At 59.5% G+C, this 57,314-nt stretch carries 54 protein-coding genes and 1 riboswitch (2 of these 55 cut by a window edge); of the genes, 24 read left to right on the plus strand and 30 right to left on the minus strand.

From position 1 onward, the window contains the following. The 7 genes from ACQZ45_RS11885 to ACQZ45_RS11915 form a co-directional block, all read right to left on the minus strand. Positions 1–136, minus strand: the 5' portion of a protein-coding gene (locus ACQZ45_RS11885; protein WP_065687779.1) for a TonB-dependent receptor. Its footprint begins 2,636 nt before the window's first position; only the first 136 of its 2,772 coding nucleotides appear in the window; its start codon is at positions 134–136; the stop codon falls past the left edge of the window. A gap of 148 nt (positions 137–284) precedes the next feature. Continuing rightward, on the minus strand, positions 285–1,280 hold the full coding sequence (locus ACQZ45_RS11890) for a FecR family protein (protein WP_448742255.1): 996 nt from the start codon (positions 1,278–1,280) through the stop codon (positions 285–287). A gap of 111 nt (positions 1,281–1,391) precedes the next feature. Then, a complete protein-coding gene (locus tag ACQZ45_RS11895) occupies positions 1,392–1,892 on the minus strand; it encodes an RNA polymerase sigma factor (RefSeq protein WP_065687781.1) in 501 nt (166 codons plus the stop codon). A 209-nt stretch (positions 1,893–2,101) separates the two neighbouring features. Then, entirely contained in the window at positions 2,102–2,854 is a 753-nt protein-coding gene (locus tag ACQZ45_RS11900; protein ID WP_003511038.1) for an ABC transporter ATP-binding protein, read from the minus strand. Continuing rightward, the gene (locus tag ACQZ45_RS11905; RefSeq protein ID WP_065687782.1) at positions 2,848–3,915 is read right to left on the minus strand and encodes a FecCD family ABC transporter permease; all 1,068 of its coding nucleotides are present in this window, start codon (positions 3,913–3,915) and stop codon (positions 2,848–2,850) included. The genes ACQZ45_RS11900 and ACQZ45_RS11905 overlap by 7 nt, the downstream gene beginning before the upstream one ends. Beyond that, a complete protein-coding gene (locus ACQZ45_RS11910) occupies positions 3,912–5,051 on the minus strand; it encodes an ABC transporter substrate-binding protein (RefSeq protein WP_065688003.1) in 1,140 nt (379 codons plus the stop codon). Before ACQZ45_RS11910 ends, ACQZ45_RS11905 begins: the two co-directional genes overlap by 4 nt. Positions 5,052–5,145: 94 nt before the next feature. Next, positions 5,146–6,279 carry an ABC transporter substrate-binding protein gene (locus ACQZ45_RS11915; protein ID WP_003511043.1) on the minus strand — a complete coding sequence of 378 codons (1,134 nt, stop codon included), beginning with the start codon at positions 6,277–6,279 and terminating at the stop codon, positions 5,146–5,148. Positions 6,280–6,392: 113 nt separating this feature from the next. Here ACQZ45_RS11915 and ACQZ45_RS11920 point away from each other — a divergent pair, with 113 nt between their 5' ends. After that, the gene (locus tag ACQZ45_RS11920) at positions 6,393–7,217 is read left to right on the plus strand and encodes a class I SAM-dependent methyltransferase (RefSeq protein WP_065687783.1); all 825 of its coding nucleotides are present in this window, start codon (positions 6,393–6,395) and stop codon (positions 7,215–7,217) included. Between the two features lie 173 nt (positions 7,218–7,390). Here ACQZ45_RS11920 and ACQZ45_RS11925 read toward each other — a convergent pair whose 3' ends face one another. From ACQZ45_RS11925 to ACQZ45_RS11945, 5 genes are all read right to left on the minus strand, one after another. Next, positions 7,391–7,873: a pseudoazurin gene (locus ACQZ45_RS11925; RefSeq protein ID WP_065687784.1), complete on the minus strand. Its 483-nt coding sequence runs from the start codon at positions 7,871–7,873 to the stop codon at positions 7,391–7,393. Next, complete coding sequence (locus ACQZ45_RS11930; RefSeq protein WP_013761639.1) at positions 7,870–8,670, minus strand: ABC transporter ATP-binding protein; 801 nt, start codon at positions 8,668–8,670, stop codon at positions 7,870–7,872. The genes ACQZ45_RS11925 and ACQZ45_RS11930 overlap by 4 nt, the downstream gene beginning before the upstream one ends. Continuing rightward, positions 8,667–9,695: a FecCD family ABC transporter permease gene (locus ACQZ45_RS11935; RefSeq protein WP_448742256.1), complete on the minus strand. Its 1,029-nt coding sequence runs from the start codon at positions 9,693–9,695 to the stop codon at positions 8,667–8,669. The genes ACQZ45_RS11930 and ACQZ45_RS11935 overlap by 4 nt, the downstream gene beginning before the upstream one ends. Further along, the gene (locus tag ACQZ45_RS11940) at positions 9,692–10,723 is read right to left on the minus strand and encodes an ABC transporter substrate-binding protein (protein WP_013761640.1); all 1,032 of its coding nucleotides are present in this window, start codon (positions 10,721–10,723) and stop codon (positions 9,692–9,694) included. The genes ACQZ45_RS11935 and ACQZ45_RS11940 overlap by 4 nt, the downstream gene beginning before the upstream one ends. 165 nt (positions 10,724–10,888) lie before the next feature. Continuing rightward, positions 10,889–11,124, minus strand: a riboswitch (cobalamin riboswitch). Between the two features lie 39 nt (positions 11,125–11,163). Next, entirely contained in the window at positions 11,164–12,042 is an 879-nt protein-coding gene (locus tag ACQZ45_RS11945; protein ID WP_065687785.1) for a GNAT family N-acetyltransferase, read from the minus strand. A gap of 211 nt (positions 12,043–12,253) precedes the next feature. On the opposite strand from ACQZ45_RS11945, the gene argE reads away from it, so the two are divergent. The 6 genes from argE (at position 12,254) to ACQZ45_RS11975 (ending at position 19,010) form a co-directional block, all read left to right on the plus strand. Beyond that, positions 12,254–13,378, plus strand: coding sequence for an acetylornithine deacetylase (gene argE / locus ACQZ45_RS11950; RefSeq protein ID WP_065687786.1), 1,125 nt, complete (start codon positions 12,254–12,256; stop codon positions 13,376–13,378). 24 nt (positions 13,379–13,402) lie between these two features. Next, the gene (locus ACQZ45_RS11955) at positions 13,403–14,326 is read left to right on the plus strand and encodes a 2-hydroxyacid dehydrogenase (RefSeq protein ID WP_113291575.1); all 924 of its coding nucleotides are present in this window, start codon (positions 13,403–13,405) and stop codon (positions 14,324–14,326) included. A gap of 26 nt (positions 14,327–14,352) precedes the next feature. Beyond that, complete coding sequence (locus ACQZ45_RS11960) at positions 14,353–14,709, plus strand: cupin domain-containing protein (protein WP_013761644.1); 357 nt, start codon at positions 14,353–14,355, stop codon at positions 14,707–14,709. A 307-nt stretch (positions 14,710–15,016) separates the two neighbouring features. Continuing rightward, positions 15,017–16,480: an aldehyde dehydrogenase family protein gene (locus tag ACQZ45_RS11965; protein WP_065687788.1), complete on the plus strand. Its 1,464-nt coding sequence runs from the start codon at positions 15,017–15,019 to the stop codon at positions 16,478–16,480. Positions 16,481–16,493: 13 nt separating this feature from the next. Continuing rightward, a complete protein-coding gene (locus tag ACQZ45_RS11970) occupies positions 16,494–17,537 on the plus strand; it encodes a tartrate dehydrogenase (protein WP_065687789.1) in 1,044 nt (347 codons plus the stop codon). A gap of 15 nt (positions 17,538–17,552) precedes the next feature. Beyond that, positions 17,553–19,010, plus strand: a complete 1,458-nt coding sequence (locus ACQZ45_RS11975; protein WP_065687790.1) for an NAD-dependent succinate-semialdehyde dehydrogenase — start codon at positions 17,553–17,555, stop codon at positions 19,008–19,010. 269 nt (positions 19,011–19,279) lie between these two features. On the opposite strand, the gene ACQZ45_RS11980 is transcribed toward ACQZ45_RS11975, so the two are convergent. Further along, a complete protein-coding gene (locus ACQZ45_RS11980; RefSeq protein ID WP_065687791.1) occupies positions 19,280–20,554 on the minus strand; it encodes an NAD(P)/FAD-dependent oxidoreductase in 1,275 nt (424 codons plus the stop codon). Between the two features lie 14 nt (positions 20,555–20,568). Continuing rightward, on the minus strand, positions 20,569–21,237 hold the full coding sequence (locus tag ACQZ45_RS11985; RefSeq protein ID WP_003511068.1) for a haloacid dehalogenase type II: 669 nt from the start codon (positions 21,235–21,237) through the stop codon (positions 20,569–20,571). 324 nt (positions 21,238–21,561) lie between these two features. On the opposite strand from ACQZ45_RS11985, the gene ACQZ45_RS11990 reads away from it, so the two are divergent. From ACQZ45_RS11990 to ACQZ45_RS12020, 7 genes are all read left to right on the plus strand, one after another. Further along, positions 21,562–22,398, plus strand: a complete 837-nt coding sequence (locus ACQZ45_RS11990; protein ID WP_065687792.1) for a GNAT family N-acetyltransferase — start codon at positions 21,562–21,564, stop codon at positions 22,396–22,398. A 14-nt stretch (positions 22,399–22,412) separates the two neighbouring features. Then, on the plus strand, positions 22,413–23,786 hold the full coding sequence (locus ACQZ45_RS11995) for an aminotransferase class III-fold pyridoxal phosphate-dependent enzyme (RefSeq protein ID WP_448742257.1): 1,374 nt from the start codon (positions 22,413–22,415) through the stop codon (positions 23,784–23,786). 256 nt (positions 23,787–24,042) lie between these two features. Further along, positions 24,043–24,756, plus strand: a complete 714-nt coding sequence (locus tag ACQZ45_RS12000; protein WP_065687793.1) for an HAD-IA family hydrolase — start codon at positions 24,043–24,045, stop codon at positions 24,754–24,756. A gap of 88 nt (positions 24,757–24,844) precedes the next feature. Beyond that, entirely contained in the window at positions 24,845–26,455 is a 1,611-nt protein-coding gene (locus ACQZ45_RS12005) for an ABC transporter substrate-binding protein (protein ID WP_013761652.1), read from the plus strand. A 198-nt stretch (positions 26,456–26,653) separates the two neighbouring features. Further along, positions 26,654–27,604 carry an ABC transporter permease gene (locus ACQZ45_RS12010; RefSeq protein WP_003511075.1) on the plus strand — a complete coding sequence of 317 codons (951 nt, stop codon included), beginning with the start codon at positions 26,654–26,656 and terminating at the stop codon, positions 27,602–27,604. Continuing rightward, positions 27,604–28,455 (plus strand): ABC transporter permease, encoded by an 852-nt coding sequence (locus tag ACQZ45_RS12015; RefSeq protein WP_013761653.1) that lies wholly within the window; start codon positions 27,604–27,606, stop codon positions 28,453–28,455. Before ACQZ45_RS12010 ends, ACQZ45_RS12015 begins: the two co-directional genes overlap by 1 nt. Beyond that, the gene (locus ACQZ45_RS12020) at positions 28,455–30,110 is read left to right on the plus strand and encodes an ABC transporter ATP-binding protein (protein ID WP_065659592.1); all 1,656 of its coding nucleotides are present in this window, start codon (positions 28,455–28,457) and stop codon (positions 30,108–30,110) included. Before ACQZ45_RS12015 ends, ACQZ45_RS12020 begins: the two co-directional genes overlap by 1 nt. 103 nt (positions 30,111–30,213) lie before the next feature. Here ACQZ45_RS12020 and ACQZ45_RS12025 read toward each other — a convergent pair whose 3' ends face one another. Continuing rightward, the gene (locus tag ACQZ45_RS12025) at positions 30,214–30,690 is read right to left on the minus strand and encodes an Lrp/AsnC family transcriptional regulator (protein WP_013761655.1); all 477 of its coding nucleotides are present in this window, start codon (positions 30,688–30,690) and stop codon (positions 30,214–30,216) included. A gap of 231 nt (positions 30,691–30,921) precedes the next feature. Here ACQZ45_RS12025 and ACQZ45_RS12030 point away from each other — a divergent pair, with 231 nt between their 5' ends. Continuing rightward, positions 30,922–32,247, plus strand: coding sequence for an NAD(P)/FAD-dependent oxidoreductase (locus tag ACQZ45_RS12030; protein ID WP_448742258.1), 1,326 nt, complete (start codon positions 30,922–30,924; stop codon positions 32,245–32,247). A gap of 87 nt (positions 32,248–32,334) precedes the next feature. On the opposite strand, the gene ACQZ45_RS12035 is transcribed toward ACQZ45_RS12030, so the two are convergent. From ACQZ45_RS12035 to ACQZ45_RS12065, 7 genes are all read right to left on the minus strand, one after another. Continuing rightward, positions 32,335–33,270, minus strand: coding sequence for an ABC transporter substrate-binding protein (locus ACQZ45_RS12035; RefSeq protein WP_035199520.1), 936 nt, complete (start codon positions 33,268–33,270; stop codon positions 32,335–32,337). Between the two features lie 133 nt (positions 33,271–33,403). Beyond that, entirely contained in the window at positions 33,404–34,342 is a 939-nt protein-coding gene (locus ACQZ45_RS12040) for an ABC transporter substrate-binding protein (protein WP_065662550.1), read from the minus strand. 25 nt (positions 34,343–34,367) lie between these two features. After that, positions 34,368–36,173, minus strand: a complete 1,806-nt coding sequence (locus ACQZ45_RS12045) for an amino acid ABC transporter permease/ATP-binding protein (protein WP_081308480.1) — start codon at positions 36,171–36,173, stop codon at positions 34,368–34,370. 13 nt (positions 36,174–36,186) lie between these two features. Then, positions 36,187–36,744 carry a GNAT family N-acetyltransferase gene (locus ACQZ45_RS12050; protein ID WP_003511088.1) on the minus strand — a complete coding sequence of 186 codons (558 nt, stop codon included), beginning with the start codon at positions 36,742–36,744 and terminating at the stop codon, positions 36,187–36,189. Positions 36,745–36,767: 23 nt separating this feature from the next. After that, positions 36,768–37,955 (minus strand): M20 aminoacylase family protein, encoded by a 1,188-nt coding sequence (locus ACQZ45_RS12055; protein WP_013761660.1) that lies wholly within the window; start codon positions 37,953–37,955, stop codon positions 36,768–36,770. 85 nt (positions 37,956–38,040) lie between these two features. After that, positions 38,041–39,381, minus strand: a complete 1,341-nt coding sequence (locus ACQZ45_RS12060) for an LLM class flavin-dependent oxidoreductase (protein ID WP_065687795.1) — start codon at positions 39,379–39,381, stop codon at positions 38,041–38,043. A gap of 23 nt (positions 39,382–39,404) precedes the next feature. Further along, a complete protein-coding gene (locus ACQZ45_RS12065; RefSeq protein ID WP_065687796.1) occupies positions 39,405–40,409 on the minus strand; it encodes an LLM class flavin-dependent oxidoreductase in 1,005 nt (334 codons plus the stop codon). A 304-nt stretch (positions 40,410–40,713) separates the two neighbouring features. Between ACQZ45_RS12065 and ACQZ45_RS12070 the strand changes: the two genes are divergently transcribed. Further along, complete coding sequence (locus tag ACQZ45_RS12070) at positions 40,714–41,163, plus strand: RrF2 family transcriptional regulator (RefSeq protein ID WP_003511094.1); 450 nt, start codon at positions 40,714–40,716, stop codon at positions 41,161–41,163. A gap of 7 nt (positions 41,164–41,170) precedes the next feature. On the opposite strand, the gene ACQZ45_RS12075 is transcribed toward ACQZ45_RS12070, so the two are convergent. The 5 genes from ACQZ45_RS12075 to ACQZ45_RS12095 all read right to left on the minus strand — a co-directional run bounded on the left by ACQZ45_RS12075 (position 41,171) and on the right by ACQZ45_RS12095 (position 45,281). Then, a complete protein-coding gene (locus ACQZ45_RS12075) occupies positions 41,171–42,115 on the minus strand; it encodes an acyl-CoA dehydrogenase family protein (RefSeq protein ID WP_065687797.1) in 945 nt (314 codons plus the stop codon). 51 nt (positions 42,116–42,166) lie between these two features. Continuing rightward, complete coding sequence (locus ACQZ45_RS12080; RefSeq protein ID WP_003511097.1) at positions 42,167–42,712, minus strand: flavin reductase family protein; 546 nt, start codon at positions 42,710–42,712, stop codon at positions 42,167–42,169. 195 nt (positions 42,713–42,907) lie between these two features. Then, positions 42,908–44,077, minus strand: a complete 1,170-nt coding sequence (ssuD, locus tag ACQZ45_RS12085) for an FMNH2-dependent alkanesulfonate monooxygenase (RefSeq protein ID WP_003511099.1) — start codon at positions 44,075–44,077, stop codon at positions 42,908–42,910. Positions 44,078–44,248: 171 nt separating this feature from the next. Beyond that, positions 44,249–44,446, minus strand: a complete 198-nt coding sequence (locus ACQZ45_RS12090) for a hypothetical protein (protein WP_003511101.1) — start codon at positions 44,444–44,446, stop codon at positions 44,249–44,251. Between the two features lie 217 nt (positions 44,447–44,663). Further along, the gene (locus ACQZ45_RS12095; protein ID WP_065687798.1) at positions 44,664–45,281 is read right to left on the minus strand and encodes an alpha/beta hydrolase; all 618 of its coding nucleotides are present in this window, start codon (positions 45,279–45,281) and stop codon (positions 44,664–44,666) included. 400 nt (positions 45,282–45,681) lie between these two features. Here ACQZ45_RS12095 and ACQZ45_RS12100 point away from each other — a divergent pair, with 400 nt between their 5' ends. Beyond that, positions 45,682–46,752 (plus strand): LLM class flavin-dependent oxidoreductase, encoded by a 1,071-nt coding sequence (locus ACQZ45_RS12100; protein ID WP_065688004.1) that lies wholly within the window; start codon positions 45,682–45,684, stop codon positions 46,750–46,752. Between the two features lie 57 nt (positions 46,753–46,809). On the opposite strand, the gene ACQZ45_RS12105 is transcribed toward ACQZ45_RS12100, so the two are convergent. The 3 genes from ACQZ45_RS12105 to ACQZ45_RS12115 form a co-directional block, all read right to left on the minus strand. Next, positions 46,810–47,985: an acyl-CoA dehydrogenase family protein gene (locus ACQZ45_RS12105; RefSeq protein ID WP_065687799.1), complete on the minus strand. Its 1,176-nt coding sequence runs from the start codon at positions 47,983–47,985 to the stop codon at positions 46,810–46,812. Continuing rightward, entirely contained in the window at positions 47,982–49,013 is a 1,032-nt protein-coding gene (locus ACQZ45_RS12110) for an ABC transporter substrate-binding protein (RefSeq protein WP_065688005.1), read from the minus strand. Before ACQZ45_RS12110 ends, ACQZ45_RS12105 begins: the two co-directional genes overlap by 4 nt. 112 nt (positions 49,014–49,125) lie before the next feature. Beyond that, entirely contained in the window at positions 49,126–50,733 is a 1,608-nt protein-coding gene (locus ACQZ45_RS12115) for an ABC transporter substrate-binding protein (RefSeq protein ID WP_065687800.1), read from the minus strand. Between the two features lie 269 nt (positions 50,734–51,002). Here ACQZ45_RS12115 and ACQZ45_RS12120 point away from each other — a divergent pair, with 269 nt between their 5' ends. The 7 genes from ACQZ45_RS12120 to ACQZ45_RS12150 all read left to right on the plus strand — a co-directional run. Further along, positions 51,003–51,992 carry an ABC transporter permease gene (locus ACQZ45_RS12120; protein WP_065687801.1) on the plus strand — a complete coding sequence of 330 codons (990 nt, stop codon included), beginning with the start codon at positions 51,003–51,005 and terminating at the stop codon, positions 51,990–51,992. Continuing rightward, positions 51,989–52,984, plus strand: a complete 996-nt coding sequence (locus ACQZ45_RS12125; protein WP_003511114.1) for an ABC transporter permease — start codon at positions 51,989–51,991, stop codon at positions 52,982–52,984. The genes ACQZ45_RS12120 and ACQZ45_RS12125 overlap by 4 nt, the downstream gene beginning before the upstream one ends. Beyond that, the gene (locus ACQZ45_RS12130; RefSeq protein ID WP_003511115.1) at positions 52,981–53,979 is read left to right on the plus strand and encodes an ABC transporter ATP-binding protein; all 999 of its coding nucleotides are present in this window, start codon (positions 52,981–52,983) and stop codon (positions 53,977–53,979) included. Before ACQZ45_RS12125 ends, ACQZ45_RS12130 begins: the two co-directional genes overlap by 4 nt. Then, positions 53,957–54,892: an ABC transporter ATP-binding protein gene (locus ACQZ45_RS12135; protein ID WP_065687802.1), complete on the plus strand. Its 936-nt coding sequence runs from the start codon at positions 53,957–53,959 to the stop codon at positions 54,890–54,892. The genes ACQZ45_RS12130 and ACQZ45_RS12135 overlap by 23 nt, the downstream gene beginning before the upstream one ends. Before the next feature lie 18 nt (positions 54,893–54,910). After that, positions 54,911–55,966, plus strand: a complete 1,056-nt coding sequence (locus ACQZ45_RS12140) for an aldo/keto reductase (protein WP_003511118.1) — start codon at positions 54,911–54,913, stop codon at positions 55,964–55,966. Positions 55,967–56,036: 70 nt separating this feature from the next. After that, positions 56,037–57,275: an acyl-CoA dehydrogenase family protein gene (locus ACQZ45_RS12145; protein ID WP_065687803.1), complete on the plus strand. Its 1,239-nt coding sequence runs from the start codon at positions 56,037–56,039 to the stop codon at positions 57,273–57,275. A gap of 19 nt (positions 57,276–57,294) precedes the next feature. Continuing rightward, a protein-coding gene (locus ACQZ45_RS12150; protein WP_065687804.1) for a LysR substrate-binding domain-containing protein crosses the window boundary here: on the plus strand, positions 57,295–57,314 show its start. Its footprint extends 952 nt past the window's final position; 20 of the gene's 972 nt are visible here — the first part of the coding sequence; the start codon lies at positions 57,295–57,297; its stop codon lies beyond the right edge, outside the window.

Here is a 57,314-nt window from a genome sequence, read left to right on the forward strand (position 1 = left end):
CGGCATTCGGTCCGCTCTGCGCAAAAGCCGGTACCGACATAGAAACGACCACCGCCGTTGTCGCCAAAAGCACGGTCATACGTGCCGGCTTTGCCGCGTTTTTCCCTGAACCGTTCATACGTATCTGGAGGCGCATACTGCTTTTGTCTTCCTGTCTTCGCTCCGGCTATATCTTGACCGGATTACTCAACAAAAAGACGATTGCCTCGGCAGTTTTTTTCAGGGTTTCGGAGAATTTTTTATAAACGACTGAAAATAAATACGATTTTTTGTTTTATGGCGCTTCAGAAACGGGTGATGATGCGGGCGGTATTGGCAATTGCATGCACCTTGCCCTTATAGGGTTCCACCAATGCTTCCAGCGCACGGTCCGGATCGCGAAGATTGTAGAAGCCAGTCACACGCTGCTCTGCAAGCGTCTTGTCCGCCATCGTCAGCCATGCGGGATGATACCGCTGGATTTGCTCGACGACAGAACCGATCGTCGCATCCACAACGTAAAGCTCGCCGTTGCGCCAGCCACCAATATCCTCGACGGGAACGGTCTCTTTCCGGATTGTACCGGAGGCGTCGACAACCAGCATCTCACCCGGCACCAGCCGCGTTGGTGGCGCGTTGCGGAAGGAAGCTTCCACGGAACCATGCGCAAGCGCGACTTGCGTCACGCCATCCGTCATGTCGACATCGAAAGCCGTGCCAAGCACTTGGACGGTCAGGTTTTTCGCCTCCACGACAAAGGGACGGTCGCTATCCGGCACGACATCAAAAAAAGCTTCGCCCTTCAGCACCTTCACATTACGGCGGCCATTGGCAAAATCAGTGGTAAGCGCACTTGCCGCGGCAAGCTGCACCCTGCTGCCGTCTTCAAGGGTTATGGTGCGGCTCTCTGCGGTACTGGTCTGATATTCGGCCTTGATATGGACGAAAAGCGTGGGAACGAACAGCACCGCAAGACAGAGAGACACTGCTGCCACCGCCATGCCGGCATAATGCCGCAAGGACCAGCGCCGTCGCGATGCCTGTTTTCCGGCAACGCCAGGCAGGTGCTCCGCGTCTTCCCAGAGGCTCTTTAAACCCGGCTCGACCAGACCGAGATTGCGCCAAGTCTTGCATGTCCGCTCCCAGGCCAGACGATTTGCCGGCGAAGCAGCCAACCATCGATCAAATTCCGCCTTCAGCCGCGGTTCCGCCGAACCCGTCTGCAGGCGTATCAGCCAGTCGGCAGCCTCTTCCGCCTTCCGGGTCGGCAATGTTATTTTTTTATCGGGATCAATTGTCATTGAGCCGGTCAGTTCCTTTGACTGGGCGGAGGAGATGCCTCGTCTTCCGTGTTGCTTTAAAGACGTTTGAGGGAGAACTTTTTTTCACAAGATGAAACAATAAAGGCTATTTTACTGCATTTCTTTGGTAATGGCGGCAATACTACTCTTAATCAGACGGTGGGCGCTAGCCACGGATACGCCGAGGTGACGGGCGATCTCTTCCATATTGTAGCCGCCAAATCTATGCATTTCCAATGCCACACGCGCCTGGACCGGCAGAGAGGCCAAAATAGTCTGCATCTGCCGGACCTCGTCGCAGAACAGGGCATGCTCTTCTGGTGTGCCGTGACCCTGCGGTACGCCCCAGAACGGGGTATCGTCGGGCCGCTCCCGCAGGTCCTGCCGGTTGCGGCGGCGATTATCGAGGGCGAGGTTGCGGACGATGCGGAAAAGATAGGATTTGAGGTTGGAAGGATTGCCGGAACCTTCGGGAACGAATTTCAGGAATGCCTCCTGAACCACGTCCTCCGCGTCCGCCCGCGACCCTAAAATAAGCGCGGCGTATTTGATCAGGTCAACCCTGTGCGCGACGTAAGCGTTATAACGCTTGTCATCTTCCCGTATGCCCATGTCTCAACCGAGAGAAATTTCAAGGATAAACGAAACTGCAAGCCCCCAAACGACAAAGCAGTTTTCCCGTCTAAACCTCTAGCACCCAAACTCTCGACCGAACAGCTATTTCATGACTATTATTATCAAGAATTTGTGCGGTCGCGGGCCCTGCAACAGCCAGAGACTCGCAGACCCGGCGGCAGGCGCGGCCGGGTCCTGTGATAGCGTCAGATTGCGCCGTCGACTATTACCATCGGCCTGCCCTGCGAACAGGGTTCGATGCGCGCATCGATGCGGTAGATATCGCGCAGCATGGCCGGGGTTATCACCGTCTCGGTGCTGCCGCTCACCACCATTTCGCCGCGCGCGATCACCATCGTATTCTCGCAATAACGAAGCGCATGATTGAGGTCGTGCAGGGCGATCAGCACGATCATGCCAGTCTTCTGGGCAAGGTCGGTCACAAACCCCAGAACCTCGACCTGCCGGTGGAGGTCGAGAGCAGATGTCGGCTCGTCCATCAACAGCACCTCCGGCTTGCGGGCCAGCGCCTGCGCCAGGGACACAAGCTGCCGCTGACCGCCAGACAATTCGCCGAGCCCCCGGAAGGCGAGATCGTGGATTTTCAGCGCCTTGAGAATGGCGTCGATCTCAAACAGCTCATCGTCGTGAACACGCCACCCGCCGCCCTGCTTGGCGGACAGAAGCACGGATTCGTAAACCGTCAGCACGGCGTTGGCGCCGGTGTCCTGCGGCATGTAGCAGATGGCCCGGTTGCCGCGTGCCGTATCTGACAACTCGACAAGCCCGGGACCGGAGATCAGGCTGGCGATGCGCTTGAAAAGCGTGGACTTGCCGGCAGCGTTCGGGCCAATGACCGCCGTGACACTGCCGCTTTCCAGCGTATCGATGCCGACCTTGGAGAGAACAGTCGTGCGGCCGTAGGCAGCGCCGACATCCTTCAATGCGAGCGCTACCATGCGCGTCTCCTGTTGCCGAAAATGAGCGCGAAAAAGAACGGTACGCCAACCAGCGCCGTGATGACGCCGATTGGCAGAATTGCGCCGGGAATGAGTATCTTGCTGATGACAGAGGTTGCCGACAGCAGCAGCGCCCCGCAGATCACCGAGCCCGGCAGGAAGAACCGCTGATCTTCGCCCACCACCATGCGGGCTATGTGCGGGCCGACAAGCCCGACGAAACCGATGGTACCAACGAAAGAAACCGGAATCGCGGCCAGAAGGCTGACCGTCAGCATGGTCTGCAGCCGCAGCCGACGCACATTGATGCCCATGCTGGCTGCCTTGTCGTCACCCAGCCGAAGCGCAGTCAGCGCCCATGCGTTGCGCATGAACATCGGCACCGTAACGAGAAGAATACCACCGGTGATATAGACCTTTTCCCACGTGGCCTTGGTCAGGCTGCCCATGGTCCAGAAAACGACGGCGGCGAGCGCCTGTTCGGAAGCCAGATATTCAAGCAGCGACAATGCGGCATTGAAGGTGAACACCAGCGCGATGCCGAGAAGGACGATAGTCTCCACGGTTACGCCGCGCATCGTCGAGGCAAAATGAATGAACAGGGCGGCAATCATCGCCATGATGAAGGCGTTGATCGGCACCATGTACTGGACGGCACCGGGAAAGATCGCAACGCCGCCAACAAGGGCCAGCGCGGCGCCGAAACTGGCAGCGGCCGAAATGCCGAGCGTAAACGGGCTGGCGAGAGGATTGGACAGGATGGTCTGCATCTGTGCGCCCGCAACCGAAAGCGACGCGCCGACGGTGACCGCCATCAGCGCAATCGGCATGCGGATATCCCATATCACCACCCGAAGCTGGTTTGCAGCAGCAGCCGGATCGGCAATCGTCGCCAGAACTTCTGATATCGTGTAGCGCGCCGGACCAAGTGCCATGTCGGCAGCCATAGTGAAACAAAGGGCGATGAAAAGCCCGAAGAGAATAACGATCCTTCGTGCGGCAAGGGCGCGATATTGATCGCGCCCACTTACGCCAACGGCGCTTTCATTCAACGAACTCATTCATTCGAACCTTTTTCGAGGGATGCGAAGTATCCCGGCTTGTAGGTGACGGGCAGGAATTTCCGGTGAAATTCCTCAAAATTCTTCTCGGGATCGAGATCGGCGAAGAGCTCGGGATGGAACCACTTGGCGAATTGCTGAATCGGAAAGAACTCGTAGGGCGCGCCGTAGAACTGGTGCCACACGGCATGGACATTGCCCTGTTTGACAGCCTTCAGTTCCGGAAACGGCGTGCGCCTCATCAGGTTTGTCAGTCTTTTCCGGGAAAGAGCCATGTCGGCTCCGCGTCCAACGGGAACGAACTGGTTGATATCGGATTCAGCCGCCCAGTTTGAGCCGGTTACGATGACATGATCCGGATCGGCAACGACGAGCTGCTCGGGATTGAGATCGCCGAACGTCGTCTTGATGATGCCGTCGGCAATATTATCGCCGCCAGCGAGATCGACCATTGCGCCGAAATTGACCGGGCCGAAGGTGCGGCAGCAATTGTCCTCACCGGAAATGCCGGGCGCGCGCTCGATGAAGACGCCGGGACGCTTCAGGTCTTTGACGCTGGCGAGCCGGTCGGTCACGCGGGCGATTTCTGCACGGCGATAGGCGATGAATTCCTTTGCGCGCTCTTGCGCGCCAAACATTTTCCCGAGAATTTCAATCGAGGCTTCGCTGTTCTTTTCGGGATTGATGCGAAAATCGAGATAGACGATCTTGATTCCGGCGGCGGCGGCCTTCTCTTCGAAACCACTTTCCTTGGCGGATTTTTCCGCTTCCAGATTGAGGGTGATCACGTCAGGCGAAAGGGTAATGGCCGTTTCCAGACTGAAATCGCCCTGCGGCACATAACCGAAGCGCGGCAGTTTTTCGATCTGCGGAAAGCGCTCGACATAGGCGGCGTAGCTGTCAGGGTCCTTCTTGAGGAGATCGTCACGCCAGCCGACGATGGTGTCGAAGGTCTGGTCGCCCTTGAGCGCCGCGATGACGTGGATCTGGCGCGCCTCACCGACTATGACACGTTTGACAGGCAGGTCCAGCTCGACCTTGCGTCCGGTGACATCGGTGATTTCTCCGGCATAAGCCGGCAAAGCGAGAAGAGACAAAGCCAGCACCGCAAGATGCCTGAGAGCGTTAAGCCGCATGAGAAGTCCTCTTAGTTCCAAAAGAAAATGATGAAGCCGCATGGCTGCGGCTTCATCCATCGATCGGACGGCGCTCCCCTTCACCGTCCCTGTATTATTTCGTGTCCTTCAGCGACACAAAGTAACCGGGCTTGTAGTCGAGCGGCAGGAAGCGGGCATGCAGCTCCTTGAAGGTCGCCTCGGGGTCGAGATCCTTAAAGAGGTCCGGGTGCAGCCACTTGGCGATTTCCTGAATGGCCACGAACTGATATGGGTTGTTGTAGAACTGGTGCCAGATGGCGTGGACATTGCCGTTCTTGACCGCCTGTACCCCGGTGAAAGCCGGGCGCTTGGTCAGGTTTTCAAGCTTGCGGTGGGCTTCCTTCATATCCGCGCCATAACCGACACCGACCCAGTTACCGCCGGGAACATAACCGTTCCAGTTGCCACCCGTGATGATGATCTGTTCCGGATTGGAGGCGATGATCTGTTCCGGATTGACGTTGCCGAACGTGCCGGGAATGATGTCCTTGGCCATGTTGATGCCGCCGGCGAGTTCGACCATCTTGCCGAAATTCTCGTTGCCGAAGGACATGCAGCAATCGTCGGAATAACCGCCGGCGCGTTCGACGAACACGACGGGCTTCTTCGGATTGGCCTTTTCGAGCGTATCGGTGACCTTGGCGATGGAGTCCGCGCGGAACTTTATGAAGTCCTCGGCGATCTTTTCCTTGCCGGTCAGCTGGCCCATCAGACGCATGCTCGGCTCGGTGTTTTCCATCGGCTTTTCGCGGAAGTCGACGTAAACAAGCGGGATGCCGACCTTTTCGAGCTTCTCGATGTAACCGGCCTCCTGCGTCGCGGTCTTCGCGTCGATGTTCATCAGGATCACGTCTGGCTTCAGCGAAATGGCCTGCTCGATGTCGAAGGTGCCGTCTTTCATGCCGCCAAAGGTCGGCAGCTTGGCAATATCAGGGTACTTGGCAAGATAGGCCGCATAGGTTTCCGGGTCGGCTTTCGCCAGGTCGTCGCGCCAGCCGACAACGTGCTGGAAAGGGTTTTCCTTGTCGAGCGCCGCCAGGAAATAGATCTGACGGCCTTCGCCGAGGATCACATGCGAAACGGGCACATTGACTTCCACGTCGCGGCCGGTCACATCCTTGACGGTGACCTTTTCGGCCAATGCAGGCCACGCTGCGGATACGAGAAGGCCAAGGGCAAGTGCCGCGGATTTGGCTGAGATGCGCATCGGATATTGCTCTCCAGTGTTGACTGGCGCGGCTGTATTATTTTCTGACTATACTAGTCAAGTTTTATGTTTTAGAGCCATTCTTAACTGACCGGTATGTGAGCTGAAGACCGATGATCGACACTATCCACTATGGCAAAAACGACAGTCTGAGAGACGAAATCAAAACCTATTGGTCCGGCCGCGCCGCGACTTTCGACCTTTCCCCGGGTCATGAGATTTTCTCCGAAGAAGAGCGCGAGGCCTGGCACGCGCTGGTTTTGAAGCATCTGGGCCAGGGAGAAGGCCGCAAGGCGCTGGATCTGGCCAGCGGCACCGGCGTTATCTCGCACCTGATGGACGATCTCGGTTTTCAGGTCACCGGCATGGATTGGTCGGAAACCATGCTGGAGCTTGCAAGGGCGAAGGCGAAAACCCGCGGGCGCAATATCCGCTTTTTTGTCGGCGACGCCGAAAACACGATGGAGCCGGACGAAAGCGCCGACGTCATCATCACCCGCCATCTGGTCTGGACGCTGGTTGACCCGAAGGCAAGCTTTGCCGAATGGTTCCGTGTCTTGAAACCCGGCGGACGCCTGCTGATCGTCGATGGCGATTTCGTCAACACCGGCTGGCGCGAAAGACTGGTCAAGAAGCTGGCGGCGGGTCTGGAAAGCATCGGCCTTGTGAAGCCGGACCAGCCGCACAAGCCGGCGGATCCGGAAAACACCTTCAACAGCATTCTATCGCGGGTCTATTTTTCACAGGGTGCAAGAGCTGGTGACGTTGCGGCGCTGTTGCGTGAAACCGGCTTCGAGCCCGTTGCCATCGATCAGGAACTTCAGGCCATTCATCGTGCCCAGGCAAAAAATTTCAGTCTGCTGAAAGGCATCTTGCGGGGATTGCAGCACCGTTATGCAGTATGCGCTGTGAAGCCGCACACGTCCGGCAAGGGATAGGGCGACCAAAGCCACCAAGCTGCCGCCCAGCTCTCCGTCACCCCGGATGTGATCCGGGGTCCAGTGCGACCAAGTCCTTGATCGCTTAATAATAGTTTCTCACGGTGCAGACGCGCCGTGGCTGGATGCCGGATCTAGTCCGGCATGACGCATGAAAACGCGATGCAGGGACCTCATTTTTCCGCCCGCTCGAATAGCTCCTCAAAGCGCGGCTTCGCCCGGCCTGGGACCTCTACCGTCCTGTAGCTCTGCGGCAAAACCGCGTCCCCCACCTTAATCAGCATGACCATGCCCATGCCGTAATGCGGCGAGCATTTGATGCCGTAAAAGCCTGGCTTTTCGAAGCCGGTCTCGAATTCGTCGTTGATCCGGCTTTTGAAACCTTCAATACCTTCGGGAACCATACCATCGATCGTCGCGGCATTATGGCTCTTGTGGCTCGGCACGAAGCGCACGCGGTCGCCGGGAGCGATCTCCAGAAAATCGGGTTCGAACACCATTGAGCCCTTTTCGCCACGGTTCAGCATCTTCACCTCGAAGGTCTCGGCTCCGGCTTGAATGGAAAACCCTGTGGCCACAACCATGGCAAGTCCCGCGGAAACGCAAAGCTGTCGGGCGCAAAAGCGGAGATTTGCAAGTCTTTTCAATTTCATCATCGTGCCGTTGCTTTCCTTGCGTGATCGGCCGCACCGTGGGCCGGCAGAAAACGAATATGTGAAAATCCGCTTTCATCCGTGGTGACGACGGATTGCACCCCGAACACATCGGCGATGGTCGAAGAGGTGAGGACCTCGCGCGGTGGGCCGACAGCGATCATTTCACCGCGATGCATGATGGCGACGCGGTCGCAGAACATGGCGGCATGATTGAGATCATGCAGCGCCGCCACAACCGTCAGTCCCTGCCTGCGCACCAGATCGAGCAGGCCGATCTGGTGGCCGATATCGAGATGGTTGGTCGGTTCGTCCAGCAGCAGAATATGCGGCTCCTGCGCCAATGCGCGGGCAATGTGCAGGCGCTGGCGTTCGCCGCCGGAAAGGTGATGCCAGTTTCGCTCGGCCTTGTCCGCCATATCGACATTTCCGAGCGCCGCATCGACGATGGCGTCGTCCTTTGGCGACCATGCGGAAAGCGGGCCGAGATAGGGCGTGCGCCCCAGTTCCACGGCCTGTCGCGCGCTGATGCGCTCGGTGGTTTCGGCCTGCTGCTCCACAAAGGCCAGCCTGCGGGCAAGTTCGCGCCGCCCGAATGTGGCAAGCCGTTCCTCACCAAGCATGACATGACCCCGACGCGGCATGCGAATGCCGGCCAGCATGGAAAGCAGCGTGCTTTTGCCCGAACCGTTCGGCCCGATGATACCCAGAAACTCGCCCGGGGCGACCTCCAGCGAAACCCCGCGCACGATGTCGAGATTGCCGGCATGAAAATGCAGATCGTGGGCGGATAATTTCATGACCGGCCTCTCTTCTGCCCGAGAATGAAGGCGAAGGCGGGCGCGCCGACCAGCGCAGTGATCACGCCGATCGGCAGCACCTGCCCCGGAATGACGGTGCGCGAGAGGATATCTGCGATGATCATGAAAATTGCACCGGTCAGGGCCGTCACCGGCAGCAACATGCCGTGGCGAACGCCAACGAAGATGCGCGCCGCATGCGGGATGACGAGACCGACGAAGCCGATGGAACCGACCAGCGACACCATGACTGCCGTCATGACCGCCGAAACCGAGATCAGCACCGCATAGACCCGGCGCATCGGAATACCGAGCGAAGCTGCTGCCTGACCGCCGAAAGCGAAAGCATCAAGCGCGCGTGCGTACCAGAGGCACACCCCAAGACCCGCAATACTGACGGGCAAAGCCAGCCAGACATCCGGCCAGCGCACGCCCGAAAGATTGCCCAGCAGCCAGAACATGATGCCGCGCGCCTGTTCGGCATTGGCGGATTTGGTGACGATGAACGACGTCATGGCGTTGAACAGTTGCGAACCGGCGACCCCCGCCAGGATGATGGCGCTGTTGCCGTGCCCTGTCCGCACCGCCAGAAGGCTGACAAGCGAAAAAGCCACAAAAGCCCCGATCAGGGCGCCGGCCGGCATCGTCAGGAACCCCGCCCCTAAGCCCAGAAGCGCCACGGCCACGGCCCCGGTTGAGGCGCCTGCGGAAATACCGAGGATATAGGGATCGGCGAGCGGGTTGCGCAGAAGTGATTGAAGCACCGCACCGGCCAGCGCCAGCGAGGCGCCACAGCACGCGGCAACAACGGCGCGGCTGAGGCGGTAACTCCAGACGATGCCCTCATCCAGCGGCTCCAGCGGATAACCCGCATGGAAGACACGATTGGCAATGGTCTTTGCCACCACGTCGAACGGAATGGCAGTCTCGCCGATGGCCGCACCGGCCATCAGCGCGACGAGCAGCAGGGCGAGTGCGGCAAAAGCCAGACCCGCCCTGCCAAGATTGACGGAAAGACCGTTCACTTGGCGAGACCGGCTGTGGAAATCGCCTCGGCCAGCGTTTCAATGCCTTCGATCGTGCGGATGGTCGGGTTCATCGCCTGCGCGTCCATTTCGAAGACATGGGCCGCCTTGACGGCGGGCATGATGCTGGCAACCGGATCGGTAGCGAGGAACTTGAGCTTGACGGCGACGTCATCGGCGGGGAAACGCCGGCGGTCCATCTTGCCGGCAACGATCACGGACGGATTGGCCTTGGCGATGGTTTCCCAGCCAACAGTCGGCCATTCCTCATCGCTTTCGATAACGTTCTTCAGCCCGAGCGCGGACATGATGTAACCCGGCGCACCATTGCGGCCCGCCACGTAAGGATCGATATCCAGCTCAGCGCTGGAGAACCAGAAGACTGCTGAAATCTTGCCATTCGCCGAAGCGATCTTGGCGCGGGCGGCTTCCTCACGCTTTTTCAGGTCGGCAACGACTTCCTCGCCGCGATCCTGCACGTTGAAAATTTTCGCAAGGTCGCGGACCTCCTGGTAGATCAGGTCCATGGTGAAAACGGACTTGCGCACGCCGTCGCCGCCGCCGGAATTGTCCTTGCCCATGCAATCGGCAGGCGAAGTATAAACGGGAATACCGAGTTCGGCGAATTGCTCCGGTGTTCCGACAACGCCTTCGGGACCGATCTGCCACTGGAACTGCGTCGTCACGAGGTCCGGCCTCTTGCCAACCACCGCCTCGAAGCTCGGATCATTGTCGGCAAGCCGCTCCACCTTGGCATTGGCGTCTTCGTAACCCTTCAGAACCGGGCCGATCCACAGCGCCGTGCCTACCACCTTGTCGGCCACGCCGAGCAGATAGAGAACCTCGGTCGTGCTCTGGCCGACCGATACTGTGCGGGCGGGCGCCTGCTTGAAGGTGATTTCGTGGCCGCAGCTATTGATCGTCAGCGGATAGGCGGTTTCGGCAGCCTGAGCGGCACCGGCGGGCAAGGCCGCTAATGCGACAGCCAGAAGACCGGCGGAAACCGGCAGGCGTTTGAAATGAAACATATGTTCTCCAGTCTAAATAAAGTGGCGTGATCCGCAGGCCGCGCGTCAAAACGCGTAGTGACAGAGCGACAACAAGTGTGGAGATGGAGAACGGGACTCTAAATACGTTTCCGCGGACGGAAAGGTCATAATAAGCTCCTCTTCCGGGCATCCCCGCCCGTAACGATGGTCAATATTATGACGGCAGGTCTCCTGGCTCACGAATATACGCCGTTCATCTGCCTTCCCGCACCTTGAAGGGTGCAGTGGCATGACGCTTTTCAGGCGTCACGAGGATGAACGGCAATCCGCTTACAGTTGCGGGGGCAGCCACGGCATTGGGCGATAGAAATCACCCGCACCATGTTCCCTATTAATCCCTTTGCCCTTCGGCTTCAGGAACCGTCGCTTTCTGACATAAGGGGCAAGCGCCGGGGCGTCAATTGCGATAGTGCTGCAGCTCAACACAAAGACGGACCCGCCAACGCGAAAATTTTTGTAGCGCCGGAAGGCGCCGGTTGCGGCGCGTCTTTGGACATGGTGGTAAGGGTTTCAATCACCACCAAGCCGGATTGCGCAATAAAATCAATAAAGAGATTGTTGTCGCTGATGGTGTCGAGACGCACCAGCTCATCGTCCAGATCGGTAAAATGCCGCCTTACGAGCGCAATCGCATCGATGTCCGCACCCGCAACGACCGGACCGATAATGTGGCCCCGCCCCGCCGCACGGCGCAGCGCAAAAGCGGTAAGACGGTCCGCCTCAAACACACCGTAACCCGCATTCTGCGTCAAAAGTCGCTGCAAAACGTTCCGGCGCGAAACGCCAAAAGCCGCCCGGTCTAGTTCCACCACATCAGTCAGATGACCTGCGGATAACGGCTCTATTCGTTGTTTTCTGCCGGGCGGCGGTATCTCGAAAAGGCAATTCGCCCTTCCCCGGAACAGATATACTTTTTCCGTATCACCGGCAAAACCCAACCTTGAAAACAACCGCCGCGACGCTCCCGTCGCGTTCAACCGCAGGGAGACAGTGGGGAATTTTGCGACAAGTTTCTGCACAAGCCATGGTGCTACGCCATGCCCCTGCAAACGGGGCGAAACAATGACCATGCCGAGCGTCGCAAACCCCTGATCATAGGGAAAGAGCATCGCGGTTGCGACAACACGGTCGATCTCATCGAGCGCGGCGAGACCCACGCCGCATTGCCGCAGAAAACACCATTCATTCGCGTGATATCGCCATCCGACGGCCATGGAGAGTGCATGCAGATGATCGGCATCCACGTCCGCGATATCCACGGTCCGCAGCTCGAAACTATCGACTTTGAGCAGGTCCATAACCAACGGCCCTCATCCCCTACGGCTCACAACCTTCATCCGGTCCCGGCCTAGCCCACGACATCCGACGGTAGCCGGTTACGCCAGCACGAATTTTCTGAAAGCACTGGAAGGTCACAACAATCTACCGAAATCATTCGCATTTCAGCAGATAAACGTCGCAGTCCATTCTAAGCTTTCGGGATGACAATCCGGTCAGCGGAGACGACCATTGAACGCAATCGAAATCCTTGAGCGTCTCGTCGGTTTCCCGTCGGTCGTTGGAACCGCCAATGGCGATATTGCCGGCTGGATCGCCGATTATCTTGAAAGCCACGGCGCGAAAGTATCGCTGCTTGCGGGACCGGAGGGCGACCGCGCCAATCTCTTCGCCACCTTCGGCCCGGCCGATCGCGCCGGCTATGTTTTGTCCGGCCATATGGATGTCGTACCCGCCAGCGAGCCGGAATGGTCTTCCGATCCCTTTACACTGCGGGCGGAAGATGATCGTCTCTACGGGCGCGGAACCACCGACATGAAGGGTTTTCTGGCCACGGTTCTCGCCGCGGCGCCTGCATTTTCGCGCAGGGCGCTGAAACGTCCCGTGCATATCGCCTTTTCCTATGACGAGGAGGCGGGTTGCCGTGGCGTTCCACATCTTCTCGCCAGATTGCCTGAACTTTGCGCCGCACCGGCGGGCGCAATCATCGGCGAGCCCAGCAATTTGCGGGCGGTTCGTGCACACAAGGGCAAAGCAGCAGCTCGCATTACCATCCGTGGCCGTTCCGGCCATTCGTCCCGGCCTGATCAGGGGGTTAATGCCATTCACCTGATGACCGGTATCATGGCAAAGGCCGTGGAGACGGCACATGAGCTGACGAAAGGCCCCTTTGAAGCGACTTTCGAGCCACCCTACTCCTCGCTGCAGATCGGCACGATGAAGGGCGGCCAGGCGATCAACATCATCCCCGATTTCTCGGCCATCGAGCTGGAAGCACGGGCGATTTCCGGCATATCGCCGCTTGAACTGCTCGGGCCGGTTCGCGCAAGCGTCGAGGCTCTTGCAGCAAAGGGTGTCGATATCGAATGGACGCCTATGAGCGATTATCCGGCGCTTTCGCTAGCAGCTAATGCTCCGCTTGTTCTGCTTCTGGAGGAATTGACCGGCACCCCCTGTCTCGCCGCCGTCAGCTACGGCACGGAGGCGGGGCTGTTCCAGGCGGCGGGCATCGACGCCATCATCTGCGGACCAGGGGATATCGGCCGCGCCCACAAGCCGGACGAGTTCATAACGACGGGCGAACTTTCGGCCTGCCAGTCGATGCTGGAAACACTCGCAAGCCGCTGTGCGGCTTGAACCTTCGGGAAGCATAGATTTCAGATGACTTTTCTCTTCAATTCCGACGCCAAGCGCGGCGAGATTTTCCGGCAGGCTCTAGCTGCAGAACTGCCTGATCTGCCGTTTTCGATGGATGCGTCAACTGTCGATCCCGACGCAGTCCGTTACCTCATCACCTGGACGGTACCGCAGGACATTGCCCGGTATCGCAATCTCGAAGTCCTGTTTTCGATCGGCGCGGGTGTCGACCAGTTTCACATCGAGGCGATCCCTGAGACGGTAAAGGTCGTACGCATGGTGGATGAGGGCATCATCCGCATGATGCAGGAATATATCTGCCTCGGCGTACTTTCCCTCCACCGCAACCTGCCGGTCTATTTAAACCAGCAGCGCCAGCAACTGTGGAATGCCCTGCCCCAGCGTCAGGCGGAAGAGTGCCGGGTGGGCGTTCTCGGCCTCGGCATGCTGGGCGTTGCGGCGCTGGAGCGGCTGAAACCCTTCGGCTTTCCGCTTTCCGGCTGGAGCCGCTCACAGCGTCAGATTGATGGCGTCACCTGCCATCATGGCGACGACGGCCTCAAATCCCTTCTCTCCACCAGCGATATTCTCGTCTGCCTGCTGCCTCTCACCGACGAGACCACGGGGCTTCTGAACGCCGAGCGTCTAGGGATGCTTCCCGACGGGGCTGCTCTGGTTCACGCCGGGCGCGGCAAACAGCTCGATCATGACGCTTTGCTCGATGCACTCAACAGCGACAGGCTTTCAGGTGCGGTGATTGACGTTACCGATCCGGAGCCCCTGCCCAAAGACCACCGCTTCTGGACCCATCCGAAAATTCTCCTGACGCCGCATATTGCCAGCGTCACCCAGCCCCATTCCGCTGCCCGCACCGTCGTCGAAAATATCAAACGATACGAATCCGGTCTCGAACCGCTCGGCCTCGTTGACCGTAGCCGCGGATATTGATCCTACCGTTCCAAGAAAGGACACCCATGTCTCTCCTCAAGACCATCGACACCAATCCCGCCTTTGAACCGAAAGCCTCCAAGGCCCTGCCCGAACGCCTCATAGCGGGCGACCCGTCGTTCAAAACCTGGCCTCTAGATGAAGCCCGTGATGGCACCGTACATACTGGCATCTGGGAAGCGACCCCCGGGGAAAGCCGCTCGATCAAAGGCGAGACATTCGAGTTCTGCCACATTCTCGAAGGCGTTATCGAGATCACACCGGAAGGCGGCGCGCCGCTGCGTTACACCGCGGGCGACAGCTTCGTCATGAAGCCCGGTTTCGTTGGCGTCTGGAAGACAATCGAAACCGTGCGCAAGATCTATGTGACCGTGAACGGATGATTTGCCGAACAGCATGCCTGGCATCCCGGCTGATGCAGAGGCATTTTTGAGAACAGCGATGGCTGGCAATCCGCAGGTGGATGCCAGCCATGGTTTACATGGGTATCCTGCCCGGATGCCTTTCGACCGGATTTACGGCCCTCGATCGGACCCGTCGCAAGGTTTTCGGCGCGGTCTTCATGCCCGCCGAAGATTGCGCTGTGGGCCACCAGCAAAACAGGATTTTCGTTCACCGCCCCCGCCGCAGTCGGTCGATGCTGCTTGCCATCAGGGAGTAGCTTTGGCGCATATCCACAGAGGATCATCCATGACGCTCAGCTTCGATCCAGACAGCCTGTCCCTGCCGATCGGCCATTTCATCGGCGACCGGCTGATCCCGGCTAAAAACGGCATTGACATGCATCGTCCTTCGGACGGCATCGAATATGCCGGTTGCCCGAAGGCGGATGCGGCACTTGTCGATGAGGCGGTGCAAACCGCCAAAGCCGCACTGAAGAGCAGTAACTGGGGCGGCGTGCGCCCGCGTGAGCGCACCAGGGTACTGCAACGCTGGGCAGACCTGATCGAGCAGGAAGCCGAGACGCTGGCGAAAATCGAGGCGCTCTCCTCAACCCGGCCCGTGGGCCACCTGATTGCCGGCGATATCGCCGTCACTGCCGAACAGATCCGCTTCTTTGCCGAATTTGCGGACAAGGAGGGCGGTGATCTCGTGCCGACCGACGACACAAGCGTCGGCATGATCATGACCGAGCCCTATGGCGTCGTGGGCGCCATTACGCCTTGGAATTTTCCGGTGTCCATGGCGGGCTGGAAGCTTGGCCCGGCACTCGCAGCCGGCAATGCCGTGGTGCTCAAGCCATCGGAGATGACGCCCTTCTCCAGCATTTTCATGGCGCAACTGGCCATCAAGGCAGGGCTGCCCGCCGGGCTCATCAACATCGTGCTGGGTGACGGGCCTGTGACAGGCAATGCCATCACCGGCCATCCCGAAATTTCAAAGGTCAGCTTCACCGGATCGACGGCAGCAGGTTCGGCCATCATGGCAAATATCGCGCGTACCGGCGTCAAGCCCATGACGCTGGAACTGGGCGGCAAAAGTCCGCAGCTGGTTTTTGCAGACGCCGATATCGAAAAAGCCGCCGCCGCGATCGCCGGCAATATTCTGTCCAATGCCGGGCAAGCCTGCGTTGCCGGCTCGCGCATCATCGTTGAAGAGAGTGTCGCAGAGGCGCTTTCCGCCGCAATTATCGCTCGCATGAAGACAGTGAAGCCCGGCCCGACCTGGGACGAAGCAACACAGTATTCGCCGATCATCTCCGAAGTGCAGCGCCAGCGCATTGACGGCATCGTGCAGGCGGCTGTCGCGCATGGCGGCGAATGCCTGACGGGCGGCGCGATCATGGACGGTCCGGGTTATTTCTACCAGCCGACCTTGATCGCAAATGTCGACCAGACCTCCCCTGCTGTCACAGAGGAGATATTCGGGCCGGTGCTGACCCTGCAAAGCTTCAAGACGGAAGAAGAGGCACTGGCGCTCGCCGATCATCCGACCTACGGTCTTGCCGCGGGTCTTTTCAGCCGCGATATCTCGCGCGTCATGCGCCTGTCTCGCGCCATCCAGGCAGGAACGATCTGGGTCAACCGGTATGGCCGCTCCCGCGACCATATCCTGCCGACCGGCGGTTACAAACGCTCCGGCATCGGCAAGGATCTCGGGCGGGAGGCCTATCTCGCCAACCGCAAGAGCAAAAGCGTCCTGATCGGACTGTAACAGGGGAAACATCTTGAAAACGCATCGCATCGCACTCATTCCCGGAGACGGCATCGGCAAAAGCGTGACTGATGCCGCCTGGCAGGTTCTCAACACCGCAGCAAAAAGCTCCGGTTTTGCGCTTGAAGGCACCGAATTCCCCTGGTCCTGCGCCTTCTACAAGGAGACCGGCGCGATGATGCCGAAGGATGGCATCGAGACCCTGCGCGGCTTCGACGCCATTCTGCTGGGCGCGGTCGGCTGGCCAGCGGAGGTGCCGGATTCGGTATCGTTGCACGGCCTGCTTCTGCCGATCCGCAAGGCATTTGTGCAATACGCCAATATCCGCCCGCACCGGCTTCTGCCCGGCGTGCAGGGACCGTTGAAAGCGGATGGATTCGACATTCTCTGCATCCGCGAAAATACCGAAGGTGAATATTCCGGTGCCGGCGGACGAGTCCATCAGGGCACCGAAGACGAGGTCGCTGTCGAAACCTCCATCTTCACCCGCAAGGGCGTGGAACGCATCCTGCGCTTCGGCTTCGAGCAGGCGCAAAAGCGTCGCGGCAAGTTGGCTTCCGTCACCAAATCCAACGCCCAGAAATATTCGATGGTGTTCTGGGACGAGGTGACGCAAAAGCTCGCCGCCGAATATCCGGATGTTGAAGTTTCCAGTTATCATATCGACGCCATGGCGGCGCGCATGGTGATGGCACCGGAAAGCCTTGATGTCGTGGTCGCCTCAAACCTCTTCGGCGATATCCTGACCGATCTCGGCGCAGCCATTCAGGGCGGCCTCGGTTTTGCCGCCTCCGCCAATATCAATCCCAACCGCACGGCACCCTCCATGTTCGAGCCGGTGCACGGTTCGGCCCCTGACATCGCCCATCTCGGCATTGCCAACCCCATCGCCGCCATCTGGTCCGGCGCCATGATGCTGGAGCATCTGGGTGAGGCGGATACGGCCAGGCGGGTCATGGCGGCGCTGGAAAAGGCGACCGGCCAGGGCATTGGCACCGTGCCGGGCAAGGACAAGACAGACGTAATAACTGCCGCAGTTCTTGCGGCTCTCGACTGATTTCGGAGACAGATAATGCAGGGCTTGAAGGACAAGGAACTCTTTCGCCAAATGGGTTTGATTGGCGGGGAATGGAAAGCGGCCGCATCAGGCAAGACGGTCGACGTGATCGACCCGGCGACGCAGGCGGTGATCGGCACCGTGCCGGATATGGGCAGCGTGGAAACCCGCGCGGCCATCGAAGCCGCCAACGCTGCCTTCGGGCCGTGGAAAAAGAAAACGCACGCGGAGCGCGCGACGCTTCTGGAAAAATGGTTCGCGTTGATGATCGAACACATCGACGATCTCGGCCTGATGTTGACCATCGAACAGGGCAAGCCATTCGAAGAGGCCAAGGGGGAAATCCGTTACGGAGCATCCTTCGTCAAGTGGTTTGCGGAAGAAGGCCGACGCATCAGCGGCGGCACCATTCCCTCCCCGACGCCGGATCGCCGTATCGTAGTGCTGAAGGAGCCAGTCGGTGTCTGCGGCATCATCACACCGTGGAATTTCCCGAACGCCATGATCACCCGCAAGGTCGCACCTGCATTGGCGGCTGGCTGCACCGTGGTCATCAAGCCCTCGGAATTCACGCCCTATTCGGCCCTAGCGCTCGGAGTTCTCGCCGAACGTGCAGGCATTCCGGCTGGCGTCATCAACATCGTCACCGGCATGCCGACGGAGATCGGCAACGAGATCATGGCCAATGAGACGGTGCGGAAAATTTCCTTCACAGGCTCTACCCGTGTCGGTTCGCTGTTGATGCGCGGTGCGGCCGACAGTGTAAAACGACTGTCGCTGGAACTCGGCGGCAATGCCCCTTTCATCGTATTCGACGATGCAGATCTCGATCTCGCCATCGAAGGCGCGCTCGTTTCGAAATTCCGCAATGGCGGTCAGACCTGCGTCTGCGCCAACCGCATTCTCGTTCAGGCGAGCGTTTACGATGCGTTTGCGAAAAAACTGGCTGATCGCGTCGATGCCATGCGTGTCGGACCCGGAACGGAGCTAGGTGTTTCCATCGGTCCGATGATCAACGAGCCGGCAATCGCCAAAATCCGCGCGCATATCGATGACGCCGTTTCCAAGGGCGCCGAGATCATTACCAAGCCTCATGATCTGCCTGAAGGTTCGCAATATACCGCACCGGTGGTGCTGACGGGCGCAACAACCGCCATGCGGCTGGCGAGCGAAGAGACCTTCGGGCCAGTCGCCCCGCTCTTCCGCTTCGAGACGGAAGAGGAGGCGATTGCGATCGCCAACGGTACGCCCTTCGGCCTTGCCGCCTACTTCTACACTGAAAGCCTCAAACGCGCCTGGCGCGTGGGCGAGGCGCTGGAGTTCGGCATGGTCGGCCTCAATACCGGCGCGATCTCCACCGAAGTCGCCCCCTTCGGCGGCGTCAAGCAATCCGGCCTCGGCCGCGAAGGCGCACAGGTCGGCATCGAGGAATATCTGGAAATGAAGACGTTCCACATCGGTGGACTTGCCTGAAGACTGTTTCTTTCTCCCCGCCTAAAGGGCCGCTCTGCGGCCCTTCTTTTTTGGTGCTAAATTGAAAAGCAGCATTCCCAGGGGTGGAAGAAAAATCCGGAGGCATGAATTGGTTTGGCAAAGCCACGGCATTCACGTGTCGCGACCTCCGAATAGATCCGGGGTCCAGCGCGATCACGTCATTGATCGTAAAAGACTATTCACCGTGCAGGAGCGCAGTGGCTGGATGCCAGATCAAGTCCGGCATGATGAAGAAATGAACTAACGCGCTACTGAATCTTATCCAGCATCTTGTAATAAAGCCCCACCAAGGGAAGAAACCAGGGCTTGCCGAAATGGCCAGGCACCGCCGGCCAGTCCATCCCCTTCAGCGGGTTGTTGTCCGGGCGGCCCAGAATGGCGTCAGCCATGATCATGCCCAGATGGGTGGAAAGCTGGGCGCCGTGGCCGGAATAGCCCATGGCGTACCAGACGCCATCATGGAAACCGGCGCGGGGATAACGGTCCTTGGTCATATCAACCAGTCCGCCCCAGCAATAATCGATAGGCACATGCGCAAGCTGCGGGAATATGCGGTGCAGGCTATCCATCAGGATCGCGCCACTTTTGGCATCCGAACGCTGGTCCGATGTCGTGGAAAAGCGCGCGCGGCCGCCGAAGATCAACCGGTTGTCCGGTGCAAGGCGGAAATAATTGCCGATATTCATGGTGTTGACGTAGGTGCGGTTACCCGGGACGGACGCCTTGATCTCGGCATCCGTCAACGGCCGCGTGGCGATGATGAAACTGCCGACCGCGATGATGCGGCGGCGGAAATAGCCGAAACCGGAGGGCGTGTAGGCGCCGGTTGCCACCAGAACATTATCGGCAGTGACCTTGCCGCGCGTCGTTTCCAGCGTGTGTGTCTTGCCGTTCTGAGAATGTTTCGTCACCGCCGCATTTTCGAAGATGACCGCACCATGGCGGCTGGCGGCCTGCGCAAGGCCGGCCACATAGCGGCCCATATGCATCATGGCGCTCTTCTTGGACAGCATGGCGCCATAAAAGGGAGAGCCGATTTCCGCCTTGAGATCGTCAACCGACAGAAGCGCCGTGTCGGGATCCACCTCGGCATGAACAGCCTCGAAATTCTTCGCCAGACTTTCGAAATGCTGCGGTTTCGAAGCCATTTTCAGCTTGCCGGCGCGGCGGAAATTACAGTCGATCCCTTCCACGGCGATCAGGCTTTCCAGCGTGTCGATCGAGGCATCCAGCGCCTTGTAGAGCGCGATGGCGCGCTCCTTGCCGAGTTCCGCCTTGGCGGAGAGGTAGGAGTGGGCCAGCCCGTTGTTGAGGTGGCCGCCATTGCGCCCGGAAGCACCCCAGCCGACGCGCTGTCCTTCAAGAACAACCACGCGCGCGCCCGCTTTTGCCAGCTGGCGCGCAGCACCCAGACCCGTGAAGCCGCCACCAATGACGGCCACATCGTAATGGCCTTCGACAGGACCTTGCGCCGCCCCCGCAAACAGGGGCGCCGTGTCGTGCCAATAGGAGACGAGCTTCATGATCCGGTCCTTCCTTACAGTCCAACGACGCCCGCGAGACCGGAAATATCGGAGATCTCCGTATAACCGTAATAGGGGTTTGCCGGTTCGTGGCCGCGGTTGACCCAGACCTTGTTCTTGATGCCGAGATCGTGCGCGGACATCAGGTCGTAGCGGAAGGAGGACGACACGTGCAGAATATCTTCCGGGCCGCAGCCGAGCATGTCGAACAAATATTCGAAAGCCTTGAAATGCGGCTTGTAGGCCTGCGCCTGTTCGGCGGTATAGACAGCATGGAACGGCGCGCCAAGCTTTGCCACATTCGACATGATCTGCGAATTCATGGCGTTAGACAGAATGACCAGCGGAATTTCCTTGGCAACCTTCGCCAGACCGGCCGGAACGTCCGCATGCGGACCCCATGTCGGAACGCGCTCATACACCATTACCGCATCTTCGTCCTTGAAGGCCACACCGTTGCGCTTGCAGGTGCGCGACAGGGCGTTATGGACAACTTCGGCGTAAGGCTTCCAGTCATGCATGACCTCGTCCAGGCGATAGGCAGAGAAGTCCTTGATGAATTGCTGCATCTCGGCCTCGCCCAGACGATCACCATAGAGATCGCGGGCAGCTTCTGCCATCTGGAAATGAATCAGCGTACCGTGGCAATCGAAAGTGATGTATTTCGGGCGGAAGATGGTCATGTCGTCGTCGTCCTTGCTTGGGGATGGGTGGTGGCTGCAATAACAAGATCATAGAGGCCTTTGCCCGGTCGACGCACTGCAATTGCTATTCGCGAAAGCAGATTGTTGCGTATGCGGCCGCCAGTTTGGCAGAGAGTTGCGTGCGACAAAACCGGAAGCCGCCGCCCACCCCCGTTCTGCGGATGGAAGCAGATGATGTGCGGCATAAGATGCGGCGGCGGGTAAAAGCAACAGTGAAACATATCGAACCTTGCCATTCGTCGGGACAATGTTCTTTTGCCGCCGGTCTATCAATGAACATGAAGAATAAAACGGAGTTGGGCCATGCAAGCCAGCCTCATCGATATCCAGAAATTTGAGCCGCAACACCTCGATGCCGCCGTCGAGCTTTCCCGCCAGGCCGGTTGGCCACACCGCCGGGAAGACTGGGCGCTCGTCCTTTCACTGAGCAAGGGTTTCGTCGCTATCGAAAACGGTCGCGTCGTCGGAACCGCAATGGCCACGCTTCTCGGAGACACCTGCGCCACCGTCAACATGGTGATCGTGGACGAGGCCATGCGCGGCCGTGGTCTCGGACGCAAGCTGATGCAGGCGGTCGTCGATGCTGCGGAAAATCGCGAGTGCCGTCTGACCGCCACCGCTGAAGGCCTCCCCCTATATGAGAAGATGGGGTTCGTCGCATGCGGCGAGGTGCGTCAGCACCAGGGAATTCCTACGGCCGCCGATAAGCCCGATAACGTGGCATGGGCAGAAACGATTGTACCGGCCGAGCTTGCCGCACTCGACGCGCAGGCATTCGGTGCGGATCGTACGGCACTCTTTACCGAGCTTGCGGATAGGGCACGGTTTGCGGTGGTTCAACAGCATGGCGCCATCATGGGCTTTGCAGGCCTTCGCGCCTTTGGCCGTGGTGAAGTCATCGGCCCGATTGTCGCGGAAACTGCTGAAATCGCAAAGGATTTGATTGCCTTCGTCGTTTCCGAGCGCCCCGGCGCATTCCTGCGCGTAGACACCACCACCGAGACGGGCCTCGGTCCCTGGCTTGCCGAATACGGTCTTGCCCATGTCGGTGGCGGCATCGCCATGCGCCGGCCGAAGGCGGAAACCTCTGCCGACAAAAAACTGAAAACATTCGCGTTGACCAGCCAGGCGCTGGGCTGAATCCGGAGAGACCCATGTTAAGCAATTCACTGATCGAGCTCGACCGCGCCCATCTGGTGCACCCTGTCTCTTCCTTCCGCGGCCATGAAAAGCTTGGCGTTCGCGTGCTGAAATCGGCAAAGGGTGCCACGATTACCGACATGACCGGCCACCAGCTGATCGACGGTTTTGCCGGCCTCTGGTGCGTCAATGCAGGCTATGGCCATGACAGCATCGTGGAAGCGGCGGCAAAGCAGATGCGTGAACTGCCCTATGCCACTGCCTATTTCGACATTGGCAGCGAACCCGCCATTCGCCTGGCCTCCGAACTCGCCGACCGCGCGCCCGGCGAACTCAACCACGTCTATTTCACGCTTGGCGGATCCGACGCGGTGGACAGCACCATCCGCTTCATCCGCTATTACTGGCACGCCAAAGGCCAGCCGCAGCGCGACCAGTTCATTTCCATCGAACAGGGTTATCACGGCTCCACCACCGCCGGTTCAGGCCTGACTGCGCTGCCTGCCTTCCATGCAGGTTTCGGCGTGCCTTACGACTGGCAGCACAAAATTCCGTCTCACTATGCCTATCGCAATCCGGTCGGCAGCGACCCCGCCGCCATCATCGCCTCTTCCCTGCAAATCCTGAAGGACAAGATCGAGGCTATCCGCCCGGAGCGGGTCGCCGCCTTTTATGCAGAGCCCATTCAGGGCTCCGGTGGCGTTCTGGTGCCGCCGCCTGGCTGGATCAAGGCCATGCGAGAACTCTGCCGTTCCTACGGCATTCTCTTCGTTGCCGACGAAGTTATTACCGGCTTCGGCCGCACGGGACCACTGTTTGCCTGTGCCGACGAAGATATCGTGCCGGACTTCATCACGGCCGCCAAGGGTCTGACTTCGGGCTATGTGCCGATGGGCGCCGTCTTCATGGCCGACCATGTTTATGATACAATAGCCGACTTCGCTGGCGATGCCGCGGTCGGGCACGGTTATACCTATTCCGCCCATCCCGTCAGTGCCGCCGTTGGTCTCGAAGTGCTGAAACTTTACGAGGGCGGGCTGCTGGAAAACGGCCGGCGCGCCGGTCAGCGGCTGATGGCCGGGCTGGAAGGATTGAGAAGCCATCCGCTGGTTGGCGATGTGCGCGGCCGGGGTATGCTCGCCGCTATCGAACTCGTGACCGACAAAGAGAAGAAAACTCCGCTGCCGGCTGCAGCGGCCCCTGCACGCAAGGTTTTTGACCGCGCCTGGGAAAACGGCCTCATCGTGCGCGCCTTCGCCAACGGCATCCTCGGCTACGCGCCGCCGCTGTGTTGCACCGATGACGAGATCGACGCCATTATAGAGCGGACGCGGAAAACCCTCGACCAGACGCTCGAGGACCCGGCAGTGCGGGCCGCCATGGCCTGAGGCGAACAGTGGATGGCGTTGCGGCACCTTCTCGAAATGTCGCAACGCCGCACATATTCGCAATATTCTGCCGAAGACCCGATCCTTTTCGGAGAATCCGGCGCGCTGGAACTGCCAAACTATCAACAGAAAAAGCACTAAACGCCATAAAAAAGGGCGTTAGCAAGAATGGGAACGGGGCAAGGATCCCGTCCGGGAACAGAATAAAATGCCGCAGCCTTCCCAATGGCTCTGCGCGGCAAAGCGGAGACCGACATTGCCCAAGAAACTGAGCGACTTCAAATATATGAGCTTCGACGTGGTGGGAACTCTCATCGATTTCGAAGGTGGCTTGAAATCGACCCTGATCCAGATCGGCGCTGAAAACGGCGTTGAGGTCGACGGTGAAAAGGCGCTCGGCCTTTACCGCGCGGCGCGTTACTCCGACGCCACCGATCTGTTTCCGGACGATCTCGTCCGCGTCTACCTGATCATCGCTCCGGAACTCGGTTTGCCGGCGGAGCGCGCTCTGGGTGAGCGCCTGCGCGACGCGGCAAAAAACTGGAAAGGCTTTGAAGACAGTCGCGCCGCGATGGCCGAGCTTGCAAAGACGCATCGTCTCATTGCCATGACCAACGCCCAGCGCTGGGCCTTCGAGTATTTCTCGAAGGAACTCGGTAGTCCCTTTTACGCCGCTTTCACAGCGGATGATACCGGCACGGAAAAGCCGGATCCCGCATTCTTCGAGAAGGTTTTCGCCTTCGTTGAAAGCGAAGGCGCATCGAAGGACGACATTCTGCACGTTGCGCAGAGCCAGTACCACGATATCGGCATTTCACGGAAACTCGGGATGACCAATTGCTGGATAGAGCGCCGCCACGCCCAGAAGGGATATGGCGGCACCATCGAGCCGGAGAACTTTACCGAACCGGACTACCACTTCACCTCGATGGCCGGCCTTGCCGAGGCCACGAGACACTCGGGCCGCTGAAGCGCCTGCGGCATGACGCGCACTCGGGCGTGGATGCCGAAAATTACTGCAGATGCCATTTCAACAAATCATACAAAAGGGGAAGACCATGAGTGACAGGATTACAAATTGGACCCGCTCTGACGATGCCGCCGTTGAACAGGCTATCCGTCGCGGCGCGACGCGGCGAGAGCTGCTTCACATGATGCTGGCCGGCGGCGTAGCACTTTCCGCCGGTTCGGCCATTCTCGGCCGCGCCTCGCAGGCTCTGGCGGCCACTCCCGTTTCCGGCGGCACGCTGAAGGCGGCCGGATGGTCCTCCTCCACGGCCGACACGCTCGACCCCGCAAAAGCCTCGCTTTCGACGGATTACGTTCGTTGCTGCGCGCTCTATAACCGGCTGAGCTTCCTCGATGTTTCCGGCACGCCCCAGATGGAGCTGGCCGAATCCATCGAAACGAAGGACGCCAAGACCTGGACCGTGAAGCTGCGTTCCGGCGTCACCTTCCATGACGGCAAGGCACTGACCGCCGATGACGTGGTCTATTCGCTGAAGCGTCACCTTGACCCGGCCGTCGGTTCGAAGGTCGCCAAGATCGCCGCCCAGATGACCGGCTTCAAGGCGATCGACAAGAGCACCGTCGAGATCACGCTGGCAAACGCGAATGCAGACCTGCCGGCCATCCTGGCATTGCATCACTTCATGATCGTTGCCGATGGCGCGACCGATTTCTCCAAGGGGAACGGCACCGGTGCCTTCAAGCTGGAGAAATTCGAACCCGGCGTCCGCTCGATCATGTCGAAAAACACCAATTACTGGAAACAGGGTGGTCCGCACGTCGATAGCTTCGAATTTTTCGCGATTGCCGAAGACAATGCCCGCGTTAACGCCCTCATTTCGGGCGATATCCACCTCGCAGCGGCTATCAATCCGCGTTCGCTGCGCCTGCTCGACAAGCAGGAAGGCATCGTTCTGTCAAAGGGAACGTCCGGCAACTACACCAACCTCAATATGCGGCTGGACCAGACGCCCGGCAACAATGCCGATTTCATCGCCGGCATGAAGTCGATCGTCAACCGCGAGCAGATCGTGAAGGCGGCTTTGCGTGGCCTCGGCGAAGTCGGTAACGACCAGCCCGTGCCGCCAATGAGTCCCTACCACAATCCGGACCTCAAGCCGAAGGCCTTCGATCCTGATAAGGCGAAGTTCCACTTTGAAAAAGCGGGTCTTATCGGTCAGTCCATCCCGGTCATCACCTCAGATGCTGCAAATTCTGCCGTGGACATGGCGATGATCATCCAGGCGTCGGCCGCAGAAATCGGTGTAAAGCTGGATGTGCAGCGCGTTCCCTCGGACGGTTACTGGAGCAATTACTGGCTCAAGGCGCCTATTCACTTCGGCAACATCAACCCGCGCCCGACCCCGGATATTCTGTTCTCGCTGCTTTACGCCTCCGACGCGCCGTGGAACGAAAGCCAGTACAAGTCGCCGAAGTTCGACAAGATGATGCTCGAAGCACGCGGCATGCTGGACATGGACAAGCGCAAGCAGATCTACTTCGAAATGGAAAAGATGATCGCCGACGAAGCCGGCACCATCATTCCCGCCTATATCACCAATGTCGACGCCATCACCTCCAAGCTGAAGGGTCTGGAAGCCAATCCGCTCGGCGGCATGATGGGTTACGCGTTTGCTGAATACGTCTGGCTCGAAGCCTGATAGACCAAGGGGCCGGGCGCCGACGCGCCCGGCAACCTTTCCGCCGGTGCGGGAAGCCTCCACAGCTGGAGCGACACTTTGAAAAACAAGCGGTTTTCGCCTGATATCTCGCTCCAGCCATATAATTTGGATCATGACGATTTCAGGTCGATCGGGCCTGAAATCATCATGATCCAGGCAGGTCGCAGGAGCATGTAAATGAACAGCCGGATACTCTCCCTTATCGCCAGGCGGCTGGTCGTCATGCTGACGACGCTGCTTATCGTATCGTTTATCGTCTTTTCCGCCACCAGCCTGCTGCCCGGCGACACGGCAACGATCCTTCTTGGCCAGTCGGCAACGCCGGAGGCCGTGGCCGGTCTGCGCACCGCCATGCATCTCGACGACCCGGCCCTTCTGCGTTTTGTCCGCTGGCTTTTTGGCCTGCTGCACGGCGAACTTGGCACGTCCTACGCCAACAATATGGCGATCGCCGACCTCATAGGCCCACGTTTCGTCAACTCCATGAAGCTTGCCGGCATCACCACTGTTATCGCCGTGCCGCTGGCCCTGACGCTCGGCATCAGCTCCGCCATGCTGCGTGGAACGCTTTATGATCGCGCCGTCACCATCCTGACCATCGGTGTCATTTCCGTGCCGGAATTCATGATCGCGACGCTCGCGGTTCTGCTGTTCGCCGTATATCTGAAGTGGCTGCCAGCCCTGTCGCTGGTCAGCGAGGTGCATACCGTGTTCGATGTGCTGCGGGTTTACGCCATGCCGGTCATCACGCTCACCTTCGTCGTGTCGGCACAGATGATCCGCATGAGCCGCGCCGCCGTCATCGAGACGCTCGATACGCCTTATGTGGAAATGGCGCTCCTGAAGGGCGCACCGCGCATGCGCATCGTCCTGCGCCACGCACTTCCCAATGCGCTTGGCCCCATCGTCAATGCGGTTGCTTTGTCGCTTTCCTATCTCGTCGGCGGCGTCATCATCGTTGAGACTATCTTCAATTATCCAGGCATCGCCAAGCTGATGGTTGATGGCGTCGCGACCCGTGATCTGCCACTGATCCAGAGCTGCGCAATGATTTTCTGCGTCGGTTATCTCCTCCTCATCACAACCGCCGATATCATCGCCATCATGTCCAATCCGAGGCTGCGCTGATGACCGACAATATCAAAACAACTTCGGGGACCTCGCGTTTGGGTTACAAAATCAACGTCGTCGGCGTTTTCGGCTTTCTCGTCATTTTTCTCTGGGCCATGGTTGCGATCTTTGCGCCCTATCTCATCCCGCATCCCGTCGGTGAAATCGTCGATCTCGATTATTTCGGTCCGATGACCTCCGATCTCTGGCTCGGCTCCGACTATCTCGGCCGCGACGTGTTTTCCCGCATTCTCATGGGCGCGCGTTTCACGGTCGGCATCTCGCTTGCCGCCGTAACGATCGCCTGCGTGTCGGGCGTCGTTCTCGGCATGAGCGCTGCCGTGGTCGGCGGCTGGTTCGATGCGGCACTCAGCCGTTTTCTCGATGCGGTGAACTCCATTCCAAGCAAGCTTTTCGGACTTGTGGTTGTCGCTGCCGTTGGCTCCTCCATTCCTGTGCTGATCGTCACCCTGTCGGTTATCTATACGCCCGGCGCCTATCGCTTTGCCCGGGCGCTCGCCGTCAATGTCAACACCATGGATTTCGTCACCGTGGCCCGCGTGCGCGGCGAGAGCCTCTTGCACCTTATCAGCTCCGAAATCCTGCCCAACATCATCCGTCCCGTGCTGGCCGATCTCGGCGTGCGCTTTGTGTTCATCGTGCTGCTTCTGTCGGGCCTTTCCTTTCTCGGTCTTGGCCTGCAGCCGCCGAATGCAGACTGGGGTGCGCTGGTGCGTGAAAACATCGGCGGCCTGCCCTTTGCCGCGCCAGCCGTGATCTTTCCGTCGTTGGCGATTGCCAGCCTGACGATCAGCGTCAATCTGCTGATCGACAATCTGCCGCAGAAAATCCGCGACAGGAGCGAATAATGACAAATCTTGTTGAAATCCGTGGACTTAAAGTCGAGGCGACTACCGATTCCGGCCGCCGCATCCAAATCATCAGGGGTGTAGACATCGATATCGCCGATGGCGAGATTGTCGCATTGATCGGCGAAAGCGGCTCCGGCAAGACGACCATTGCACTGACATTGATGGGATATGCCCGTCCAGGCTGCCGTATTTCCGGCGGCAGCGTCACGGTGGCAGGCCGCGACATGGTACAGCTTTCCGAAATGGAACGGGCGAAGATCCGCGGTACGAAAATCTCCTACGTCCCTCAAAGCGCCGCAGCCGCCTTCAATCCGGCGCAAAAGATTATCGACCAGGTCATAGAGGTCACCCGCATCCACGATCTGATGCCGCCGCAGGAGGCGCGCCAAAGAGCGGTGGAACTGTTCAAGGCATTGTCGCTGCCCAATCCCGAAACCATCGGCGACCGTTATCCGCACCAGGTTTCCGGCGGCCAGCTTCAGCGTCTCTCCGCCGCCATGGCGCTGATCGGCAACCCGGACCTGGTCATTTTCGACGAACCGACCACAGCACTCGACGTGACGACACAGATCGAGGTTCTCCGCGCTTTCAAATCAGCGATGCGCAAGGGCGGTATCGGCGGCGTTTATGTTTCGCACGATCTCGCAGTCGTCGCCCAGATTGCCGATCGGATCGTGGTGCTGAAAGGCGGCGAGATACAGGAAACCGGCACGACCACGGATATTCTCGAGAATGCACAGCATCCTTATACGCGGGAGTTGCTCACCGCGTTTAACGACAAGGTACGCACCGTAGCGCCGCTAAAACAAAGTGACGCGAAGCCGCTGCTGGATATCGAGAAGCTGATCGCCGGATATGGAACGAAAGGCGAAGACCATATGCCGCTGGTGCGTGCGGTCGATTCCGTCAGCCTTGCAGTCTATCCCGGACGCAATCTCGGCATCATCGGCGAATCCGGTTGCGGAAAATCGACGCTGGCGCGCGCCATTGCCGGCATTCTGCCCGCCGCCAGCGGTCATGTCATCTTCGAAGGTCGGCAGTTGGACGCCGATGCCCGCCAACGCACCAGCGATCAATTGCGCCGCATGCAGATCGTCTTCCAATATGCCGATACGGCGCTCAACCCGGCCAAATCCATCGAGGATATTCTCGGCCGGCCGCTGACCTTTTATCACGGCATGAGAGGCAAGGCGCGCGACGCCCGGATCGACCAGTTGCTGGATATGGTGAAGCTGCCGCGCTCGGTTCGCCACCGCCATCCTTCCGGCCTATCGGGCGGACAGAAGCAACGCGTCAACTTCGCCCGCGCGCTCGCAGCAGAACCGTCGCTCATCATTTGCGATGAAATTACCTCGGCGCTTGATACGGTCGTCGCAGCCGCGATCATCGACCTGCTCGGCGAACTCCAGCGAGAGCTGAACCTCTCCTACATCTTCATCAGCCACGATCTCTCTGTGGTGGAAACCATCTGCGACGAAATCGTCGTGATGTATGGCGGGCAGAAAGTGGAGCATCTGGCAACGGAAGCGATCAAGTCGCCGACCCATCCCTATTCGAAGCTCCTGTTCTCCTCGGTACCGAAGCTCGACCCGAAATGGCTCGACAATCTTCAGCAGGATGCAGAGTTGGTGCGGGCATTTTCCAAGAGGTGACAACATCAGTTTCGTCATCCTCGGGCTCGTCCCCAGGATGACGTTGAGTATGAAGCGACGCGTCTCGACATTCTGGCGCCCCTGCAAAGGGACGTCTTCCACCTCAAAGCGGAAACAGGCTGGTCAGCGGCATATGCGATTTGATGATCGGAGATTTCAGCACAACGAAGCTGAAATATTTGTCGATACCGACATCCATGTCCGTCAGCCGCTCCATGATCGACTGATATTCGACGATGCCGGAGGTGACGAATTTCAGGAGGTAATCGTAACCGCCTGAAACGAGGTGGCATTCTACCACCTGATCGATCTTTTCTATAACGCCGAGAAAACGGGCGAAGTCGATCTGGCGGTGGTTCTTGAGCGTGATCTCGGTGAATACCGTCAGCGTCTGGCCGAGCTTGTTGATGTTGATCTGTGCCGAATAACCTTCGATATAGCCCTCGGCCTGAAGCTTCTTGACGCGCATCAGGCAGGGGCTTGGCGAGAGATTGACAAGCTCCGCCAGCTCGACATTGGTGATGCGACCATTTTTCTGGAGTTCGTAAAGGATCTTGATGTCGATCCGGTCAAGTTTCATCACGTGCGGAACCCCTTTTATATTTTTTCGTGCACGCGGCATAAAATTCTGACGCGGCCATGGAAATCTTATCACATGAGCGTGCCCTGTCGACGCGGGGATGTTTTTTTCATCCAGCATAAAGAGTTGCAGACATGGCTACGAACAGCAGGAGATTCCGGCAATCGGCGCAGTCTGGCAGCGTTTACCCGGCGACCACGGTAAATTAGGACGAATACAAGGAGCCCCACCATGCCTGCGCCGCTGCAACAGATCACGACATCACCGGAACTGCCGAAATCGGCGGACGCCGTCATTATTGGCGGCGGTATCGTCGGCGTGTTCGCAGCCTATTACCTCGCCCGGCGTGGCCTGAAAGTGGCTCTTGTCGAAAAAGGTCTTGTTGGCGCGGAGCAATCCAGCCGCAACTGGGGTTGGTGCCGGCAGCAGAACCGAGACGCCCGCGAATTGCCGATTTCAACGCAGAGCCTGACGCTCTGGGAACGGTTTGCCGCAGAAAGCGGCGAAGACACCGGTTTCCGCCGCTGCGGATTGTTCTACCTGAGCGACAACGAAGCTGAAATTGCCGGCTGGGCGCGCTGGCGCGACTTTGCCATCACCGCAGGCGTGACGACGCATATGTTGAGCGCGGATGAGGCGAGCAACCGCGGACGCGCGACTGGGAAACGCTGGAAAGGTGGCGTCTTTTCGCCAACGGACGGCACCGCCGATCCCTCGATGGCGGCGCCGGCCGTCGCGCGTGCCCTCATGAAACTGGGCGGAACGGTGCACCAGAATTGCGCCGCGCGCGGTCTGGAAACGGAAGGTGGTCGCGTTAGCGCCGTCGTTACCGAAAAAGGCACGATCCGCACCAAAACCGCCATCATGTCCGGCGGCGCCTGGGCCTCGTCCTTCTGCCGCCAGCTCGGAATTCGTTTTCCGCAAGCCGCTGTCCGCTCCTCAATCCTGTCCGTCACAGCAGGTGCGGAAGGACTGCCGGATGCGCTGCATACAAAAGCCGTTTCTGTAACACGCCGGAGCAACGGTGGTTACACGCTCGCCATCAGCGGCCTCGGTCGCATCGACCCGACCGCGCAGCAAATGCGGTTTGCACGCGAATTCGTTCCGATGTTCCTCAAGCGCTGGCGCAGCCTGCGACCGGGTGGATTGGAAGGGATTCGCGGTGGGCACGAAACGCTGAAACACTGGCGGCTCGATGCGCCGACGCCGATGGAGCGGGTTCGTATTCTCGATCCGAAACCGAATGCCGCCGCCATCCGTGAGACCCACAAAAGGGCGCTGGAACTTCTGCCTGCACTCCGCAAAACCCAGATATCCGCTGCCTGGGCCGGCTTCATCGACAGCACGTCGGATGGTGTGCCCGCCATCGGCGAGACCAGCGAATTGCCCGGCTTCATCCTCGCCGCCGGTTTCAGCGGCCACGGTTTCGGCATCGGCCCCGGCGCTGGCCACCTGATCGCCGATATCGTGACGGGTTCAACCCCGATCGTTGACCCGGCCCCGTATCATCCCAGCCGTTTCCTTGACTCGTCATGGGGCAAGGTCGCGGATTTCTGATTGTTCTGCGCAGGCCAACAGACAAATAAAACAGCACCCGCAGGCATGACCTGCAGGTGCTGCCGTCCACCGCATTTATTCGACCGGTCAGCTTTTCGGCAGGCCGGGTGGGTTGGTTCTCGATTCCGGCAAGGCCTCTTCCGAAAGCTGCCAGCGTTCCAGTATCTTCGCGTAAGCGCCGCTCTTGATCAGATCGTTGGTGGCGAGCGTCAGCGCATCGGCCAATCCCGAACCCTTGCGGGTGGTGATGGCGACATCCGAACGTTCCGGCCAGCCGGCGGAGAGTGTTCCGACACGTTTGATGGTCTTGTCACGCGCGGCGATGAAGACCAGCTGCGCATGCGGCTGGACGATCACATCGGCCCGCCCGGCAGAAAGCGCGACAAGCCGGGTGGCCTCGTCGTCATAATATTGCAGCTCGAGCGGCTTTAAACCGGCGGCTACATTCTCGTCATTCCATTTCAGCAGAATACGCTCCTGATTGGTGCCAGCGCCGACGATGATCTTCAGGCCCGCCGCATCCTTCGGCTCATTTATGGCGGTGATGCCGCTGTCGGACTTCACGAAAAAGCCGTGCAGGCCCTGACGATAGGTGGAGAAGTCGAACTTCTCCTTGCGCTGCTCGGTCACCCCGACATTGGAGATGACAGCATCGTATTTGCCGGAGGCAAGCCCCAGCGGCCAGTCGGCCCAGGCGACAGCAACCAGCTCAAGCTCAAGGCCGAGACTATCAGCCACCGCAAGCGCATAGTCCGGATCGGCACCCACCACGGTCTTGGCGTCCGTCGCATAGGTCGCGAGCGGTGGTCCGCCAGGTGCAACCGCGACCGTGAGTTTGCCCGGGGTGATGAACTTGAAATCTTTCGGGATGGCGGCAATCGCTGCGGGGTCTTTTTCTACCCTGATCCGGCCAGGCTGGTCTGGCGAAAGATCGAAGACATCAGTTGCGAAAGCCGACCCGAAAGCGGCGATAGAGAGAAAAACGCCGAACGTGACTGTGGCAAGACGAGAGGTGAGTGCCATTCTGGCTCCCCGATAAAATGGATTGCGGGACGGAGGTAGCGCGGACGGGAGGAGGCCCGCGCTACCGGCTGAGTGATGTCCCACCTTCAACTCAGCTTTGTGGAAACTCAGCTTTCTGGCAGCAAACCAGCACTCAGCTCTTGGGCAGACCGGGCGGATTGGTCCGGGATTCGGTGATGGCTTCCGAACCGAGGTTCCAGCGGGCGAGAACCTTGCCGTAATTGCCGTTCTTGATCTGGGCGTTCAGTGCCGCCGTGATGGCTGCGGCAATTCCGGCATCCTTTTTGGAGGCAACGGCGATTTCCGCCGCTTCGGGCCAACCGCCGGAGAAGGTGCCAACGAGCTTGGTCTTCTTCTGGCTTGCTGCCTGGAAGGCTGACGTCGCATTGGGGCCAAGATAGGCGTCCGCGCGGCCGGATTGCAGGGCGACATCGAGCACGGCCTGATCGTCGTAATATTGCACATCGGTGTCGGCCAGACCCTTGGCCTTGTTGTCCTTGATCCATTTCAGCAGGATCTGCTCCTGATTGGTGGCAGCGCCGACGATAACCTTCAACCCGGCAACATCCTCGGGCTTGCTGATGCTCGTCACCTTGCTGTTGCTGCCCACGTAAAAGCCGAGCAGGTCGTTGCGGTAGCTGGAGAAGTCGAATTTTTCCTTACGGGCTTCCGTCACCGTGATGTTGGAGGTGACGGCATCATATTTGCCGGAGGTGAGGCCCAGCGGCCAATCGGCCCAGGCGATGGGAACTAGCTGAAGTTCAAGGCCAAGACTGTCAGCAACCAGCTGGGCGATATCCGGCTCCACGCCAATAGGCGTTTTTGTATCGCTGGCATAATCGACCAGCGGCAGCCGAAACGGCACGGTCGCGACCGTCAACTTTCCATCCGCGACGAACTTGTGGCCAGCGGGCAGAAGCTTGATCGCTTCTTCCACCTTCTCGGCGCGCACTCGCCCCTTCTGCTCCGGCGACAGGTCGATTTCCTGCGCATGCGCAGCCGGTATCAGCGCGGTGGTAGCGGTGAAAAGACCGCCTGCAAGCAACGACAATAATTTCGATGAAAAAGCCATGCGAGTGTTTCCTTTGTTGTTTTGATTAGAGAACTTTTGCGAGGAATTCGGCGGTGCGGGGATGTTCCGGGCTGTTGAACACCTGGTCCGGCGTGCCTGTTTCGATGATGCGGCCCTGTTCCATGAAGACGACCCTGTCGGAGACTTCACGGGCAAAACCGATTTCATGGGTAACGATGATGAGCGTGACGCCGGAGCGGGAAAGCTCCTTGATAACATCAAGCACTTCGTTGACGAGTTCAGGATCGAGCGCGGATGTCGGCTCATCGAACAGCAACACCTTCGGCCGCAACGCCAGCGCCCGGGCGATCGCCACGCGTTGCTGCTGACCGCCGGAAAGCTGACGGGGATAAGCGCCAGCTTTTTCGGCAAGGCCGACGCGAGCCAGAAGATCGCGCGCCTCGGTCTGCGCCTGCTCTTTCGATATGCCACGAACGGCTATGGGTGCTTCGATGATGTTTTCAAGCGCGGTCAGATGCGGGAACAGGTTGAAGCTCTGAAACACCATGCCCACTTCGGCGCGGCGCTTGAGGATTTCCCGTTCCTTCAGCTCATAAAGCGTATCGCCCTTTTGACGATAACCGACCAATTCACCGTCTATGGCGATAAAACCGTCATCGACACGCTCGAGATGGTTGATGGAGCGCAGCAATGTGGACTTGCCGGAGCCGGATTGGCCGAGAATGGTGGTAACACTGCCTGCCGGAATGGAAAGGCTGATATCATCAAGCACCTTCAGCGACCCGAAGGATTTCGAAACGCCATGAATATTGACCGACCCGCCACGATTTCCGAGCTGAAAGCTCACGGCACGGGCAGGCACCGAACGCTCGGGCCTTACGGCTGTCGTGGCCACCGTTTCCACGGCTTCAGGCAAGGGTTTGCGCGGCAGGAAGGTGCGGTAAATCGTGGCGAACAGTGACGACGGCGGATTGCGCAGTGCACCGCGTGAAAAATGCCGCTCGATATGGTGCTGCACGATCGAAAGCGCCGTCAGTATCACCAGATACCAGACGGTCGCGACCATCAGCAGCGGGATCACTTCCAGATTTCGGCGATAGATGATCTGGATCGTGTAGAACAGCTCCGGCAGGGCAAGGATATAGACCTGCGAAGTCCCCTTGGCGAGGCCGATGATGTCGTTGAAGGCGGTGGGCAAGATGGAGCGCATCGCCTGCGGCAGAACAATGCGGGACGCCTGCCGCCGCCGGGGAAGGCCGAGTGCTGCGGCAGCCTCAAGCTGCCCCTGATCAACCGAGAGAATGCCGCCACGGACGATTTCGGATGCGAAGGCGGCCTGATTGAGCGTCAGCCCCAGAACGGCGGCCGCAAACGGCGTCATCAGCTGCGTGGTATTCCAGCTGAAGAAGTTGATGCCCGTATAGGGCACACCGATCGTCACGGTCTCATAGAGATAACCGAGGTTGTTGAGGATCAGCAAAAGCACGATCAGCGGAATGGATCGAAAAATCCAGATATAGGTCCAGGATACGGCAACCAGCAGTGGCGAGCGTGAAACGCGGGCAAGCGCCAGCAGCGTTCCCAGCGCGAAGCCGAGCACCGCACCGAGCGCGGTCAGCAGCAGCGTCCGTCCTAAGCCGACCAACACCGGTTCAGCGAAAAACCATTCCGCAAAGACATCCCAGCCCCAGCGCGGATTGCCGAAAACGGAATGCAGAACGGCCGCAATGATGAGTACGGAGAAGACTGTTCCCACGGTCCGCAAGGGGTAGCGGGCCGGCACGATGCGGAAATGGGAATACCCACCCTTGATCGGTTCACCCTTCTGGTCGTTCAATGCAACATGCGGAAAATCAGAGGCTATCGTCATCTGAAAAAGCCTTTCACGGGTGGGCCGGGGAAGAATGCGGCCGGGCCGCCGGTATCGAAGCGCCTTCCGCAACGGAGGCGGAGGCGCTATCGGCAAGCCATTTTTCGAAAGGCAGCGACCTGATCGTTTCAGGATCGGCCGACGTATCGAACAACGCGCGATAACCGTTGGTGAGATATAGGCCGACCGCTTCCGGCTGGCGGAAGCCCGTGGTCAGATAGACACGGGCGTAACCCTGCCGGATCGCCTGCCGCTCCAGCTCCTGAAGAACTATTTTGGCAAGCCCCTGCCGGCGGTGGGCCGAATGGGTCCAGACCCGCTTGAACTCGGCGGTTTCCTCGTCGTAGCGCATGAAAGCACCGCCGGCGATCGCCTTGCCGCCACGCAAGAGCAGCAGGAAATTGCCCGACGGCGGGCTGAAAGCCTCCGGCGGATATTTGTTAAGTTCCGCCTTGGCGCCTTCCGCGTTGAAATATGTGCCGTAGCGGCTGTCATATTCGAACAGCAACTCCTCCAGAAGCGGGGTTGCGAGCGGATCCTTGACCGATGTGTAGAGAAAACTGTCGCTCATCTCATTGTCCTAAACTCGTTGCATCAGGAGAGGTATGCTTCGGCCAGACGCACCCAGAAGCGTGCCGCAGGCGCAATGATCGCATCGTTGAAATCGTAGTGAGGGCTGTGCAGTGGCGCGCTGTCGCCATTGCCGACGAAGAGATAGGAGCCCGGCCGCTCCAAAAGCATGAAGGCGAAATCCTCGCTCGCCGTTCGCGGCTGAAAGCCTTCGGCAACCTGTTCGGCTGGAAAATGCCGTTTGGCGACGTCGCGGGCAAAAGCTGTCTGCCTGATGTGATTGATGACGGGCGGGAAGCCACGGGAGTAGGTGACATCGGCGCTTGCGCCGAAGCTTTCCGCCTGTGCTTTGGCAAGGGCGGGAAGCCGCTCCTCCAGTCTGTCGCGCACGGCGGGCGAAAAGGCCCGCGCGGTAATCTGCAGTTCGACACTCTCGGGAATGACGTTGGAAGCAGTTCCGCCATGGATGGAGCCTACCGTCAGCACCGCCATGTCTCGCGGGTCGACATTGCGCGAGACGATGCTCTGCAAGGCGGTGACGAAGCTTGCCGAGGCAAGAACCGGATCAACCGTTTCATGCGGCGCCGCCCCGTGCCCGCCCTTGCCGATGATCCGAACCTTCGCCTTGTCGACGGAGGCCATGGCAGGCCCTTCGACAAAGCCGAATTGTCCGGTTTCGACACCCGGCCAATTGTGCAGTCCGAACACGGCATCGACGGGAAACCGCTCGAAAAGCCTGTCCTTTATCATCGCTCTAGCACCCGCACCGATTTCCTCGGCTGGCTGGAAAATCAGCGTCAGCGTGCCGGAAAAACTCGATGTTTCAGCTAGATAACGGGCAGCGGCGAGCAGGATAGTCGTGTGACCGTCATGACCGCAGGCATGCATGACGCCCTGTGTCTGGCTGGCATAGGCAAGACCGGTTTCCTCGACGATGGGCAGGGCGTCGATATCGGCGCGGATACCCAGACGCTTGTCACCATGACCACGTTTCAACGTGGCGACGACGCCATGGCCCCCGACACCCTCGGTTACCTCATATCCGAAGGAGAGGAGGTAACGGGCAACGAGCGCCGCCGTGCGCTTTTCCCCAAGAGAAAGCTCCGGATGTCGGTGAAGATCGTGCCGGATGGCGATGCTTTCCTCGATGAAGGCAAGGATTCCCCGTTCGGCGTCGTCCTGCGGACGCGCACCGTCAATGCGGATATTCATGGTTCTGGTCTCCTGCGCTGCGCTTTACCCGCACAGCACCTTGAAATTCTCTCCGGGCGGCAATGGCTGCCGCCCGACCCCGCTTTTATGCGATCGCCTTGCTGGAACCGCTTTCAGCGTGGGAATAGATGCTGTCCTTGAAAGGCAGGCCGAGATGCTCACGCAGCGTCCTGCCTTCCAGATGCGGTTCGAAATATCCGCGCCGTTGCAGCACCGGTATGACGAGGCGGATGAAATCATCCAGCCCTTCGGCAATCACCGGGAAGCCCAGAATGAAACCGTCGGCCGCATCGTGCTCCACCCAGCGGATGATCTCGTCCGCCACCTTGTCCGGAGTTCCGATGAAACCTTCGCGCGGGGTCGCCGCCTCCAGTGCCGCTTCGCGCAACGTCTGGTTTTTTTCCTTCGCACGGCGCTTGATGCGGTCGGTCGTCGAACGGAAGCTGTTCTTGCCGATCTCGCCAAGTTCGGGGAAAGGCTCATCCAGCGGATAGACACTGAAGTCGTGGTGGTCGAAGAAACGGCCGAGATAGGCGAGCGCATCCTCGATGGTGATGAGGTTGCGGATGATGTTGTATTTCGCTTCCGCCTCCTCCTGCGTCTCGCCCACAATCGGCCCGATGCCAGGGAAAATCTTCACGTCGGCTGCGGATCTGCCCTGCGCGACAGCACTCTGCTTCACGCGCTTGAGGAATGTTTGGTTTTCCTCGAGCGATGCAGAATTAGTAAAAACGGCGTCGGCATGTTTGCCCGCAAGCCCGATACCGGCATCCGAAGACCCCGCCTGGAAAATCACCGGCTGCCCCTGCGGCGAACGCTGGATGTTCAGCGGACCTTCCACCTGGAAGAAGCGACCCTTGTGGCCGAGCGTGTGGAGTTTTTGCCTGTCGAAGAACTGTCCCGTCTCGCGGTTACGCACGAAGGCATCGTCGTCCCAGCTGTCCCACAGGCCCTTGATCACCTCCAGATATTCATCGGCGATCTCGTAACGCAGCGCATGTTCGGGATGGTTGCGGCTGTAGTTCCTCGCCGTACCTTCGAGTGGCGTCGTTACTGCATTCCAGCCGGCCCTGCCACCGCTCAAAAGATCAAGCGAGGCGAACTGGCGCGCAATGGTGAAGGGCTCGCTGTAGGAGGTCGAAACCGTGCCGGCAAGACCGATCTTCGAGGTGACGGAGGCGAGCGCCGAAAGGATGGTCAAAGGCTCGAACCGGTTGAGGAAATGCGGAATGGACTTGTCGTTGATGTAAAGCCCGTCGGCAACGAAGGCGAAGGCGATGCCGGCGGCTTCTGCCTTCAGCGCGTTCTTCCTGAAGAAATCGAAGTTGACGCTGGCATCAACAAGGCTTTTCGGGTGCCGCCAGGCGTTCATGTGCCCGCCGGGGCCCTGGAGCATGATGCCGAAACGGATTGTCTTTTTCGTCATGTCATTTCCTCCTGAGGACAAGTTCACGCGGCCCTGGAAAGGCGGTGTGTGGCCAGCAATTCGATCGAGGCGAGCCTCTGATCGGCCCCCACATGCGGCGGCTCCACGATGAATTCCTCGATACCGTGCTCATCGGAAAGCGCACGCAGCGCCTTGTGAATATCGTCCGGCCCGCCATGCAGGACGTTGGGCTTACGCTCCTCGATGCGATAATCGGTATCGCCGGACTGGCGGGCGAATTCTTCCGCCTGTTCACGGCGGCCAAGGTTGAACGCCTTGCCGTCGCTGAGGAACACCCGGTAGATGCGCTGACCTTCCACCTGACGCGCCGCATGGTCGGGATCACTGGCGGCAAAGACGGAGAGGGCAAGGATCGGCGCCCTGCCGCCGCTCTCCTCACGGAAAGCCGAGAGGCTGCTGCGAAGAACCTCCGGATCACCATTGAGGTGGCCGGCAAAGACGAAATTCCATCCTTTGGAAGCTGCAAGCCTTGCGCTTTCCGGGCTGGCACCGAGCAGAAACCGTTCCACCGCAACCGGCGGCACCGGTGTTGCCTGCAACCCGGCCTGCGCATGCCCCTGCGGCGCGGCACCGGAGAGAAACGTGGTAAGTTCACCAAAAGCCGTTTCGAAATCCGGCTTGCGGGCGGGATCATAGGCCTGCTGTAGGGCAGACGTCGCAAGCGGCAGCCCGCCCGGTGTCTTGCCGACGCCGAGATCGACCCGACCGGGGGCGAGCGACGACAACACGTTGAAAACCTCGGCGACCTTGTAGGGGCTGTAATGCTGCAGCATCACGCCGCCCGAGCCGACGCGGATACGAGAGGTCTTCGCCAGAATCCATGCAACCAGCGCTTCCGGCGCGGAACCGGCAAGCTCCGGCGAATTGTGATGTTCTGCCACCCAGAATCGACGATAGCCCAGTTCTTCGGCGCGTTTGGCGAGATTGATCGTGTCGCGGAACGCGCTTGCCGCGTTCTCACCCGTTGGAACAGGGCTCTTGTCCAGCAAACTGAGAGTATACATCATCACCTCGCACGTCTTTTGATGCATACTTTGTCTACTGATTTTATATAGTAATAAAGGACGTTCGTTCCACGTTGCGACGCGATCAGAGAAAATATTATTTCCCGCTATGGTTTCGGCAGGCGTCTTTGGCAAAGCAATCCGAAACGATGAGGAAACAGGGCGAAAAACGATGGTGTAAAGCCGCTTTGTGCATCGAGCCGGGACGAAACGGACTTGCGCGGGAATTCGGTAAAAACTACTTAGTAAGTTGAGAACACCATAACCCGGCACTCAGAAGGTGCTGGCCCTCTTTGCGGATCATGCGATGTTGACCAAAAAAGGCAAATACGGACTGAAGGCTCTTGTCGATCTGGCGCGGTTGCCCCAGGGCGAGACCGCCTTTGTGACCGAGATTGCAACCCGCAACAATATTCCGAAAAAATTTCTGGATACTATTCTTCTGGAACTGCGCAACAGCGGCATTCTGCGTTCCAAGAAGGGACCGAATGGCGGTTATTCGCTGTCGAAAATGCCATCGGAAATCATGATCGGGCAGGTCATCCGCACGCTGGACGGGCCCTTGGCACCCATCCGCTGTGCCAGCCGCACCGCTTTTGAAGCCTGCGACGACTGCGACGATCCCGAGACCTGTCAGGTCAGGGTTTCGATGACGGACGTGCGGGACGCCATCGCAACAATCCTGGACAATATGACGCTCGCACAATTCGTGGCAAAAGGCGGACAAGACGCGCAATTTATTCCGGCAGGCGAATAAGCGCGGTTTACTGCCGGCGCAGATCGTCTCCCAGGGTCGCAATCAGCCCGGATTCGCTTGCACCATCGATAAGTCCGAGACGGGCCATTAGAATTTCCAGCGTGATGGCATTGTTGCGGACAGAGCGAAAGGTCACGCTTTCCGCCCCCACCTGCGCCGCATCGATATTGGCCGCGAGGCGGGAAATCTGTGCCTTCAGCAATTCGATTGCGAGAAATATTTCGCCGATAAGGGGGCGCGCATCACCTTCCTCGGCCAATCTGTCAATCAGCAACGCTGAAAGCTCACGCTGTTTCTCACCCAGAGCCACGGCGGCCTTCAGAAGGATGAAAACGGAGGCTGCCAGATTTCCAGCGCCCTGCGCAAGAAACGCGACCTGATCGGCGCGCAGCAGGCCGTCCCATGATGTATCCGGGCGATTGCGAAGAACAACGAGCACGGCCTGCCCTGCCGCGTTGACTGCCGGGACAACGATCCAGTCTGCATCTGAGGTAACAGATCGGGCAATGTCATCGGGCAGCCGCAAGCCATAGTCGTCGCCAGTCAACAGAACCGCCTGATCCACGCCGGCGTCAGATGAGGCAAGCGCAAAAGTCTCACCAAGATCGAGGCGGGCGAAGAGGGTTTTGCGCTGCTCTTCGCTACCGGCGTTCCTGATGAATTCGAGCGCCGTGAAGTGTTCGGCAAGCGCATGCGCCGCCTCCGCATCCGCCGCGGAAATAATCGAGAGAGCTTGCGAGAGAACGTCGTTAGTGATGTCCGCCCCGCCCAGATCGTTTGGAACGGAGAGGGCGAGAAGGCCGGAACGGGCAATCCGCGCGTGGATTTGTGCGGCACTTTCCACCGCGCATTTTTCGGCAATCGTCCGGGCAACGGTCAGTACATCCCCATCCGCGCCGAGACGCGGGGACACGAAACGAATTCTTTCGCCGAGCGGCGTGACAGATCCCATGCTCAACTCCCTCAAAGAATGACCCAGTGAAAGCGCCGGAAAGGCCGGAGCTCAGTCCAGCGAATGATAACGGCCGTTTTGATAGACCAGCGAGTGACCCGATCCGATGCGGATCGCCTCCACCTTGCCGATAATGATGACGTGGCTGTGGCGCTCGATCGCCTCCTCGATGGTGCAATCGATCGCGGCAACGGCGTCCTCGAGGATGGGCGCGCCGCTCGCCAGACGGGTCCATTCCGCGCCGCGATAACGGTCCACACCTTTCAGACCGCCAACACCGGCAAACTGGTTGGCGATGAACTGATGGTTCGGGCCGATAATATTCACCGCCAGATGGCCGAAGCGCTGCACCACAGGCCATGTGGAGGAGGAGCGGTTGAGCGCAACCAGAATTCTTGGCGGATCGACCGACAGGGCGGTGGCGGATGTTACCGTAGCACCCGTGCGCGCATCACCCTCGCCCGCCGTAATGACGCTGACACCGCCGCCCAGCGTCCTGAGCGCCGCCTTAAGGCTATCGGCATCCGGCGCCTTGCCAGAGACGGGATCGCGGAGATTGATGAATTGTTGATCCTTGGCCGCATATTGCAATGTCATCGATCGCTCCTGAAAACAGCTTGTTGCTCAATAGTTAGCAGCGGCGGCGGGGCGTGAAATAGACATCGTTTTCCATAATACTTATATTCTATGGAAATAATGTTTTATATGCCGCTCTCCCGTGAACGCTCCGCCGAATGACGCCCATAGGAAAGGCTAACCGGAAGACAGGGCCGCCTGCCTTCCGGCGATTGATCACGAGCCGGATACCAGCTTGACGTTACCGCCGTGGCCGCCGCCGCCGAAAACCTGTTTCGTGCCGAAAGACGAACGGATCTGATTACGTGGCCCATCAAGCCCGATTTCCGGAAACAGCAATTCGGATAGACGGTAGGCTTCCTCCAGATGCGGATAGCCCGATGCGATGACGGTATCGATGCCCAGCGCCTGATACTCCCGCAGCCGCGCCGCAACTGTCTTCGGCGAACCCACCAGCGCGGTGCCGGCGCCAGAGCGGACAAGACCGATTCCCGCCCACAAGTTCGGAGAGACTTCAAGCTGGTCACGCCGGCCATTATGCAGCGCCCGCATCCTTGCCTGACCGACCGAATCCGACGCCTTTAAGAAGGCCTCCTGAGCGGAAGCGATGGTTTCGTCGGAAAGCTTGGAAATCAGTTTGTCCGCATCGGCCCAGGCCTCCTCATCGGTTTCGCGCACGATGAAATGCAGGCGAATGCCGAATGTCACTTCTCGCCCTTTTTTCGCTGCGGCGGCGCGAACCTTGGCGATTTTTTCCGCCACCTGTGCCGGCGGCTCACCCCAGGTCAGATACTTGTCGGTGATACCGGCCGAGAACTCGATCCCGGCATCGGAGGAGCCGCCGAAATAAAGCGGCGGACGCGGTTCCTGCACCGGTGGCAGGCCGAGCCTGGCACCCTGTGCCTTGATATATTTGCCGTCGAGATCTCCCTTGCCAGTTTCGATCAACGAATTGAACACCTGGAAGAACTCGTCAGCGTGGTCGTAACGCTCGTCGTGCGGCAGGAAGATGCCATCACCAGCCAGCTCCTGCGCGCTGCCGCCAACGACGATGTTGAGAAGCAGCCGACCATGGGAAACACGGTCCAGCGTGGAGGCCAGCCGCGCATAATAGGCCGGCGAGGCAACGCCCGGACGGATAGCGACGAGGAATTTCAGTTTCTCGGTATAGGCGGCGAGATTGGCCGCGAGGATGAAGGATTCCTCGCAGGCGACGCCGGTGGGAATAAGCACCCCGGAATAACCGAGCCGATCCGCAGCCTGCGCTATTTCCCGAAAATAGCCGGGATCGGCGGGACGTGACAGATCGTCGGAGCCAAGATAGCTGCCGTCGCCTGAGGTGGGTATGAACCACAGAAAATCGAGTGGTTTGTCAGCTGTACTCATCGACAGGTCCTTTGCAATCCGCCCATCGGGCAATTCGGCTGGGTACTAAAAGGGTAGCCAATTCCCCGCCGCGTTTAAGAAATTTTGTTCCAATTTCCGTGCCGCAAGGAGAGTTTATCTCCGCTGGGAAATGGGTCTGGGAAGCGAAAACAAACCTTTCGCCTCCCTGTGTCAGAGGACCGGATAAAGTCCGAGCATCGCGAAATTCATTTCGTAAATCTCTTCCCGCTCAAGGTCGAGATCGCTCTTTTCCCGCTTGATACGACCGGAATGATCCAGCGGCTGGAGCCTGCCCTGATCATCCCCTCGCGGCCTACGCCTGGCCAGACCGAACAGATCGACAGTAAACGCATGAAGTCCCTGCGGCATGTGCGCCTCCTTTGGTCAATTCGCTCTATCCTCCGGCGAGCGCCCAGATTGGTCAATATTTTCCATAAAATTACTATTCTATAATTGGCGGATTGCCGGCAAACGTGGACTAAGGTTGCGGCAGCGGGAAAAATTCCGTTTCGAACCGCCAATAAAGGGGTCATCGCAATGGCACCGACACGATGGCCGCTCAAAGCACGGACTTGGGACGAAAAGACTATAGAGCGCCGGCATCACCCTGCAGCAGCGCACCGTGCAGAACGGGTGATCCGCGCTTCTTCGATCTGCTGGCCTTGATTTCGGACGCCGCTTTCAGGCGTGCGAAAAGAGCATAGCCCTCGGACCACCGGCCGAAACCGGCGGCAATATTGATGTGTCCAACCGAGCCGAGATTGACGATATCGCTTCCCCAGTAAGCAGCGGTGCGGGCTAACTCGTCCGGGTTCATATAGGGGTCGTTCATGCTACCTACGACGAGACTGGGGAAGGCGAGCGGCGACCGAGGAAATGCGCCGAAGCGGACGATGCATGGATGCATTGCCTCCACTCTGTCGAGATGGGCGGGCGCCACCAGAAGCGCACCCCTGATTTTGCTGGCCACGGGTCGTGTCGCCATATTGGCGACAAGCAGGCAACCCAGGCTGTGGGCGACAATATAGGCGCTTTCGGTTGCGGCGAGCGCCGCTTCCAGACGCTCAAGCCAGTCTTCAAGAACCGGGCATTCCCAATTCTGCTGATCGACCAGCTGCGCCTCCGAATCTTCCAGCAGCCAGTGCCGCTGCCAATGCCCCTCATCCGAACCGTTGAGGCCGGGGACAATCAAGGTGGTACACATGCCTACTCCGTGGTTTGCGGGCGGGGTGTGCCAAGAATGGTGAATTTCGCAATTTTAGTCGACTATTGCCTTGCTCAGCTTTTCCGAACTCGAGAAAAATCGATCCATACAATTCCGCTCTGGCAAAAAATACGTCCTCGGCAGCGGGCCTCAAAACTGCGCATGTGGAATCATTGCCTAAAATATTTTCCATAGAAAATATGTTCTAATTGAGCAAAAGACGCGGAAAGCTTTTCCTCTGCCGCATCCGAAAAGAAACGCCGCTGCTTGGCCGTGCCGCCGCCGGTTTGTCATTCTCGCACTATCGGAGACCTCAACCTCCCGAACCCCAAAATGGCAGATGCCGAGCCTCGGCAGGGCCATTCCACCGCGACATAAAGCGAAAATTCAGGCGGATAATGTGAGCAGCACGAGCGAATTTCTCTGGTACATCCCCAATGACGTCAAACCCGGACATCGGGGCGACGCCGTCAGCGAAAACCACAACAGCCTCGATACTTTAACTACCCATGCCAGGGCGCTGGAAAACCATGGCTGGAAGGGCGCGTTGATCGGCACCGGCTGGGGGCGTCCGGATACCTTTACGGTTGCGGCGTCGCTTACCGCGCGTACCACCACTTTCGAGCCACTGATCGCTATCCGCCCCGGCTACTGGAAGCCGGCCAATCTCGCATCGGCCGCCGCCACGCTCGATCAGCTTTCTGGTGGCCGGGTACGAATCAATGTCGTTTCCGGCCGGGACGAGCTTGCGGCCTATGGCGACGAAGAAGGCGATCAGGCGCAGCGTTATGCGCGCACGAAGGAGTTCATGCGGCTGGTGCGGCGGCTCTGGACTGAGGAAAACGTCACTTTCAATGGCGACCATTTCCGGGTCAAGAACTCCACCGTCTCGCCGCGTATCAGCGAGAGTGCCGGACGGCCACATCCCAAACTTTATTTCGGCGGCGCGTCCGAGGCCGCCGAACAGGTTGCCGCAACTGAAGCCGATGTCCAGCTCTTCTGGGGCGAACCGCTCGCCGGCGTGCGCGAAAGGATCGAACGTCTCAGACATTTCAGTGAGACCCTCGGCCGTGACCTGCCGCCGCTGCAATTCGGTCTGCGGATCACCACGCTGGTGCGCGAAACCACGGCTGAGGCTTGGCGCGATGCGGAAACAAAGGTGGCGGAGATGGCTGCGAACAATGGCGTGCGCTGGAACGATCATCTGCAAGGTGTCGCAGTCGGCCAGCGCCGCCTGCTGGATCTGCACACGCAGAGCGATGTGCTGGACGACAATCTTTATACCGCACCCGGCAAATTTGGCGGAGGCGGTGCCGCAACGACATGGCTCGTCGGTTCGGCGGAAGACGTCGCCGCGTCGCTGCGCAAATACCGCGCGCTTGGCATCACCCATTTCGTGCTTTCCGACACGCCCTATCTTCAGGAAATTGAACGGCAGGGCGACAAGCTGTTGCCGCTACTCCGGGACTGATGCGGGCGGCGTCAACATGGGCGGTCTGCCAAACAAAGCCGCCCATGTCTTCTACGGTCAGCCGCCAACAGCCTTGATGCTCTGACGGCCGAGGATAGTTCGGATCATGTGGCTTTGCGGCGCATGCGCCCTTGCCGTTATGGCGTCGCGGTGATGCCGCTCGAGATTATAGTCCCGGCGAAGGCCGCGATTGCCGCCAAGCTCCAGCGCCAGATCCGTCACCGCCACCGCATTGTCGATCACCACATGACGAACGGCGAGCGCATCCGTGCCTACCCTCTCACCCGCATCGACATCACGCGCGACGGAGCGGAGCAGACGCCTGTTGGCCGCAAGAAGCACCTCGATCTCGCCCAGACCTTCCTGAATACGGGGAATGGATGACAGCGGCGCGCCGAGGCTTGCCGGAACATGGCCTGTCAGATGGCGCAAGAGGGCGTCACGCGCCGAAAGCGCGACACCGTGATAGACGGAGGCCAGCAGCACGAAGAAATTGTAACCGTCCGCCTCATCCCGCCGCAACGGCTCGTCCGCCGGCTGTTCGGCAACGATATCGGCGAGCGGCACCCTCACATTCTCAAGCAGGAGATCGTCGCTGGCGGTGGCATACATTCCGGTCGCTTCCCATGCCTTTTCCCGGCCGATGCCCGGCGCATCGAGCGGGACCAGAAGCTGGATCAGGCGCGGCACCTCTTCCGTCGTGACGGCAAGTACAATCGCCCATTTCAGACCCGGCAGGCCGGTGACGAAGCTCTTGCGGCCATTGACCACCCAGAAATCGCCCTCGATCCGCGCCGTCGTTTCCGGCAGGCCGCCATGGGCCGGGGAACCGATCCCCGGCTCTGCCTGTGCATTGTTCAGAAGCGCCCGCTCCCTGTTATTGGCGGCCAGCACCTTTGCCGCGAGATCTGCCGGCCACCTGCCGCGCCGGATGGCAGCATGAACGCTGTAATGCATGGCAAGGATGAGGGCGGTTGACGGATCACCCTTGGCAATGGCGGCGATGACGGCATGCGCGGTTTCCATGCCCTCCCCCCAGCCACCGTCCTTTTCAGCCGTCACGAGACCAAGCAGGCCAGACTTGAAAAGCGCCTCGAAATTACCGGCGGCGAATTCGCCGCTTTTGTCATACTCCGCCGCAGTCAGGCTGAAATCTTCGGCGAGCGCGGTTGCGATGGCGACGGGATTCAAGTGCTGCTCCGGGCTCGGAACGGCGGATAAAGCGCCGCTCATGCCACCGCCCTTTCACTGGTCGTGACGAAACGGTCATCGATCCACGCAGCGAGATCGAAGTCGTTTTCAAGGAAACCCCATTGATGCAGGAAATCCTTGTAATGGCCGACGGCGGCGACGAGGTCCGCATCGAGGCTAAGACCTAGATGGCGGTGGACATCCGGGCCGTTGGCGGCCAGAACCTGCTCTTCGGTCGCACCCGCCTCGCGCGCGATAAAACGGCGGGTCTCTTCCGGATGCTGCTCCGCCCAGAGCGAGGCTTTGGCAATGGCGGCAACCAGCCGCTCCACTAGATCGGGGCGCTCATCGGCAAGCCGACCGTCGACTGTCAGCACGCGGGGAGAGCCGGAGTTGATACGTATCTTCGGGTCGGGGTGAAAACCGAATTCCGCCACCTGCACGGCGCCGATCAGGTTCGCGGCGGCGATACCGGCAGTACCCTTGACGAAAATCGCATCGACCTCACCTCGCAACAGCGCGATGATCTCCTCACCGAACGATTGTCGCCGCTTCAGGCCGAAAAGGGATGGTCCCTCCTGTGTCGCCAGCACGGAATCCTTGATCACGATATCCTTCAGCTCGACATCCTCGACCTTACGGCCCTCCAGCGAAAGCGCCGAAACGATTCCCTTCAATGCTGTCGCTCGCATGAAATCGACAATCCCATCAGGTCTGCGCGGCACACCGAAACGGCGGCCGACGAGATCGGCAAGCGAGCGGATACCGGTTTCCGGAAGGGTGATGATCGCCTGGAACTCATCGGTCCAGGTAATGCCGATAAGACGCGTATTGCGCCCTTCCGAGCGGGCGCGGATAGGGGGCACATTACCGCCGTGGCGGAAGGACCATTCCAGCGTGTGGTTGAAGTGGCTCTGCCGCACAGAACGATCCGGTGAATCGATGATGGATTTCAGCGATATTCCGACATCCTCGAAGGTCTGTGCGAGATAACCGAGCTGCGCCGCAAGCCCCACGGGCGTGGGCACCGGGCAACGTGTGTACCAGATTTCAGAAAGTGTCGTGCTCATGGCTTTGGCCTCGATGAAAACGATGACACCAGAAAGCGATGCTGCGGTGCCCGTCGACGAAAGGGAGATATCCCTACCCGCCGCAAACGGCGGGCAGGGGCTGGCGAGACGATCAGGATGCCGCGATATGCGCGAAGGCCAGGCTGCCCGCGACGCCTTCGGCACCGATCGTGTGATCGGCAATGCGCTTGTTGAAGATGGTGATTTCAGGTGCCGCAACGATGTCGATGGCAGGAACGTCATCGACGAGGATCTGCTGTATTTCCTTCCATTGCGCGACGCGCTTGTCCGGATCGATCTCGACAGCGGCAGCTTCCAGCAGCGCATCCACCTTGGGGTTGCTGTAGGCGGCGCCATTTGAGAAGGGCACGCCCTTCTTGAAGTTTTTCGACCAGTATAGCCGCTGCACACCGACGGTCGGGTCGAAGAGATTGCTCATGCCCTCATAGGCAAAATCGAAATCGCGATCCGTGTAGATGCGCTTGGTATAGGTGGCGAAATCCTGCGTCCGCACCGTCACATCCACACCGACCTTCGCCAGCGCCTGGCGAATATAGTCCGCGCCACGCGGATAGGCCTCGGTGCTCGGCACATAGTCCAGATTGAGCTTGAAACGGATGCCATCCGCACCGCGCTTGTATCCCGCCTCGTCCAGCAGCGCTTCGGCCGCCTTCAGATCGATCGGATAGGTCTTCAGATCGTCCACGAACCATTTCGTCAGCTTCGGATTGATCGGTCCGGTAATCGTCGCACCATAGCCATAATTGACCGTGTTGAAAATGACGTTACGGTCAATGACATGCGCGAAGGCGCGGCGGACGCGGACATCCTTGAACACGTCCTTCTCGAGGTTGAACTCCACGCGGCTGATCGAATTGGTATATTGATAGCCATTGGTCTCGAAGCCGAGGCTCGGTAGTTCCTTCAGGCGGTCGAGATCGCTATAGGCGACCGGGGTGCTCGGAGCGAGATCGATTTCACCGGTTTCGATGGCAATCGCCCGGGCCGAAGCATCAGGAATGAAGCGAACAATCAGCTTGTCGAGATAGGGGCGCGGCGCATCCCAGTAATCGGCATTGCGCTCAAAAACGATATGGCTGCCCCGCACCCACTCCTTGAACTTGAACGGGCCGGTGCCAACAGGCGCGAGATTGATGGGATTTTCGGTAACTTTCGTGCCTTCATAAAGATGCTTGGGCACGATAGGCGTTTCAGCAGCGGCAAGCGCTGTTATCAGATACGGCGCAGGCTTGGAAAGAACCAGCACGGCCGTCAGATCATCCGGGGTCTCGACACTGGTGAGGTTCAGGAAGGTATTGCGCCCGCGCGGATGCACTTCCTTGATGGTGTTGATGGAGAACGCCACATCGGCAGATGTGAAAGGCTTGCCGTCATGCCATTTTACACCGGGTCTCAGATTGAAGGTGTAACGCAGGCCATCGCCGCTGACATCCCATGATTTGGCCAGCAGCGGCTTGGGATTGAGGTCGAAATCATAGGTCAGCAGCCCTTCCGTGACCTTGGGCGATATGTAGACGGAATTATAGGCCGTGTGCGCGATCGTCGTCAGAACCGGCGGCTCCGATGAGATGAGCAAAGTGGCCGTTCCGCCGCTTGCCGGCTCTGCTGCGTTGAGCTTCAGCCCCGGCAACGACACCACGCCAAGCGCCACCGACGCCAGCAGAAATCCGCGGCGCGTCGTCTGGTTGAAAACAGTCATGCGATACCTCTCCTTAATTGAACCGGCGAAAAACCGGCAAAACTGAACGGCCGCGCTTGGGAAGAAGTTTGTTCCGCAGACGAGAGTGAGATTGGCATGAAGCACCAACCATTCTCATAAATAGGAATTATCTTTTCTTTATGGCGCATTTTTCCGTAAATTTCAGAAAATAATTCTATTACTCTTTGACAAATTCCATAAAATTAGTCAACTAATACCAACGCCTTTACGGGCCGATTTCATGTTTTCAAGCGAATGGACTGGAGCCGATGTCGAATTCGAAACGGATTTTATCGCAGGCAAGGCGGGTGGCCATTCAGGCCGTCCCGACGGTTCTCGGTATCGTCATCCTGAACTTCTTCCTGCTGCAGCTGGCGCCTGGTGATGCGGCTGACGTGCTGGCCGCGGAAGCGGGTTCGGCGACCGTCGAGACCATGGCCGAAATTCGCTCACGCTTCGGGCTCGACCTGCCGGTCGTCCATCAGCTCATGAACTATCTCGGCAATCTGGCCCAGTTCAGCCTCGGCTTTTCACCCCGCTACGGCATGCCGGTCGCCGATCTTATCGGCCAGCGATTGCCCGGCACGCTGGCGCTGATGGGAGCAGCACTTGGCATTGCGATTTTCGTCGGCGTTTTCCTCGGCTCCATCATGGCGCTCTTTTCCGGCAAGCTGCCGGACCGGATCATTTCGATTGGCTCGCTAATCTTTTATTCCGTGCCGGGCTTCTGGATCGGCCTGATGCTTATCCTCACCTTCTCGGTCAAGCTCGGCTGGCTTCCGTCTGGCGGCGACAGCACCATCGGCAGCAGCCTCACCGGCCTCGACGCCCTTCTGGACAGGCTGCGCTATATCGTTCTCCCCGCCCTTTCGCTGGCGCTTTATTTTCTGGCGATTTATGCCCGCCTCACGCGCGCGGCGATGCTGGAAGTCAAATCCCAGGACTATGTGCGCACGGCACGGGCAAAAGGCGTTTCACCCTTCCGGCTCACCACACGCCATATTCTGCGCAACGCGCTCATCCCGATCACCACCATGGCCGGCATGCATATTGGCGGCCTGCTGGGCGGTGCGGTCGTGGTCGAGACCGTCTTCAGCTGGCCAGGCCTTGGCCGTCTTGCTTTCGAGGCCGTCATGGCCCGCGATTTCAGCGTGCTGCTCGGCATTCTGCTTCTGTCTTCCCTTGTCGTCATCATTGTCAATGCCGCCGTGGACCTGTTGCAGGCATGGCTCGACCCCCGCATCGGAGAAAGCCGATGAATTCCTCCCAGACATCAGCAGTTCTCGACGCGGCCGAACTCAGTGCCGAAGAGAGCAATCCCAAACCTAAAAAACCTGAAGAAAAAGTCTGGCCCTATATCCATGCGCCGGACGCGCTTTCAGCCCGCTCCGTCTCCGTGCCGCGGCGCGGCTTGCGGCGGGAACTGAAGATTTTCCTGACCAATCCCAACGCTATCGTTGGGCTGCTGTTCCTTGCCACCGTCCTCATCGCCGCTGTCACGGCCCCGCTGATCTATCCGGGCGATCCGCTGGAAATGGTGGCCCGCCCCTTCCTCTGGCCCGGCCAGAATCCAGCCTATCCGCTCGGCACCGATTCCATGGGGCGTGATGTGCTGGCGGGCATTGTGCACGGCGCACGCATCTCGCTCACCGTCGGTGTCGTTGCCACCCTGATCGGGCTGACGATCGGCATAACAATTGGTGCTTTCGCCGGTTATTTCGGTGGCGTCATCGACGATATTCTCGTGAAGATCATCGAAATCTTCCAGACATTGCCGAACTTCGTGCTGCTGGTGGTGCTCGTCGCCATCGCCCAGCCTTCGGTCACCACGGTAACCTCGGCAATCGGCATCATTACCTGGCCACTTGTTGCGCGCCTGACCCGCGCCGAATTCCGCGCCATCCGCGAGAAGGACTATGTGCTTGCCGCACGAAGCCTCGGTTATGGCCATGCGCGTATCGTGTTTCAGGAAATTCTGCCCAACGCCCTGCCGCCGATCATCGTCACCTCCTCCGTCATGGTGGCGGGTGCGATCCTCATGGAAGCAGCCCTTTCCTTCATGGGACTTGGCGACCCCAACCGTGTTTCCTGGGGTTCGATGATCGGGTCGGGACGCGACGTCATTCGCACCGCCTGGTATCTGACCGCCCTTCCCGGCCTCGCCATCGTCTTCACCGTCATTTCGCTGAACCTCATCAGCGACGGTCTCAACGATGCGCTAAACCCCCGTTTTTCGGAGGAACGCCGATGAGCAAACTTATCGAAGTCCACGATCTCTCCGTCAGCTTCGGCTCAGCCCAACCGGTCAAGGGCGTCAGCTTCGATGTGGAGTCCGGCGAAATGCTGGCAATCGTCGGCGAAAGCGGCTCGGGAAAATCGCTGACTGCGCTCGGCCTGATCGGCCTGTTGCCGTCGCATGCAAAAACCGGCGGGCGTGTTCTGCTCGAAGGCCGCGATCTCCTGCCGCTTTCCGAGCGGCAATGGCGCGGCATTCGCGGCCGCGATATCGGCATGATCTTTCAGGAACCGATGACATCGCTGAACCCCGTCCTGACGGTGGGCGAACAGATCGTCGAGGTGCTGCGCATCCATGAAAGGATCGACAGGCACCAGGCGCGCAAACGCGCCATCGAGCTTCTGGACCTCGTCAATATTCCCGACGCTCAGCGCCGCGTGGACGATTATCCGCACCAGCTTTCCGGCGGCATGCGCCAGCGCGTCATGATCGCCATCGGCGTTGCCTGCAATCCCAAACTGCTGATCGCCGACGAGGCGACGACCGCGCTCGACGTGACGATACAGGCGCAGATCCTGCAGCTGCTCGACAATCTGCGCCGCGATCTCAACATGGCCGTCATCCTCATCACCCACGATCTTGGCATTGTGGCGCAATGGGCCGATCGGGTCATGGTCATGTATGCCGGCCGCAAGGTGGAAGAAGGATTGCCTGAACCGGTTTTCTCCAATCCTTACCACCCCTATACGCGCGGCCTGCTGGCTGCCTCTCCGCGCGCTGAAGACGGCCAGCATTATCGCGACGGGCCACTCATCGAAATTCCGGGTTCAATCGTTTCCGCTACGGGCGAGCGCGGCTGCGCCTTCCGGCCACGCTGTCCGAGCGCCCGCGGTTTCTGCGGGCAGTTCGTACCGCCGCTGAGGCTCGTCTCGGAAGGCCGCTACGCCGCCTGCCCCTTCGTATCCCCCACATCCCAAGAGGTATCCGATGACGCTCTTGTCAGTGCATAGTCTTTCCACCCACTATTCGGGAGGACGCGGAACAGTCCGCGCCGTCGACGATGTGTCGCTCGACATCGAGGCGGGCGAGACCGTGGCGCTGGTGGGTGAATCAGGCTGCGGCAAATCCTCGCTCGGCAAGTCGCTGATGCGGCTGGTGGAGCCCACTTCCGGCAGGATCACCTTCAAGGGCGCCGATGTCACGGCGATGTCGTCGTCGCAGCTGCGCGGCATCCGCCGCCGCATCCAGATGATCTTTCAGGACCCATTCGCGTCGCTCAATCCACGCCAGACGGTGCGAACCATCCTTACCGGGCCGTTGAAGGTGCACGGCATTGGCGACAGGGAGCAACAGCGGGAGATCGTCGAGGCGATCGTCGCGCAGGTGGGTCTGCCGCCTGATGCACTCGACCGCTATCCGCACGAGTTTTCCGGCGGCCAGCGCCAGCGCATCGGCATTGCCCGGGCGCTCGTTCTCGAGCCGGAACTGGTCGTCTGCGACGAGCCTGTCTCGGCGCTCGATCTTTCCATCCAGGCGCAGATCCTCAACCTTCTGGTGGAGATGAAGAAACGGCTTTCGTTGTCCTATCTCTTCGTATCCCACGACCTTTCGGTCGTACGCTATTTTTCCGATCGCGTTCTGGTCATGTATCTCGGCAAGATCGTGGAAAGCGCGCCGACCGCGGAGCTTTGGGCCTCGCCGAAACACCCCTATACCCGTGCGCTTCTCGCAGCCGTTCCCGATCCCGCGCGCCGCAAGCAGGCAGCGCCCATTTCCGGCGACCTGCCGAGCCCCCACAACCCGCCATCCGGCTGCCGGTTTCACACCCGCTGCCCGCTCGCCACCGATCTCTGTCGCGAAAAAGCGCCGGATTACACCCTTTTCGGCAAGAACCACGCCGTGGCTTGCCACCATGCCCAATAAACTGAAGGAGCAACCATAATGGTCGACTATCGCTATCTCGGACGCAGCGCGCTGAAAGTTTCACCGCTGAGCCTCGGCACGATGATGTTCGGAGGCCCGACGCCGGATGACGTGGCCTTCCGCATCATCGACAAGGCACGCGAGCAGGGCATCAACTTCATCGACACTGCCGATGTCTATCACGACGGCAAGTCGGAAGAAGTCGTTGGTCGCGGTATCAAGGCCAGTCGCGATCACTGGGTTCTGGCAACGAAATTCGTCAATTCCCACACCAAGGGTCCGAACCTTGGCGGCCATTCGCGCAAATGGGTGATCGAGACCGTCGAGAATTCGCTTCGCCGTCTCAACACCGACTACATCGATATCCTCTATTTCCACCGCGCCGTCTTCGACGCGCCGCTGGAAGAGCCGGTACGCGCCATTGCCGATCTCATCCGTGCGGGCAAGCTGCGCTATTTCGGCGTTTCCAACTTCCGGGGCTGGCGCATCGCCGAAATTTCGCATCTGGCCGATCAGCTCGGCATCGACCGGCCTATCGCCAGCCAGCCGCTCTACAACATCGTCAACCGCACAGCCGAAGCCGAGCAGCTGCCCGCGGCACATAATTACGGGCTGGGCGTCGTTTCCTATTCGCCGCTGGCACGTGGCGTGCTGACCGGGAAATATCAGCCGGGTGAGCAGCCGGGCGCAGATACCCGTGTCGGCCGTGGCGACAAGCGGGTTCTGGAAACCGAATGGCGCCCCGAGTCGGTCGAAATCGCCCAGAAGGTTGCGGCGCACGCCGCATCAAAGGGTGTTTCGGCAGCGGATTTTGCGCTCGCCTGGGTGCTGAACAACAAGTTCGTCACCGCCGCGATCACCGGCCCGCGTACTGAAGACCATTGGGACGGTTACGTCCGCGCCCTCGATGTGAAGATCGATGCGGAAGACGAGGCGCTGGTCGACAGCCTTGTGACGACAGGCCATCCCTCGACACCCGGCTTCAACGATCCGAGCCATCCCGTCGAAGGCCGCGTGCCGCGCAATATCGAACCGGCTCCCCGCCCGGTCGTCAAGCCGCGCGCGGTCGCCTGATCGTCCAGAAGAAAATGCCTGCGGCGCGACCGTGCCGCAGGTCATCACATCCGCTCAGGGAAAATCCGCAATGTCCAATCCTAAAATACAGACCGCAACCACCGATAATTCCGGCGTGCCGAGCCGAGACGACATTCTGGCCCGCACCAGGGACATTGCGGCTGTTGCCGCCAAGGATGCCGCTCGCCGTGAGCGTCAGCGGGAACTTCCCTTCGAAATCTTCGGCCTGATCAAAGAAGCCAGGATCGGCACGCTGCGCATCCCCGAGGCCAAGGGTGGGCCGGGAGGCTCGATTGCGGACTATATAGAAGTGCTGATGATCCTCGGGGAAGCCGACAGCAATATTCCGCACGCACTCCGCAGCCATTTCAATTTCACCGAAAACCTCGCTCTCACACCGATCGAGCTCGAGGATCGGCGGCACCTGGAAAATGTCCTCACCGGCAAGCTCTTTGCGGGCGCCAGCACGGAACAGGGCACCAAACGCCCCGGCGAAATCACCACGCGCCTCAGCGCCGATGGCGACCGTTATCGTCTGAACGGCCGCAAATGGTATGCGACCGGCACCGCCTTCGCAGATTTCGGCACCTTTAGCGCTGTCGGCGACGACGAACAGCCGATCGGCGTCCTCATTCCGCTTGATCGGCCCGGGATCACCATTCTCGACGACTGGGACAGCATGGGCCAGCGCATGACGGCAAGCGGCGGCGTTTTGCTTGAAAATGTCGAGGTTCTCCCGCATGAACTGACGACCCGCAAGCTCGGCAGCCAGATCGGGCGCCACAGCTCGGCCATGCGACAGTTGCATCTCGCTGCCTCTGCCGCCGGTGCCGTTCAGGGTGCACTCAACGATGGCATCGACTATGTTCTGCGCCAGGCGCGCACCACGCTCCACAGCAGCGCCGAAACCGCCAATCAGGACCCCTTTGTGCAGAAGATGCTCGGAGAGATCAGCGCCGGTGCCTTCGCCGTCAAGACGCTGATCCGCGAGGCGGCAAGAACGCTCGACAGGACCGCCGCCGCCTTTTCCAGCGGCGACGAAGAGGCGATAGAAGCGGCTTTGCTGGAAGGTTCTCTCGCCACCGCCCGTACCCAGATCATCGCATCGCAGCTTTCGCTGACGGTCGCCACCAACCTTTACGAACTGGGCGGCGGATCGGCGACGTCCAGCGAGCGGAATTTCGACCGCCACTGGCGCAACATCCGCACGGTCTACAACCACAATCCGCTTGCCCACAAGGCGCGTGTCATCGGCGACTACTATCTCAACGGCACCACGACGCACCTTAGGGAAGGCCGTGTATTCTAGCCATGAAGGGAAAACGGCCATGAGAACGGAATTCATCCC

It is taken from the genome of Agrobacterium sp. 16-2014-1-2a, from assembly GCF_053522705.1.

Coding starts and splice junctions, on each gene's coding strand:
- ACQZ45_RS11890 (WP_448742255.1), bottom strand. CDS start 1,280: ATGACAATTGATCCCGATAAAAAAATAACATTGCCGACCCGGAAGGCG.
- ACQZ45_RS11895 (WP_065687781.1), bottom strand. CDS start 1,892: ATGGGCATACGGGAAGATGACAAGCGTTATAACGCTTACGTCGCGCAC.
- ACQZ45_RS11900 (WP_003511038.1), bottom strand. CDS start 2,854: ATGGTAGCGCTCGCATTGAAGGATGTCGGCGCTGCCTACGGCCGCACG.
- ACQZ45_RS11905 (WP_065687782.1), bottom strand. CDS start 3,915: ATGAGTTCGTTGAATGAAAGCGCCGTTGGCGTAAGTGGGCGCGATCAA.
- ACQZ45_RS11910 (WP_065688003.1), bottom strand. CDS start 5,051: ATGCGGCTTAACGCTCTCAGGCATCTTGCGGTGCTGGCTTTGTCTCTT.
- ACQZ45_RS11915 (WP_003511043.1), bottom strand. CDS start 6,279: ATGCGCATCTCAGCCAAATCCGCGGCACTTGCCCTTGGCCTTCTCGTA.
- ACQZ45_RS11920 (WP_065687783.1), top strand. CDS start 6,393: ATGATCGACACTATCCACTATGGCAAAAACGACAGTCTGAGAGACGAA.
- ACQZ45_RS11925 (WP_065687784.1), bottom strand. CDS start 7,873: ATGATGAAATTGAAAAGACTTGCAAATCTCCGCTTTTGCGCCCGACAG.
- ACQZ45_RS11930 (WP_013761639.1), bottom strand. CDS start 8,670: ATGAAATTATCCGCCCACGATCTGCATTTTCATGCCGGCAATCTCGAC.
- ACQZ45_RS11940 (WP_013761640.1), bottom strand. CDS start 10,723: ATGTTTCATTTCAAACGCCTGCCGGTTTCCGCCGGTCTTCTGGCTGTC.
- ACQZ45_RS11945 (WP_065687785.1), bottom strand. CDS start 12,042: ATGGACCTGCTCAAAGTCGATAGTTTCGAGCTGCGGACCGTGGATATC.
- ACQZ45_RS11955 (WP_113291575.1), top strand. CDS start 13,403: ATGACTTTTCTCTTCAATTCCGACGCCAAGCGCGGCGAGATTTTCCGG.
- ACQZ45_RS11960 (WP_013761644.1), top strand. CDS start 14,353: ATGTCTCTCCTCAAGACCATCGACACCAATCCCGCCTTTGAACCGAAA.
- ACQZ45_RS11965 (WP_065687788.1), top strand. CDS start 15,017: ATGACGCTCAGCTTCGATCCAGACAGCCTGTCCCTGCCGATCGGCCAT.
- ACQZ45_RS11975 (WP_065687790.1), top strand. CDS start 17,553: ATGCAGGGCTTGAAGGACAAGGAACTCTTTCGCCAAATGGGTTTGATT.
- ACQZ45_RS11980 (WP_065687791.1), bottom strand. CDS start 20,554: ATGAAGCTCGTCTCCTATTGGCACGACACGGCGCCCCTGTTTGCGGGG.
- ACQZ45_RS11985 (WP_003511068.1), bottom strand. CDS start 21,237: ATGACCATCTTCCGCCCGAAATACATCACTTTCGATTGCCACGGTACG.
- ACQZ45_RS11990 (WP_065687792.1), top strand. CDS start 21,562: ATGCAAGCCAGCCTCATCGATATCCAGAAATTTGAGCCGCAACACCTC.
- ACQZ45_RS11995 (WP_448742257.1), top strand. CDS start 22,413: ATGTTAAGCAATTCACTGATCGAGCTCGACCGCGCCCATCTGGTGCAC.
- ACQZ45_RS12005 (WP_013761652.1), top strand. CDS start 24,845: ATGAGTGACAGGATTACAAATTGGACCCGCTCTGACGATGCCGCCGTT.
- ACQZ45_RS12010 (WP_003511075.1), top strand. CDS start 26,654: ATGAACAGCCGGATACTCTCCCTTATCGCCAGGCGGCTGGTCGTCATG.
- ACQZ45_RS12015 (WP_013761653.1), top strand. CDS start 27,604: ATGACCGACAATATCAAAACAACTTCGGGGACCTCGCGTTTGGGTTAC.
- ACQZ45_RS12020 (WP_065659592.1), top strand. CDS start 28,455: ATGACAAATCTTGTTGAAATCCGTGGACTTAAAGTCGAGGCGACTACC.
- ACQZ45_RS12025 (WP_013761655.1), bottom strand. CDS start 30,690: ATGAAACTTGACCGGATCGACATCAAGATCCTTTACGAACTCCAGAAA.
- ACQZ45_RS12030 (WP_448742258.1), top strand. CDS start 30,922: ATGCCTGCGCCGCTGCAACAGATCACGACATCACCGGAACTGCCGAAA.
- ACQZ45_RS12035 (WP_035199520.1), bottom strand. CDS start 33,270: ATGGCACTCACCTCTCGTCTTGCCACAGTCACGTTCGGCGTTTTTCTC.
- ACQZ45_RS12040 (WP_065662550.1), bottom strand. CDS start 34,342: ATGGCTTTTTCATCGAAATTATTGTCGTTGCTTGCAGGCGGTCTTTTC.
- ACQZ45_RS12045 (WP_081308480.1), bottom strand. CDS start 36,173: ATGACGATAGCCTCTGATTTTCCGCATGTTGCATTGAACGACCAGAAG.
- ACQZ45_RS12050 (WP_003511088.1), bottom strand. CDS start 36,744: ATGAGCGACAGTTTTCTCTACACATCGGTCAAGGATCCGCTCGCAACC.
- ACQZ45_RS12055 (WP_013761660.1), bottom strand. CDS start 37,955: ATGAATATCCGCATTGACGGTGCGCGTCCGCAGGACGACGCCGAACGG.
- ACQZ45_RS12060 (WP_065687795.1), bottom strand. CDS start 39,381: ATGACGAAAAAGACAATCCGTTTCGGCATCATGCTCCAGGGCCCCGGC.
- ACQZ45_RS12065 (WP_065687796.1), bottom strand. CDS start 40,409: ATGATGTATACTCTCAGTTTGCTGGACAAGAGCCCTGTTCCAACGGGT.
- ACQZ45_RS12070 (WP_003511094.1), top strand. CDS start 40,714: ATGTTGACCAAAAAAGGCAAATACGGACTGAAGGCTCTTGTCGATCTG.
- ACQZ45_RS12075 (WP_065687797.1), bottom strand. CDS start 42,115: ATGGGATCTGTCACGCCGCTCGGCGAAAGAATTCGTTTCGTGTCCCCG.
- ACQZ45_RS12080 (WP_003511097.1), bottom strand. CDS start 42,712: ATGACATTGCAATATGCGGCCAAGGATCAACAATTCATCAATCTCCGC.
- ssuD (WP_003511099.1), bottom strand. CDS start 44,077: ATGAGTACAGCTGACAAACCACTCGATTTTCTGTGGTTCATACCCACC.
- ACQZ45_RS12090 (WP_003511101.1), bottom strand. CDS start 44,446: ATGCCGCAGGGACTTCATGCGTTTACTGTCGATCTGTTCGGTCTGGCC.
- ACQZ45_RS12095 (WP_065687798.1), bottom strand. CDS start 45,281: ATGTGTACCACCTTGATTGTCCCCGGCCTCAACGGTTCGGATGAGGGG.
- ACQZ45_RS12105 (WP_065687799.1), bottom strand. CDS start 47,985: ATGAGCGGCGCTTTATCCGCCGTTCCGAGCCCGGAGCAGCACTTGAAT.
- ACQZ45_RS12110 (WP_065688005.1), bottom strand. CDS start 49,013: ATGAGCACGACACTTTCTGAAATCTGGTACACACGTTGCCCGGTGCCC.
- ACQZ45_RS12115 (WP_065687800.1), bottom strand. CDS start 50,733: ATGACTGTTTTCAACCAGACGACGCGCCGCGGATTTCTGCTGGCGTCG.
- ACQZ45_RS12120 (WP_065687801.1), top strand. CDS start 51,003: ATGTCGAATTCGAAACGGATTTTATCGCAGGCAAGGCGGGTGGCCATT.
- ACQZ45_RS12125 (WP_003511114.1), top strand. CDS start 51,989: ATGAATTCCTCCCAGACATCAGCAGTTCTCGACGCGGCCGAACTCAGT.
- ACQZ45_RS12130 (WP_003511115.1), top strand. CDS start 52,981: ATGAGCAAACTTATCGAAGTCCACGATCTCTCCGTCAGCTTCGGCTCA.
- ACQZ45_RS12135 (WP_065687802.1), top strand. CDS start 53,957: ATGACGCTCTTGTCAGTGCATAGTCTTTCCACCCACTATTCGGGAGGA.
- ACQZ45_RS12140 (WP_003511118.1), top strand. CDS start 54,911: ATGGTCGACTATCGCTATCTCGGACGCAGCGCGCTGAAAGTTTCACCG.
- ACQZ45_RS12145 (WP_065687803.1), top strand. CDS start 56,037: ATGTCCAATCCTAAAATACAGACCGCAACCACCGATAATTCCGGCGTG.